Raw genomic sequence first — 57,671 nt, 5'->3', positions numbered from 1 at the left:
ATTTCGTCACCAGCGTTACAAAATGCTTCACCAAACGACGTAGCTACCAAATTAATGGCTTCGGTGGTGCCGCGTGTAAAAATGATTTCTTCGTGTTTGCCGGCGTGTAGAAATTCAGCCACAGTAACTCGTGCAGCTTCGTGGGCTTCAGTTGCTTTTTGGCTCAGATAATGTACGCCTCGGTGTATATTGGCATTTAAATGGTAGTACCCGTTTTCCATCTTTTCAACTACGCATCGTGGTTTTTGGGTGGTGGCACCGTTATCAAAATAAATCAACTCCTTTCCGTAGATTTTTTCTGTTAAAATAGGAAAATCAGCCCGTATATGTTGTATTTGTTCTTTATCCATGTCAATGAAACTCTTTTACTATCGTTTTGTTCGACAAAAGTACTGATTTTTCAGCATATTGCCAATTTATAAATTAAGTGTAGCGGCAATTTTTCAATTAAAAATGACCAAATAACCCCCTGTTTTAGCTCTAATATTATTACTTTAGTCATTTCAACAATTTTTAACCGCTTATGGAATATCAATTGTGAAAAATTGATGTACTTTTGTACGATTTTTCCCCAAAACTGCTTATCGCAAACCAAGCGCATCATCATGAATAAAACAGTTCTTACTAAATTCGCTCCGCACATTGCTGCTTTTCTTGTATTTGTCTGCATTTCTTTCTTGTATTTCACGCCTGTTATCGAAGGAAAACAACTAATCGGTCATGATACTGAAAGTTGGGCTTGCATGGCAAAAGAGTCAGTTGATTACAATGCTACCCACAGCGATGTGGCACTTTGGACCAACTCTATGTTTGGAGGAATGCCAACTTATCAGATTGCGATGTCGCAGCCAAACAATATACTGAAGTTTGTGGACGATGTAATTCGTGTTTTTCCAAATACGGTTTATTATTTGATGCTTTATCTTATAGGATTTTATATCCTGTTGCTTGCGTTTCGTGTAAACCCCTGGTTGGCCATAGTGGGTGCCATAGCTTTTGCATTTGCATCGTATAACTTTATAATCGTGGCGGTAGGGCACAATTCCAAGGCTATCACCATAGCTTATATGGCTCCGCTGATTGGTAGTGTGTTTATGACCTTCAGACGTAAATTGCTGTTGGGAGGAATTCTGACGGCTATTTTTCTGGGATTGGCTGTCAGGGCAAATCACGTTCAGATTTTATATTACACCGTTATCATATTGATATTCTTGGCCATTGCTGAGTTTATCTACAGCCTGAAAGAAAAAGAAATCACTAAGTTTTTAAAATCGTGCGGAGTGTTGCTTGCAGCTGCGGCGATAGGCGTTGGGATGAATGCAACAGCTTTGTTGACCACATACGATTACAGTAAAGCCACCATGCGCGGCGATTCAAACGGCTTAACGGTTGATGCTCAAAGCTCGCAACATGGTCTGAATAAAGATTACATAACTCAATGGAGTTACGGCATTGATGAAACAATGACTCTCCTGATCCCCGACTTTAAGGGTGGAGCCAGTGGCGGCACACTGACAGCAGACAGTGAAACCGGTAAGAAACTAACTGAACTGGGTGCCCCCGATGTAGCAAAAATAATGAAGGAAAATCAGTTTCCGCTTTATTGGGGAGATCAACCCGGAACATCCGGACCGGTATATATCGGAGCAATCGTATGTTTTCTGTTTGTGTTGAGCTTGTTCATTGTAGATAAACGTACCAAATGGTGGTTGCTTCCGATGATAGCATTGACATTGATGCTTTCGTGGGGTAAAAACTTTATGTGGCTTACCGATTTGTTCATCAACTATGTGCCGCTCTACAATAAATTCAGAACAGTTTCGATGACGCTCGTTGCTGCAGGTTTTGGAATTACGTTGTTGGCGATATTGGCATTGAAAGAAGTTTTTGCTGAAAAAACCGACAAACAAAAATTAATCAAACCGGTATTGATTAGTGCCGGTATTGTGGGAGGTATTGCTTTGATATTTGCGTTGATTCCTTCGCTGTCGGGAAGCTTTATTTCGCCTGCCGATGCTCAATATCAGGGCAACAATGCATTTTTGAGAGAAACCTTACCGTTGGATCGTGCTGCTTTACTTCGTTCAGATGCGCTTCGTTCTTTGGCTTTTGTATTATTGTCAGCCGGTTTAATCTGGCTTTATGCTAAAAACTATTTGAAAGCAAAATTGGCTTATGTTCTTTTCGCGGTTTTAGTGTTAGCAGATATGGTACCCGTTGCCAAGCGTTATTTGAACAATGATAATTTCCAACGTCCGCGTCGTATAGAAAATCTTATTCAACCATCTACTGCAGATAAAATTATTCTCGAAGATAAATCACAGTTTAGAATGTTGGATGCTACAGTTGATGTTTTCCAGAATGCATCACCTTCATATTTCCACAAGAATATTGGTGGATATCATGCTGCAAAACTTCGTCGTTATCAGGAACTTATTAATATGTATCTGACTAAGGAGTTGACGCAGTTATTCTCCAGTTTTAGCCGCGTCAAGAGCACCGATCAGCTTTCAGGTACACTCGATTCGCTGAATGTTCTGAATATGTTGAACATGAAGTATTTGATTTATAACAAAGAAGCTGCTCCGTTAGTAAATCCTTATGCCAATGGTAATGCGTGGTTTGTAAGCAAAGTACGGACGGCAAATGATGCTAATGAAGAAATGAAGATACTGGGCGAGATAAACACAAAGAATGAAGCAGTAGTAGATAAATCTTTTGCTTCGGTTCTGCCAGCCAAACTTTCGGCTGATTCGTCTGCTCACATTGCGTTGACTAAATATGAACCAAATCAGTTGAAATATAGTTTCAGTTCAAAAACAGACCAGATGGCTGTATTCTCCGAGATCTATTATGATAAAGGCTGGAATGCGTACATCGGCGGTAAACAGGTGCCGTATGTCCGCGCCAATTATTTGTTGCGTGCAATGCCGCTCAAAGCCGGAAACTATGAAATTGAATTCAGATTCGAACCTAAGTCATACAGTGTTGGAAATACAATTGCTCTTATATCTTCCATTTTGTTGATATTAGGGTTGGCAGGTTTTGGTTTCTTGCAGTGGAAAAACTCTAAACAAACAGCTCAGCAGGCCTGATACGTTTAAATTTAATAATCTCAGAATAAAAAATGAATAAACAAAGAACAAAGGTAATCAAACCGGGATCGTTAAAGATACATTTGACGTCGACTATAAGTATGTCGCTGGTTTTGTTTTTAGTTGGGTTGGTTTTTCTACTTCTTTTTGTGGCTCGGGACATGAGCACGTATGTGAAGGAGAACATTAATTTATCGATTATTCTGGATGATGGAATTCGTAGTTCCGAAGTGAAGCGGATAGAGGATTATTTGAAAGCATCTCCTTATGCTAAAACGGTTGAATACATTTCGAAAGCAGATGCGCTGAAAGATCATATCAGCAGTCTGGGCGAAAATCCACAGGACTTTTTGGGCTATAATCCGCTTAAAGCTTCATTGGAAGTAAAACTACACGCGCTGTATGCCAATAACGACAGTGTGTCGGTTGTTGAACAGAAGTTGAAGACATTCGATCATATCAACAGGGTGGTGTATCAAAAAGATATGGTGAGTCTTGTAAACGATAATGTGAAGAAGGTAAGTCTTATTTTATTGGGATTGGCTCTGGTGTTGCTTGTTGTTTCGGTAGCGCTTATCAACAATACCATTCGGTTATCGTTATATTCAAACCGCTTTTTGATTAACACGATGAAGTTGGTGGGTGCTACTCCCTGGTTTATACGTAAACCTTACATGATCAGCAGTATGATTAACGGACTGATAGCTTCATTTATTTCGATATTTCTATTAGCGGGTATTGTGTATTTTGTTCAATACCAGTTTGGAGTTTCGGAACTTTTTGCCAACTATCTCAACTTTATTTTTGTTGGTATTATCGTGATAATATCGGGAGTTATGCTTGCAGGCTTGTCGTCTTATGCCGCTGTAGGGCGGTATTTGAAGATGCGCACGAACGATATGTTCTCAATTTAAAAAATCTTTGTTTATTCAACTCATTAATATAAAAACAATATGGAAAACGACAAACATTTCACGCTGGGTAAGATTAATATGATATTGATTGCAATTGGTTTTGCAATAGTTATACTGGGCTTTGTTTTGATGACAGGTTCTTCAACCGTAAAAGAATTTAATCCTGATATTTATAGTTTCCGTCGTATTACCGTTGGTCCTATGATTTCATTATTTGGTTTTGTATCTATTATTTTCGCTATACTTTACAAACCAAAAACAAAATAAGAATGAATTTAATTCAGACGATTATTCTGGCTATCGTAGAAGGAATAACGGAGTTTTTGCCTGTATCCTCCACAGGTCACATGATTATAGCTCAAAAGCTGTTGTCAATTGAGAGTACCGAATTTGTAAAGGCTTTCACGGTCAATATACAGTTTGGAGCAATTCTGTCGGTAGTGGTGCTGTACTGGAAACGTTTTTTTCAATCATTGGATTTCTACTGGAAGCTGATAGTGGCGGTTATTCCGGCATTGGTATTGGGTTTTCTGTTTAGCGATAAAATAGACTCGCTGCTGGAGAACGTTGAAGTAGTGGCTATTATGCTGGTATTGGGTGGAATCTTAATGTTATTTGTAGATAAATGGTTCAATAAGCCGAATGACGACCAGACAATGGATTGGAAACGTGCTCTTAAAGTCGGATTTTTCCAATGTATTGCAATGATTCCCGGGGTGTCTCGCTCTATGGCCAGCATTGTGGGTGGTATGACTACCAAGCTAACCCGCAAGAATGCAGCTGAATTTTCGTTTTTCCTGGCAGTACCAACCATGGCAGCTGCTTCGGGCTATAAATTACTAAAACTATTTATGGATCCGGCCGGAAAATCAATGTTGTCGGAAAATCTGGTAACGTTGTTGGTTGGTAACCTGGTAGCCTTTGTGGTAGCCATGATAGCCATTAAATTTTTCATTGGCTTCCTGACCAAATACGGTTTCAAAGCGTTTGGATATTATAGAATTATTGTGGGTGTTGCCATCCTTGTGTTGCTGTTTCTGGGTGTAGATTTGAATATTCTTTGATAATACAGAGGAGCGAATAAAATGGTGATTTTATCATACACCTCAATTAAAATATAAAGATGAATTTCGTAGAAGGAGAAGTGTTGCATGTAGCCAAACCATTGACGTGGACGTCGTTCAATCTGGTGAGTAAAGTGCGGTGGAAGCTACAAAAAACGCTGAAGATGAAAAAGCTCAAAGTGGGACATGCCGGAACGCTCGACCCTTTGGCTACTGGAGTGATGATAATTTGTACCGGAAAATCGACAAAGCTAATCGAGAGTTTTCAGTATCAAACTAAGGAATATATTGCAACGCTGGAACTGGGAGCCACCACACCTTCGTTCGATTTGGAATTACCGGTGGATGCTACGTTTCCTACGGAGCATATCACCCGCGCATTGGTGGATGAAGTAATTCCACGGTTTCTGGGCGAGATATGGCAGGTGCCGCCTGTTTATTCGGCTGTGAAGGTAGATGGCAAACGTGCCTACGATTATGCCCGTGAGGGGCAGGAGGTTGAACTAAAGCCCAAGTTGTTGGTTATAGATGAGATTGAAATACTGGACTTTGCACTGCCGGTGCTCAAAATAAGGGTGGTATGCAGCAAAGGAACCTACATCCGTGCTTTGGCGCGCGACATTGGATTGGCGCTGGGCAGTGGAGCACACTTAACAGCATTGGAAAGAACGCGGATTGGCGACATTAAGTTGAACGACTGCTGGCAGATTGATGATTTAGTAGAGTTTCTGGATAAAGAAGCCCGGGCTGTCGAAATGGAATAAGATATACTGATGGGTAGTTTATTGAAAATAACCCATTACGATAAAATAGAATTCACAAAAACATGACTTTAGAATTCTCTACAGAATTTTGAAGCCATTTAAATAAACAATAAAATATGAAGTTATCAAAGTTTAAATTCAAGTTGCCGGATGAGCTTATTGCTCAGTATCCGTCTAAGCATCGCGACGAATCGCGTTTAATGGTAGTGCATCGCAAAACCGGAGAAATCGAACACAGAGCGTTTAAAGATGTACTTGAATACTTTAACGAAAACGACTTGTTCATCTTTAACGATACCAAGGTTTTTCCGGCCCGTTTGTACGGTAACAAAGAGAAAACCGGTGCTCAGATTGAGGTTTTTTTGCTGCGCGAGTTGAATCATGAAATGCGCCTTTGGGATGTGCTGGTAGAGCCTGCACGTAAAATCCGCATTGGAAATAAATTGTATTTTGGCGAGGACGACTCTATCGTGGCGGAAGTAATTGATAATACTACCTCTCGTGGACGTACGTTGCGTTTCTTATTCGACGGTACGCACGACGAGTTCAAAAAAGGACTTTATTCGTTGGGTGAAACTCCCCTACCACGCAACATTACCCGCGAGGTAGAGCCGGAAGATGCTGATCGTTTTCAAACCATTTTTGCAAAGAATGAAGGTGCTGTTTCGGCACCGGCGGCAGGTATGCACTTTAGTCGTGAGCTGCTGAAACGCATGGAGATTAAGGGTATCGATTCTGCTTATGTTACATCGCACATGAGTTTGGGCAATTTCCGCGAAATAGACGTGGAAGATCTGACTAAACATAAAATGGACTCGGAACAAATGTCTGTTTCGGTGGAGACGGTAAAGAAAGTAAATGAAGCTCAACTGGCCAACCGTAATATCTGTGCTGTGGGTGTGACGGTAATGCGTGCGCTGGAAACGGTAGTGGGCACCGAAGGCAAAATTAAGCCTTACGATGGCTGGACAAATAAATTCATTTTCCCTCCGTACGACTTCACGGTGGCTAATTCAATGATCACAAACTTCCATTTGCCATATTCTACACTGATAATGCTTACGGCTGCTTTTGGCGATTATGATTTAATCATGAAAGCCTATGAAATTGCAGTAAAAGAAGAATACAGATTTGGAGTATATGGCGACGCCATGTTGATTATATAATCCGGATAAAATAAATACACAACGGCTGAATTTCAGTAATGAAGTTCAGCCGTTGTTTTTTCTAATCCACGGGTTAGTGGGTTATTCATGTTATTTTATATGAGGACTATTGGCTCAGGATATTAGACTATCAGTAGCGGATCAGCTCTGTTTGTTGTTTGATTTATCTCCCATAAACCATGCAGCAATAAACCCTGTAAAGGTGCCAAACAATGTTACCCCGGTAACCATTAAGAATGCAGCAATTACTCTGCCCTCGCCTGTGACAGGAAATTTGTCGCCGTAACCAACAGTAGTGATGGTAACGAACGACCACCAAATAGCATCTCCTGCTGTTTTTATATTACTCTCGGGTACTGTTTCTACTTGTAGTATAGAAATGGAACCGAAAATGAGCATTAAGAATGATATTAGCGATACAGTAGAAAACGTACCTCTAGTTCTTGTTTTGAAGATATGTGAAGTCAAATATTTTACAGATCTGAATGCTCTCAAAATTCTAAATAGTCTTATCAAACGAATCAACCTACCATACCGAAGATATTCAAAGGTCGGAATGCTCGAAATCAAATCGATCCATCCCCATTTCATAAATTTTAATTTGGATGGAGCTTTTATAAACCGATAAAAGAAGTCGTATAAAAAGAGAACGCAGATTAAATCATCTATGAGATATAGCAGTTTTGAGACTTCAGGAGCCAACTTAAAAAAGCTATCAATAACAAGCGCAAACAGAACATATATTGAGAGCACTACAATAACAATATCGAAGAATCTCAATTTGTCATTACCATTATTTCTATTCATAAACTATTGGTATTATAGATTTATGCCTGATAGTGAAATATGCTTTTTTGCTCCAACTAACGGTACGTTGCACTCCCGAATTCCCTTGTCTCAGTGTTCGATGTAGCACACTGTCAATCTTTATAGCTTTTTGATAGAACCGGAATCCGAAAGTGCAGCGTACCGTGATATTTTAATCAGCTCACTTGATTGCTATTTTATAGCAATTAGGTGAGCTTTATCCTCTTTCGAAATATCATTAATGTTTTTGATTTCTAGTGTGACTTGATTGTTAGTCGTAGATTTCGTCAGAGTTTCATTGATATATTCTCTGTCAAGTCGGTACATTGCGCCGGTGGCAGGGTCAACGATTAAAAGCCCAATGAATCCACCAAAAATTATATTCCCGAAATACCAACCATTTAAATCGCATTGAACAGGAATGATTTTCTCGTTATAGCCTTCGAGCGATAATTTGATGGTGTAAGATTGTTTTGAAAAGAATCCAGCTCCTGATTTTAATTTTACAATCATTGGCGAAGTTCCGCTATAAACGGTGTACCCTTTTCTATCCGTTATCTCTACTTTTGCACCACTCGGATTAGTATTCACCGCCAGCGGCCAGTTGCTTCTACTTACAATTGAAGCACAACCAGAAAAAAGTGTCAGCACCATTACAACTGACATGAGTTTAGTAAAAAATTTCATTCTTCTTTTTTTTTATTTTTTTGCCTACTCTCTAGCTTTTCGGCTTACGCTCCCTACTCTGTTGTGGGTTTTCGGGAATCTCCATTTTTTAAAGAAAATATTAAAATTATTCAAAGATCAATTGCACAACAAATATAAAACATTAACCTTAAAAACCAACAATGTTACGATAAATATTTTTAGATATTTTTCGTAAAACTAGTAAAATGTACTGTTGATGGGGGATGTAGAAAAACAAAAAGAGACGCAGGTGGGTGCGTCTCTTTTTGTGCAATATGTTCTGTTTATTTATTCGGGGGTAGGTGTGTCGCTTACCGGAATGTCCTCTTCCATGTTCACATCGTCTATTACGGTTGAGTCCAGCGCTGTAGAGTCCACTCGCAGGTGAGTTACACACTGGTAATTGCGCGAAATTTCTTCTTTCGGTTTGGTAGGGAACTTGCCGCGGTACTGTTTCAGGCTTTCGTCTTTGAGTACTTTTTCCATAAACATACCGAATATGGGTAAAGCGGTGCGGCTTCCTTGTCCGAGCTCGCCGGTGCGGAAGTGTACGCTGCGGTGTTCGCCTCCTACCCAGGCACCACCTATCAGCTTAGGCGTTACGCCTACAAACCATGCGTCGGAGTGGTTGGATGAAGTTCCGGTTTTTCCACCAAAGTCGGTATTGTAATGGAACAAATCCCAGCTCCACAAAGCGCGCGAAGTTCCGCCGGGCTCGGTCATACCGCCTTTGAGCATCTCGGTCATCAGCCAGGCATCTTCGTAAGGTATTACGCGTTTTTGCTCTGTCTTCTTTTCGTATATTACGTTACCTTCCTGGTCTTCTATGCGGCTTACCAGAATCGGTTCGTGATAGTTACCCTCGTTTATTACTGTGCCGAACGAGTTTACCAGTTCAAGCAGGGACACGTCCGACGATCCGAGACAAGTGGAAGGTTTGTTTTCCAGCGGAGTCTGAATGCCCAGCAGGTGAGCGTATTTTATAATCTCGGGTATTCCCACTTGTTGGGCTACCTGCACAGCAATGGTGTTGATAGATTGCGCAAAGGCATTTTTCAGCGATACGGCATAGCCCAGACTGTACCCATTGGCATTGCGGGGCGTCCACGATTTGTCTTTATTGCCTTCTTTATAGTTCCACGTAACCTGTTTGTCCACCATCATATCGCAGGGCGACATGCCGTGCATCATGGCTGCTGTATAAACGAACAGCTTGAATGTAGAACCCGGCTGACGCTTGGACTGTGCAACTTTGTCATATTTCCAGAATTTGAAATCAATATCGCCCACCCAGGCTTTCACGTTTCCGGTTTGGGGTTCCATGGCCACAAAGCTACTGTGCATAAAACGGTTCATATACCGGATGGAGTCCATAATGCTTATGAACATTTCCTTTTCTCCGGTTTCGTAGTCGAATACTTTGGTGCGGTGCGGTTTGTTCAGATAATAGGTAATGGAGTCGGGGTGATTCTTGTATCGCGCCGAGAGCGAAGCGTAGGCTTTGGTCTTGCGGGCAATGTCTTCCACAAAGTTTACAATGTCTTTGTGGTTTTCATCCTGCCACGGATTCTGACCGCGCCAATGGTCGTCAAATTTCCGCTGTATGCTGCGCATTTGTTTGTTCAGTGCTTCTTCGGCATATTTCTGCATGCGCGAGTCGATGGTCACATAGATTTTCAATCCATCGGAATAGATGTCGTACCCGTTTTCCTCTTCCCATTTCTGCAGGTATTTTTCCAGATAAGCCCGGAAGTGAAGCGCATCGCCGTCGTACGATTGCTCTACGTTGTAGTTCAGTCGTATCGGAATCTGTTTTAGCGAGTCGCACTCATGTTTGTTTATTACTTTTAGCCTTGCCAGATTGTCCAGCACCACGTTGCGGCGCACCGTCGATCTTTTGGGGTGCGCAATGGGGCTGTACGAAGTAGTGGCTTTGAGCAAACCTACCAGCGTAGCCGACTGCTCGTAGTTAAGCTTGGCGGGTGTGGTGTTAAAGAATGTTTTGGCCGCTGTGTGTATCCCGAACGAGTTGCTGCCGAAGTCCACAGTGTTCAGGTACATGGTAAGAATGTCTTTTTTGCTGTAAAACATTTCAATTTTTACTGCCGTAGTCCATTCTTTGGTTTTGCTGATGATAAGTTTTACGCCGGGTATGTAACCGAATATGCCTTTTGAGTACTGGTTTCGGGTTTTATACATATTTTTCACCAACTGCTGAGTGATGGTGCTGGCACCACGACTGCGACCTTTGGTCATATCTTTTATCGCTGCAAAAACTCCTTCGAAATCAATGCCGAAATGTTTATAAAAACGTTCGTCTTCTGTAGAAATTAATGTTTTGATAAGCTTGGGCGAAATCTCTTCGTAGGTCACAGGGGTTCTGTTTTCGCGGAAATACTTGCCGAGCACTTTGCCATCCGATGTGTAAATGACAGAAGCAACACTTTGGTTGGGGTCACTAATGCTTCTCAGGCTGGGCGATTTACCAAACAACCATAAGAAATTGATATCGACAATGAAAAGATAAAGCAGGAATAATACAATAGAAGTAAGAAAGAGGTTGGCAATTTTACGGTACCAAACCAATCCGCGATAGCGTGCCAGGCGGACTTTGCGCCATGCTATAAATTTACCCCACCATACTTTAATAAACTCAAGGATTATAGGAAGGTAAGTCAAAAACTTGCTCCACCACTTTTTAATAAATTCAGTAATCATTTTTTATGACGGCTTATTATTTTTATCTACAGTCGATAATTTAAATTCGGCGCAAAGTTACAGCAAAAGATGTAATATTGTATCAATTTTGTAGCATTACAATGAGAATCTTTTTTCATTTTCGGGAGTCGGCAAGAAACAGGAAGTGCGTTTCCCGAATAAGCTGTAACGTTTTGCGGCAATATATCTGTAAATTCTGTCTCTCAGGCTGAGCGGAATCAATCTCAACACCCCGAATATTCTCCATATTCCTCCCAGATTGGTCAGTATTTCCAATACAGCTTCCGATTCAATAAATGACTGATTGTTTTTTATATATACAATGGTATTTATGTTGGAACTCGTTAAGTTCTCTGCTTTTAAGTCCACAGTTTCTAGTAGTGTCATCCCTGTGTCCGATTGTAGGGCCACAAACGTAAACGCAGCCTTTTTATCTCTCCGGATCAAAAACCGAATCCAGCCACAACAAAGATTGCATACACCATCAAACAGAATAACCGACGATTGGCTCATGGTAGTTTCTTTATTTGCTAAAACGACTTTCTCTGCTATAATGTTGTACGGACATAAAAATACCCGACTTACTATGTAAATCGGGTATTTTTATTTATTTGGTTGGTCTGTTTTCTTTGTGGTTTACAGTCCGAATTCGGCTTTAATATCAGCTACTTTGTCAGTTTTCTCCCAGGTAAATAATTCTACTGTTTGAGAAAAATCTTTTCCATTACCGTCTTTGAAGTTTTTGGTAACGGTTACCGGAGTGCGTCCTACGTGACCGTACGATGCGGTTTCTTCGTAAATAGGGAAACGCAACTTCAATCGTTCTTCAATGGCTTTTGGGCGCATATCGAACAGTTTCTCTATTTTAGTAGCTATTTCACCATCGGTAAGTTTTACCTGTGCTGTTCCGTAGGTATTGATGTAAAGATTCATTGGTTTTGCTACTCCGATAGCGTAAGCTACCTGTACCAATACCTCGTTAGCTAATCCGGCAGCAACAATATTCTTGGCTATGTGGCGAGCCGCGTATGCAGCCGAGCGGTCAACCTTGGAAGGATCTTTACCTGAGAAAGCACCACCACCGTGAGCGCCTTTTCCTCCGTAAGTATCTACAATAATTTTACGTCCGGTTAAGCCGGTATCGCCGTGTGGTCCGCCAATTACGAATTTTCCGGTTGGGTTCACGTGCAATATGATGTCATCTTTGAATAATTGAGCAAACTGAGAATCCAATGCTTTTACGCGCGGAATCAAAATGTTTTTTACGTCCTCACGAATGGTTTTCAACATTTCATCGTCGGCTTGCTCCTGAGTTTTAGTTGCAGTTGGTTGAATAAAGTCATCGTGCTGAGTAGAAACAACTACTGTGTGAACTTTCACCGGTTGATTATTGTCGTCGTATTCTATTGTAACCTGCGATTTTGAATCGGGGCGGAGGTAAGTCATATATTTTCCTTCGCGGCGTATGGCGGCCAGTTCTTCTACCAAAGCGTGAGATAAGTCAAGCGCTATCGGCATAAGGTTTTTAGTTTCCTTACTTGCATAACCAAACATCATTCCCTGGTCACCTGCACCCTGATCCATTGGATTGGCACGTTCTACACCTTGGTTGATATCGCTCGATTGTTCGTGCAAAGCTGAAAAAATACCACATGAGTCACCATCGAATTTATACTCGCTTTTGGTGTAACCTATGCGGTTAATTACTTTGCGTGCCACTTCCTGAACGTTCACGTATGCGGTTGATTTCACTTCGCCTGCCAGCACCACCTGACCGGTAGTTACTAACGTTTCGCATGCAACTTTTGAATTTTTGTCCTGAGCTAAAAAATTATCGAGGACAGCATCTGAAATTTGATCGGCTACTTTGTCTGGATGACCTTCAGAAACCGATTCGGATGAAAATAAATATCCCATAATCTATTAATTAATGATTTATAATTTACTATTCTGGTTGAATGTAAAATACGCGGCAGGGAAGTTGGAGGACTTTGATAGGGCAGAAAAGAGGTTGCGATTTAGCATTTTTTTCTGTGGTTGCAAGCAGTCCAAATCTCTCCACATTTTTACGCTGCAAAAGTACGGAAACAAATTTGAATAACAAAATATTGAAATTATAAATTGAACCTATCGACCGACATTTCCGTTTGTCGGATAAATTGGATCCAATCATAAATGCACTATCCTAACAAGGTTGAAGGCTAAATGTTTAGAATAGCAGGTATAATCAAGCTTTTTTGCTGATTTAATATGGTACTAACAATAAAGCCTCAATACAGAAATGTTTTGAGGCTTTATATTGTCAATGATGTTTTTTTAAGCTATTTCAGTGATAAATTCTTCTTTCGGATGGCGAACTTTCTTTAGGTTTAGCAGCCAGTCGTTTGCTTCGTCTCTGTAACCAATAGGCAGCAGTGTGACGCTTTTCAATCCTTTTTCTTTTAAATTGAGGAGTTTATCAACTTCATCGTTTATGAATCCTTCTACAGGTGTTGCGTCTACTTTTAGTGATGCAGCTTCAGCAATGGCAAATGCGAATGAGATATATGCCTGTCGGGCTGTATGAATGAAATTTTCAGCTGCCGGTCTGTTCAGGTAAAGCGCTTTTAATCTGTCGGTATAGGCTTTGTATCTGTCCGCTGGTTGCTCTCTTTCGCTTGTAGTCAGACTGTAAATGTGGTCAATTCGTTCTGCGGTGTAATTATCCCAGGCGGCGAAAACCAGTAGGTGTGAGCAGTCGGCTACTATTTGTTGGTCATGAGCAAAAGGCACGATTTTGTTTTTCAATTCCTGATTGGTGATAACAAATACTTCGAAAGGCTGTAATCCCGATGATGTTGGGGCAATTCTGGCAGCTTCTAAAATTTTATCTACCAATGATTGATCAACTTTTTTGGTTGGATCGAATTTTTTAGTGGCATAGCGCCACTTAAATGCGTCTAATAATTCCATTTTTTAATGCGTTATTGTTTTGTTGAATAATTTGTGTAAGTTTGATTTTTAGGAGTTTAAATTTAAACGGTAGAATTTCTCCAGAGAAATTCTACCGTTTGATTCTGATTTTGAAGCAATGGCAAAACTAATGCTTTAATATTGCTGATTATTTGAAGTCGAATAATGAATTATTGCTCTTTCTCACTTTTGCTGCTGTAGCCAGATAATCATTGGCTTCGTCGCGATAGCCCAGCGCTAAAATAGTGGTTGAGCTTAGATTTTGTTCTGACAAACCAAGAATTGCATCCAACGCTGCAGGATTAAATCCTTCCATAGGTGTTGCATCCACTTTTTCGTTGGCAGCAGCTACAATTCCAACTCCAAATGCTAAATAGGCCTGGCGCGCAGTCCAAACAAAATTTTGCTCAGCGGTTCCTGCAACTATTCCACCAAACATTGCTTTAAAGTCGTTTAAGCTTTCAACCGGAATAGATCTCGTTTCTGCAATCAATTGCATGTATTCGTCAATCTGTTCGGCGCTTACTTTTTTATTTGCTGCAAAAACAAGTATATGAGAACCTTCTTTTACCTGAGGTTGCTGGCAGGCTTCATTAAAAATTTTCTCGCGTAGTTCAGGGTTTTCAATTACAATAACTTTGAAGGGTTGCAGCCCAAATGATGTAGGTGCCAGTCTGATAGCTTCCAGAATGTTGTCGATTTTTTCCTGAGGAACTTTGTTTCCGTTCATTCTTTTGGTGGCATAACGCCAGTTGAGTGTGTCTTTTAAGCTCATAATTTTATGTTTTGAGTTAGTTTTTGTATTTACAACAGCTATAAATGAATGATTGTTCAATTAAGAATGAAATTTATGTGTTAAATGCTTATTGCTCTCCATGAGGCTTCAAAAATTTGGATCAAATCGTTCGTTGATAATTCTGTTTCTTGAAATTTTGATTTTTTCACCATATAGCTTATCGGGGCAAATAGCAAGCTGTAAATGATATCATTATGTAGCGGCTGAAGTAATTGTATTTTTTTTGATTGCTCAAAGAGAGTTTCAAAAACGGGGCAATAGTCCAGTTTATTTTCTTTCTCTATCCGATCGATAAGCGGGCAGTTCGAAAAATTTTCAAGAAATATGTACTCGTCCATGTTCTCTTTAATGTATTGATAATGATTGAGCCATATGGTTCTGAAAGTTCCTTTAGATGGTGTATGGCTTATTCCTCCGTGAAAATACGATTTACCTTTGTTTGCCTTTGATTCTATGAAGAGTTTTTTCAGCATATCGTCCTTGTTTTCGAAATATAGGTAGATTGTTGCTGCAGAAACATCTGCCTCATTGGCTATTTTAGACATAGAACTGCCCTGAAATCCATCTTTGTTGATTACCTGTATGGCTGCGCGGTATATCCTGCTTATTTTATCTTCGTCTTTTAGTCTCATGAGAAAGTTATAACTAAATGATTATTCATTTATGGCGTGATTATAAATTATAAACAATATAATCGCGCATTTGTTGAGCGATTTCAGAATAAATCTTGATATCATAACTAAATGAACATTGATTTATGAAATCTAAAAGTAGAAAATGCATTCTTACTTTTCAAATATTTGCTCTTCTAAAGGTTGGGATTGGCTACTTAAGGGTTTCCAGATAGGCTTTCCATTCAAGTTCGGAGCCATTGAAGGTATTCATGTCCACGTCGCCTTTGATTCCGTTCAGTTTTCCGTTGTGCGCATGTTGCCAGAATAGCCAGTTTCTGTTATCGGGTAATTTTGGAGATTTGCTAAACGAGCAAATCCATATTGGATGTTGTGTAAAACTGCCTTTTATATAGCGGTTGTAGGAATCCATATTGGTGTAAATAATCATTTTTCGATGGATGACAGATTGTACCTCAATCAAAAATAAACGGATTTGCTTTTTTATCTCTGCATCGCTTTTGTAGATGGGTAGATTTCCCCACTCTTCGATATCCACCACAGGAGTAAGCTCCTCGGGATCGTGAAGTGCATGCGACAAGAAGTTTTGGGCTTGAACTTTTCCCGATTTATTAAAACGAAAGAAGTGATATTCTCCCACTTTTATGTTTGCTTTTCGGGCTCTGGCTAAGTTTATGTAGTAGTTTGGATCAATGTAGTCTTGCCCTTCGGTGGCTTTTATATAGACAAAACTGATTTTCTGTTTTTTTATATGTTCCCAGTTAATTATGCCTGTATGTTTTGAAATGTCTATTCCGGTGATTGGGTATTTATTTTTGTCAATGTTGATACCTTTGGGCGAAATGTATTTTCGGTATTCAATGACGGCCAGAATTACTAAACCAACCAAAAGCACCAGTATTATTATATATTTACTTTTCATAGAAAGATTCTTAGTGGCTTTAATTACGCAGACAAAAATGTTATATTGTAATTCTAATGATCGAAGTTTAGTCACTACAAATATATGAAATTTCGATGAAAAAGCTGAACTCAATTCCGACTCATATGTTTTATTTGTTTTACTTCCCGGATATAAAATATACCATATGTTTTTATAGTCCCTTTTTAAATTGTTCTTGCTGTTTATTTTATATTAGAATTTTAGTATCTTTGACGTGTTAAATATATGATTGTTTTTGTGCAAACTAATTTAATAATCCATTGTTATTTTGTGCCTAAGCCAATTAATATGTGTCTGCCAAATGTCTAGCGTTGAAAGTAATTGGACTTTTTATATGGCTGACTGATCGATGTTTTTTTTCTGTGTTTGTGTTTTATAAATTAATGAGTTATGAAAAGAAGTTTATTTAAATTCAGGTTTGATTTGTTATTGCCCTTTCTATTTTTCTTTTTATTGTTTTCTTGCAAAAAAGATGAAGTGACTCCGCCGACGGGTCCTGAAACTGATCTTAAGGTTTCGTGTGTTGTGGATAATTCGTCTCCTGCCATTGATGGATCTGTGGTATATACCATTACAGCGCAAAATATAGGGTCGCGTGATGCACAGGGTGTGGTTGTGGCTGATACCTTGTCTTCCGGACTCACGTTGGTAAGTTCTACTCCGGATAAAGGAAGTTATGACTCGCAATCGGGTAAATGGCTGATCGGTGATTTGGCTAAGAATGCTACTGTCGTATTAACTATAAAAGCAAAGGTAGAAGCGTTTGGAACGATTGATAATTCAGTGATAATTAGTGGTAAGGTTACAGATAAAAATGCAGACAACGATAAATCAACAGTTTCGATAGCTGTCAGCCTGACCAGTCTGACAAAAGAACAGCATTGGTCTTATGATGTATTTTCGAACATGAAGGATATTTATTTGTGGACTGATGCGCTGCCATCGGCTTTTGATCCACGAAAATACAATACCCCCGATGATGCTTTGACCTATCTGACTGGTTTGAAAATAAATTCAGAAACAGGAAGAGCTATTGATCATTACAGCTTTTTGGATAAAATAGGCAATCTAAGTGGCGAAATAGGACAAGGAACTGCAAGCGGCGATTATGGCTTCATGGTAACGGCAGGTTATAACTCATCCAATCAGGTTTCATTTTTTGTTACTTACGTTTACAAAGATTCTCCTGCTGGATTGGCGGGAGTAGCCAGGTCTTACGAAATTATAAAAATAAATGGAAGTGATGCCGTTCATCCTGACGCCGATTCACAAGGTTATCTGGTGCCTACTTCGGCGGGTTACACTAATATGGTGAATTCGTTATTTTATTCAAATACAGCATCGTTTACCTTTAAGAAGCCAGATGGAACAACCTTAGATGCATCTCTGGCGGTCGGATCGTATGCTATCAATAGTGTGTTGTACGATGCAGTGATGAGTGTTGGGGCTAAAAAGGTTGGATACATGGTTTTCAATCAGTTTTTGGGAGCAAGTTCGCAGACTGAGCTTAGTAATACTATCGCTAAATTCGAAACCAATGGAGTGCAATATCTTATTGTAGATTTACGTTATAATGGAGGTGGTTCTGTTGAGACCTGCGAGAAATTTTGCAGCTTATTAGCTCCGGCTTCAGCAAATGGAAAAGTTATGTATTCGTATAAAATGAATCAGGGTTTGACACAATACTATACCTCACAAAGAACCAGTCTTACAACCAATTTCGCTAAAACAAACTCTTTCCAGCCGACTGAAATTTACTTTATTGTAAGTGGAGGTACTGCTTCTGCAGCAGAATTGCTTATTAATAATCTGCGTCCATACTACAGCGGGAATTTGTTTTTGATTGGTCAGACAACTTATGGGAAACCCTGCGGTTTTTGGGCTACGCCTATTGGGTATTCAGATAAACAAACAACGCCTAAAGAAGGATACGACCTTTACGCCGTTTCGTTTGAAACCGTAAATGCTAACAAAGAAGGTGGTTATTATGCGGGTATGACTCCCGGAACAGTTAAGTATCCTGGAGTAAAAGCTTACGATTCTTACAACAGATCATGGGGTGATGTTAACGATGCAAGTTTAGCTCAGGCTTTAAATCATATTTCATCGGGAGCTTTTAAAGTGTCTTCGTCGTCCAAAGTTAAAGCAATTAATACTACTCCAATATCTAACTTCGACCGTAGTTTTAAAGGAATGATTGATTTCAGAAAGCATATCATTTTAAAATAATAAAGACAAAACATGTGAGTCTGATTTGTCGTTTTATGTAAATACTTTTTCGTTTTGAATTATTTAGCGCATATTTTTTTGTCAGGGACTGACTCACAGGTAAAAATTGGAAATTTTATAGGCGATTTTGTAAAAGGGAATCAGTTGAATTCACAGCCTTCGCGTATTAGGGCTGGGATCGTCTTACATCGAAAAATTGATTCATTTACAGATTCTCATCCTGTTGTTATTGAAACTATTGGAATGTTACGTCCTGTTTTTGGTCGTTATTCGGGCATTGTAGTCGATATGTATTTCGATTATTTTCTGGCTGTCAGTTTCTCCGATTATGCCGGAGTCAGGTTGAATACATTTGCTTTTAGATTTTATGTGGATCTGCTGTTTTATTACAAATACCTGCCGATTAAAGTCAAGCGATTTGTTTTTCATTTCATTACTACTAACAGACTTAAGCGGTATTCAACGCTTGAAGGGCTAAAGTCTTCACTTCAAATAATGTCAAATCATAAAATCCCAGCGATTGATCCGGATAAAACAATTGATTTTCTGATTCTGAATCACGATGAGCTGGAAGAGAAATTTCATCAATTTTTCCCCGATTTAATTCAGTTTGTGAAGTCAGAATTTATTTAGCTGATTACAAATAATTGCTGCTCTGCCGGGTTTGGTAATAAGGCTAATTTTTGTACCTTTGTGCTCTCAAATTATGGAAGTATAACTCATTAATTAATACCTTTTTGCGGTCAGGGGTATTTTAAATACAAGTAAATTTATGTTTGAATCTCTTAGTGAAAGACTTGAAAGGTCGTTCAAGATCCTGAAAGGAGAAGGTAAAATCTCCGAAATCAACGTGGCCGAAACGCTGAAAGATGTGCGTAAAGCTCTTTTGGATGCCGATGTTAACTTCAAAATAGCTAAAACCTTTACAGATACTGTCAAAGAAAAAGCCATTGGTCAAAATGTACTTACGTCACTGAAACCAAATCAGTTGATGGTGAAAATTGTTCACGACGAATTGGCTCAGTTGATGGGTGGAGCAAGTGTGGATATTAATCTCAAAGGATCGCCAACCGTTATTTTAATGTCCGGATTACAAGGTTCCGGTAAAACTACTTTCTCCGGTAAACTTGCAAACTTATTAAAAACCAAACGAAGCAAAAATCCGCTTTTAGTGGCTTGTGATGTCTATCGTCCTGCTGCAATTGAGCAGTTGAAAGTTCTTGGTGAGCAGCTTGGAGTTCCTGTTTATAGCGATTTAGAAAGCAAAAATCCGGTTTCGATAGCTGAAGCAGCCATCAAACATGCAAAATTGCATGGAAATGATGTAGTCATTGTCGATACTGCTGGTCGTTTAGCGGTGGATGAGGCGATGATGAACGAAATTGCAGCTATCAAAAAGGCTATTAATCCACAGGAAATTCTTTTTGTGGTTGACTCAATGACTGGTCAGGATGCTGTGAATACTGCTAAAGAATTCAACGACAGATTAGACTTTGATGGTGTAATTCTGACTAAGCTCGATGGAGATACCCGGGGTGGTGCAGCTCTTTCTATCCGTTCGGTGGTTAACAAACCGATAAAATTTGTTGGTACAGGTGAGAAGATGGATGCGTTGGATGTGTTTTATCCGGAACGTATGGCCGATCGTATTTTGGGAATGGGTGATATTGTTTCGTTGGTGGAACGCGCTCAGGAACAATATGATGAAGAAGATGCCCGCAGACTTCAGAAACGTATTGCCAAAAATCAATTCGACTTTAATGATTTTATTTCTCAGATTCAGCAAATAAAGAAGATGGGTAACATCAAAGATTTGGCAGCAATGATTCCTGGAATGGGGAAAGCATTGAAAGATGTCGATATCGATGACAATGCCTTTAAAGGGATAGAAGCAATAATTCATTCTATGACTCCGCTTGAACGAGCCAATCCAGCTATGCTGAATGGTAGTCGCAAGCAAAGAATTGCGGCTGGTAGCGGTACGACAATCGTGGATGTAAACCGATTGCTGAAACAATTCGATCAGACCAGCAAGATGATGAAAATGGCTACTATGAGCCAGGGTAAACTGAAATTAGGAAAAAGACGATAAATTAATGTGCTGATTTGCTAATGGGTTGATTAGCAAACAGACCAATTAACTCATTAATCAAATTATGTATACACTCATTGATGGTAAAGCCATCTCGGAACAAATTAAGCTTGAAATTGCCAAAGAAGTAAAGAACATGGTGGCTAAAGGTGCCAAACGTCCCCATCTGGCCGTAATTATAGTAGGACACGATGGCGGTAGCGAATCTTATGTTGCAGGTAAAGTGAAAGATTGTGGCGATTGTGGCTTTACTTCTACTTTAATACGCTTTGAAGAAGATGTTACTGAAGAAACTTTGCTTGCCGAAGTTGATAAACTAAATAAAAATCAGGATGTTGATGGGTTTATTGTTCAATTGCCTATCCCAAAGCATATTTCTGAAGAGAAAGTAATAGAGGCCATCGATTATCGTAAGGATGTAGATGGTTTTCATCCTGTAAACGTCGGACGTATGACTATCGGTCTGCCTTGCTATGTTTCAGCTACTCCAGCGGGAATTATTGAGCTGCTTAAACGCTATGAAATACCAACTGCCGGAAAAAACTGTGTAGTGATTGGTCGAAGTAATATAGTTGGTAAACCAATTGCTACACTCATGATGCAAAAGGGTTACCCTGGCGATGCAACTGTGACTGTTTGTCATAGCCGAACCAAGAATCTAAAGGAAATTTGCTTGCAGGCTGATATTATTATTGCAGCGCTGGGTCAACCGGAGTTTCTTAAGGGTGATATGGTAAAAGATGGTGTAACTATTATTGATGTAGGAACAACAAGAGTACCTTCAACTTTGACAGAGTCGGGCTTTAAGCTTAAAGGAGATGTAGCATTCGACGAAGTCGCACCAAAGGCTTCGTTTATTACTCCTGTTCCTGGTGGAGTTGGTTTAATGACCCGAATAGCTTTAATGCAAAATACGCTGTTAGCAGCTAAAGGAGAAATCTACAAATAATTGATAATTCATAATGTGTAATTATGAGTTTAGTAATTATACATTATGAATTATGCATTGTGAATTATATTTATGGCACTTTTCTACGTTCCAAATCTGTCTGCTGGTTATGTTCTTCCGGAAGAAGAATCAAAACATGCCGTAAAGGTGTTACGCATGCAGGTTGGCGATGCCATTTCTGTAGTTGATGGCGTCGGAGGATTTTACAATGCTTTGATTTCCAATCCTCATCCCAAGCATTGTGAGTTTGAGATTAAAAAGACAATTCTAGAATTTGGAAAAAGGGATTATAAAATTCATATTGCTATAGCTCCAACAAAGAATATTGAGCGATTGGAATGGTTTATAGAAAAAGCTACAGAAATAGGAATTGATCAAATTACCCCGATAATTTGTCGTTTTTCAGAACGAAAAATTGTAAAAGCCGAACGCTTGGAGAAAATCATTGTATCAGCCGCCAAGCAATCGCTTAAAGCTTATTTCCCGATTTTAAATCCTTTGTGCACTTTCGATGAGTTAATAAATAAGCATAATGCTTCACAAAAATTTATAGCTCATTGCTATGAAGAAGATAAGAAGTTGTTGCAAAATGAGATTCAGAAATCGTCTGATGTTTTGATTTTGATTGGTCCTGAAGGTGATTTTAGTAAAGAAGAAGTACAAAGTGCAATTTTGCATGATTTTATTCCGGTTTCGTTAGGGGAAAGTAGATTGAGAACAGAAACTGCCGGAGTAGTAGCCTGCCATACAGTAGCAATTAGCAATCAGTATTAGGAATTGGAGATTTTGAATAAAAAAAAGCTGCTGAATTTAAATTCAGCAGCTTTTTTATCAATTATGTTTTGTTTCTAATAAACAAAGACAGACTAAGGCAAGTTAATTTCTTAAGCGTTTTTAGCTTTTAATACGATAGCTTTGAAAGCTTCGGGATGATTCATGGCTAAATCGGCTAATACTTTACGGTTCATTTCGATACCGGCTTTGTGTAAAGCGCCCATTAGTTTTGAATATGACATGCCTTCTAAACGTGCAGCAGCATTGATACGTTGAATCCACAATGCGCGGAAGCTGCGTTTTTTGTTCTTACGGTCGCGATAAGCATATTGCAACCCTTTTTCCCAAGTGTTTTTGGCTACGGTCCAAACATTGCGACGGCCTCCAAAATAGCCTCTGGTAAGGCTTAAAATTCTTTTTCTTCTTTTACGTGAAGCAACGTGATTTACTGATCTTGGCATAATTAAATGATTTGTGAATGTTAGCGCCGCTTATTTCTTAGCGATCTTAGGGCTAAAGACATTCGGTTTTAGACTAAGAAAATGAGATTTTAAAAGAAGAGTCCGACTATTTCAAGCAAAGCATTTCTTTAACGTTTGTCAGGTCAGTCTTGTTTACAAGAGCTGAGTGAGTCAGGTTACGTTTTTGCTTAGTTGTTTTTTTAGTCAAAATGTGCCTTTTAAAAGCATGTTTTCTTTTGATCTTTCCTGATCCGGTAAGGGTAAACCTTTTTTTAGCACCGGAATTAGTTTTCATTTTTGGCATTGTTACTTATATTAAATTGTGTAATCCTTTATTTAAACTGCTTATTTTGGCTTTTTAGGTGAAAACATAATAATCATACGTTTTCCTTCCAATTGTGGCAGTTGGTCTACTTTGGCATAATCTTCAAGGTCGCTTGCAAAACGAAGTAATAAAACCTCACCTTGTTCTTTAAACAGAATAGAACGTCCTTTGAAAAATACGTAAGCTTTTACTTTGCAGCCTTCTTTCAGAAATTCCTGAGCATGTTTCAATTTAAAATTGTAATCATGATCGTCGGTTTGAGGACCGAAACGAATTTCTTTTAATACTACTTTTGCTGTCTTGGCTTTAGCTTCTTTCTCACGTTTTTTAATTTGGTACAAAAACTTTTGATAGTCAACTATTTTACAAACCGGCGGTACAGCATTAGGCGATATTTCTACCAAATCTAATTCAAGTTGGTCAGCAATACGAATGGCTTCATCATAAGAATAAACACCTTGTTCTACGTTATCACCTACCAAGCGAACTTCCTTTAACCCTTTGATTTTTTCGTTTATACGATTGGGCTGCTCTTTCACTTTTCCTCTTTGAGGTCTGATGGTTAATTGTTTAGCTATTGTTTGTTTCCTCCCTAATTTTAAAATGTGTAATAATTGTTGCCTTTTATTTTGAGCCTGCAAATATAATACATTTATTTGAATTACTAACTGTGTAATGAAAAATTTTCTAAACAAATAAATGATTCAGTTTTACTCTAATTTGCAATCAATCTGCTTGTTGTTGAATTTCGTTGTTTAGGTAAGTCTCCAGTCTGTCCATGGCGGTTCGAATATTCTCCAGCGAGTTAGCATACGATAATCTGATGAATCCTTCGCCACCTGTTCCGAAATCGATTCCCGGAGTTACGCCAACATGAGCCTTTTCGAGAATGTCGAATGCAAATCGATATGAATCTGAGGTGAATTTGCGGGCGTCACAAAAAACGTAAAATGCGCCTTGAGGTTCGGTGTGTATCACAAATCCCATCTTTCTCATTTTGTCAATAAGATATACCCGTCTTTCGTTGTAGATATTGCGCATGGTATCAACATCAGTCCGAGCTTCTTTTAAGGCTGCTATTCCCGCTTTTTGGGCGGTGCTTGGAGCGCAGATAAAGAGGTTTTGTTGTAAAATCTGTAAGGATCGCATGTATTCTTTAGGAGCTATCAGGTATCCGAGTCGAAGTCCGGTCATAGCAAAGCGTTTCGAAAATCCATTGATAACAAACGCTTTGTCTGTGAATTCGAGTATTGACGACGCTTTGCCATTGTAAACAAGTCCGTGATAGATTTCGTCAGATATTATAGGGATCCCTAGTTGGATTAATTCTTTGTATACACTGTCGTTGACCAGTGTTCCCGTTGGGTTCATGGGTGAGTTTACAAAAAGCGCACGCGTTTTGTCGGTTATTTTCTCCCTGATGTCAGCTATATTGTACTGAAAATCGCATTCAGCACGCAACGGTACACAAACCGGTTCGGCCTGACAAGCCAGAGTGAAGTTTCTGTAGCACGGATAACCAGGATTGGACATGATAACTTCGTCTCCGGCGTTACAAAGAAGCATAAGTGCCATTAGTATAGCCGGAGAAGAACCCGACGTAACGAGGATGCAGTCAGGATCAACGGTGACATTGTATTCTGTTTTGTAAAATTCGCTTATTGCTTTGCGTAGCTGTGGGTCGCCCAGTGAGTGTGTGTAATGAGTAACACCTGTTTTGTGTGCTTCAATTGCTGCTTTTGCAATGCATTCGGGCATGTCAAAATCGGGTTCTCCAACTTCCAGATGGATAACATCAATGCCGTTTTGCTGTAATTCGTTGGCGCGTTCCAGTACATCCATGACAATGAAGGATGTCATGCGTTCTATGGTTTGATTCATAAAATTCGGTTGGCTGAATAATTTGTACAAAAGTAAATAAAAAGGGCTAGAGCATAGCACGTGTAATAGAGATAATTTTTAAAGATAGTAGCTTCAAAATTATTGAGAGTCAGATGTTGCAGATATACAAAAATATAACTATCTTTGCCCCACTTTTTTGCAAAAGAAAGTGTGATGGGAAATTAAGCGACTAATCACTTAAAAATAAAACGCTTAAATTTTGAGTAACACAATTAATAACAACAAATGAAAACATTTGATTTGAAAGGAACAGTGAGAACTGACCTTGGAAAGAAAGCTACTAAAGCAGAAAGAACTGTTGATAATGTACCATGCGTATTGTATGGAGTAGCAGAAAACGTACACTTTACTACTACTGTAAGTGAAATTCGCAAATTAGTTTATTCACCTGAAGTATTCGTAGTAAATTTAGAAATTGGCGGAAAAGTAACAAAAGCTATCATGAAAGCGTTGCAATTCCACCCTGTTACAGACAAAGTTTTACACATGGATTTTCTTGCAATAACCGAAGATAAACCAGTGGTTGTAAATCTTCCTGTTAAACTTGAAGGTTTGGCAGAAGGTGTGAAAGCAGGGGGTAAATTGGCGTTAGAAATGCGTAATTTGAAAGTAAAAGGTTTATACACTCAAATTCCTGAAAACATTGTTATCGATGTTACAGAATTGGGATTAGGTAAATCTATTCAGGTTGCTAAGGTATCTGTTCCAAATTTGGAAATCCTGAATGCTAAGAATGCTGTTGTTGCACAGGTTAAATTGACAAGAGCTGCCCGTGGTGCTGCCGCTGCTGCAGGTAAATAATCTTTTGACAGATGAAATACTTAATTGTCGGATTGGGCAATATTGGTAACGAGTACCAGGATACCCGCCACAACATAGGTTTTACAATATTGGACGCTTTTGCTAAGGCGTCCAATGTTTTTTTTACCGAAAATCGTTATGGCTCTACCTGCGAGGTTAAACTGAAGGGACGTACGCTTATTTTGCTCAAACCATCAACCTTCATGAATTTGAGCGGAAATGCTTTGCGTTACTGGATGCAGAAAGAGAAAATTGCGATTGAAAATGTGCTGGTGGTGGTCGATGACATTGCTTTGCCATTTGGTACGTTACGCCTCAAACCTCAGGGATCGGATGCAGGACATAACGGATTAAAGAACATTCAGGAAATTCTTGGACACAATAATTATCCCCGTTTAAGATTTGGGGTTGGAAATGATTTTGCAAAAGGCAGACAAGTAGAATATGTGCTTGGAAAATGGACTAAAGAGCAATCGGAAGCTTTGCCCGAACGCGCTGAGCGTTGCATTGAAATTATTCAGAGCTTTTGCCTGGCCGGTATGCAATTGACCATGACACAGTTTAATGGGAAATAAAAAGCTGGAAGTTAGTTGATGCACTTGGTCTTTTGTTTATCTTAATCAACCAATCAACCAATCAACCAATCAACCAATTTACTACTTAACCAACATCTAAGATGAAAACCGAAGTACGTATAGATAAATGGCTGTGGGCGGTGCGTTTGTTCAAAACAAGAACGCTGGCTGCCGAAGCTTGCAAAAAAGGGCGAGTTTTTATGCAGAATGTGGCCGTAAAACCGTCGCGCAATGTGAAGGTTGGAGATGTGATTTCCATAAGAAGAAATCCCGTTTTGTTTTCATTCAAAGTACTGGCATTGTCGGAAAATAGAATGAATGCTAAGTTGGTGCCTGATTTTATGCTAAACGTAACAACCCCCGATCAGCTTGAACTCATTGAACTCAGTAAACTTGCCGGACAAACAGGGCGGGACAGAGGAACCGGACGACCCACCAAAAAAGAACGCCGTGAACTCGACGATTTCATTGAACCAACTTTTATTGATGAAGACGGTGAATGGGATTTTGAGTAAATAGTTATCTGCTTTGCTATATTCATAGTTATTAGCTTCGCGTTATTTTTTTAATTATGAATTACAAATTATGAATTAATACGTTATGTTTATAGCCCACAAACTTAAAAAGGAAAATATCTGCGAATACTTGCTTTATATGTGGCAAGTGGAAGATTTGATACGTGCTTTTCGCCTGGACATGGATCTGATTAACGAGAGAATAATTGCCTCTTATCCAGTTTCAGAAGCTGAGCGCAAGAGCTTGTACGATTGGTACGAAAGCCTGATTGAAATGATGCGCCTTGAGAATGTACAAACAGAAGGGCATCTGCAACTCAACAAAAATATTATCCAGGAACTCGACGAGTTTCATGCTCTTTTCATACGTTCCGGTAAAGATGCCGGCTATAATGCCAAATTTTACCACGTTTTACCCTCCATCACACAATTGCGTAAGCAGTCTGATGCCAATTTAAGCGACATTGAACTTTGCTTCAACTTTCAATACGGTATCATGGCACTTCGTTTGAAAAAAACGGCTATTTCTCCGGAAACTCTTCAGGTTCAGACCGAGATAAGTAAGTTCATGGTGTTGCTGGCAAAAAATTATCAACTATACAAATCCGGCGAATTGGATTTGGAAGAACAATAATTGACTGAAGTGCTTGTTAATTGCCTGAATTTTTATAATTTTGGGGCTCAATAAAAAAATAACCGAACGTCAACATTACTCAACTTTTGAACGTTACAATACAAAATTATCACTCAGTAAAACTTGATTTATGAAAGGAATTGTTTTAGCAGGAGGTTCAGGTACGCGCTTGTATCCTATTACCAAAAGTATTTCGAAGCAAATTATTCCGGTGTACGATAAGCCGATGATTTATTATCCGCTATCGGTATTAATGCTGGCCGGTATCAAAGAGATATTGATTATTTCTACTCCGCAAGACATTCATTTATACGAGAACTTGTTGGGAAATGGTGATGATCTGGGCATTAAACTGGAGTATGCTATTCAACCTTCGCCTGATGGATTGGCGCAGGCTTTTATTATCGGTGAAAAGTTTATCGGAAACGACAGTGTATGCATGGTGTTGGGAGATAATATATTTTACGGATTCGATTTTTCGCGTACGCTGCGTGAAGCAGCAAAGCTGGAAGATGGAGCTACCGTGTTCGGATATTATGTAAACGATCCGGAACGCTATGGTGTGGCTGAATTTGACCAGAATGGCAAGGTGCTCAGCCTCGAAGAAAAGCCATTACAACCAAAATCGAACTACGCTGTAACAGGTTTGTATTTTTACAGCAACGATGTGGTGAAAAAAGCCAAAGGACTGAAACCTTCGAAGCGTGGTGAGTTGGAGATTACCGACCTGAACCGTTTGTATCTGGAAGAAGAACGTCTTAGCCTGAAAATGATGGGGCGTGGCATGGCATGGCTCGATACGGGTACTCACGATAGTTTGTTGGAGGCTTCTAATTTTATTGCTACGATAGAAAACCGTCAGGGATTGAAAGTGGCATGTCTGGAAGAAATTGCTTATCGTTACGGGTATATCGACCGTGAGCAGCTGCTAAAACTTGCCGAACCACTCAAGAAGAATCATTACGGCGAGTATTTGATTAAAATAGCCAACGAAAAATGACCCCTAAACCCCTAAAGGGGAACGAGAGGCGGTCTTTTACGATTATAGAAAATTAAAAAAACTTACCTAGTTCCCCTTTAGGGGCTAGGGGTAATAATTGATTAATGGAAATAATAGAAACCCCGATAAAAGATCTTGTTATCATTAAACCCCGCGTGTTTGCCGATGCGCGCGGATTCTTTTTCGAATCGTACAACGAGGCAGCTTATAAGGCAGCCAATATCAATATACATTTTTGCCAGGATAACCAGTCAAAATCATCGTATGGAGTCATTCGTGGTCTTCATTATCAACTGTTGCCACAAAGCCAGACTAAATTAGTATCGGTTGTTCAGGGTGCTGTGTGGGATGTAGCTGTAGACCTGCGTAAAGACTCGCCTACTTTCGGACAATGGTACGGTGTGGAGCTGACTGAAGAAAATCACTTGCAGTTTATTATTCCGCAGGGATTTGCGCATGGTTTTTCCGTATTGAGCGAAACCGCAGTCTTTACCTACAAATGTGATGACTTTTATAGTCCGCAGTTGGAGCGGGGCATTATGTACAACGATCCGGCACTGGCTATCGATTGGAAAATCCCAGCCGATAAAGCCATTATTTCGGATAAAGACACCAAGCACCCATTGCTGAAAGATGCTGAACTGAATTTCTAGACCCCCAACCCCCTGAAGGGGACTTTTGGATGGTTAAACTTAGATATAAAATCTGTAATTCATAATTTCAAAGACTATGTCTTTGCCCCCCTTTAGGGGTTGGGGGTCATAGTAAACTGACAAAATTATTATGCAAACTATACTTATTACCGGCAGCCACGGACAACTGGGCAACGAAATGCAACAGGCTGCTGCCCGTTTTCCTGCTTTCAGATTTATATATACCGATGTCGAAGAGCTGGACATCTGCGACAAGGCGGCGCTCGATGCTTTTGTAAAAGCCAATGCCGTAAATGTAATCGTCAATTGTGCAGCTTACACAGCGGTGGATAAAGCCGAAGATGATGTGGAACTTTGCTATAAAATCAATGCCGAAGCAGTTCGGAACATTGGTGAGGTAGCGCACCAAAACGGATTAAAGGTGGTTCATGTCTCTACCGATTATGTGTTCGATGGCACCAATTACATGCCTTATTCCGAAGATCAGGCTGTTTCTCCCAATACTGTTTACGGAAAGTCTAAGCTAGCGGGCGAACAGGCGTTGATGGAAACTTGCGAACAAGCTGTAATTCTCCGTACAGCCTGGCTGTATTCTTCGTTTGGTAACAATTTTGTGAAAACGATGATTAAGCTCGGTACAGAGCGCGACTCGCTCAACGTTATTTTCGATCAGATAGGTTCACCTACCTATGCAGCCGACCTGGCCGATGCTATACTGAAACTGTTGAGTCATCCGGTATTCGTTCCGGGTATCTATCATTTTTCCGACGAAGGTGTGTGCTCATGGTACGACTTTACCAAGACCATTCATCGCATAGCAGGTATCACGTGCGATGTTCACCCTATCGAAACCAAAGATTATCCGGCTCGTACACCACGTCCGCACTATAGCGTACTGAATAAATCCAAGATTAAAACCACTTACGGCATTGTTATCCCGCATTGGGAAGAAAGCCTGGAACGATGCATGAAGATATTAATGCATAATTAATAATGCATAATTCATATACATAGCAAGTGCGAATCGAAAGTTATCGGTTCGCACTTGTAGTGTATATGTTGCCGTACGATTTTAGCGTGTGGTAAGTTATACCCATTTTATTTTCCCACACCTCACTCGAATACTGATAAATATCCATACATAATTAGCCGATATTCTTATCTCTGAATAAATGCTTATACATTATGCGACGATATACTTATCTCTGAATAAATGCTTGTACATTATGCGCCGATATACTCATCTCTGAATAAATGCTTGCACATTATGCGCCGATATACTTATCTCTGAATTAATGCTTGCACATTATGCGCCGATATACTCATCTCTGAATAAATACTTGCACATTATGTGACGATATACTCATCTCTGAATAAATGCTTATACATTATGCGCCGATATTTTTATCTCTGAATTAATGCTTGCACATTATGTGACGATATTAATTTATTATCTCGAATATCGGCTAGATATGTGTTGCTATTCCAAATCTATTTTTAATAGCTGCGCATAATGTGTTGATATTAATGTGATGTAAGTTCGTTATAAAAGTTGGATGATTGATATGTATTTTCATTATCTGAATATCTATTGTGTGGGGCGTTCTGTTCAATGGATAAATTAAAAAAAGAGTGCCCAAAACTTTTGGACACCCTCGTTGCTGTTATAATAGTTCTGCCAATCAATTGCTCGATTCGCGGATCTTCATTTCTTAATCATTACATCACCACATCATCATATCATTTAAGTGCTTGCACAAAGTCTGCTAAAAGATCTTCCACACTTTCCAGCCCTACGGATATACGGATGGTATTGTCCGATACGTTCATCTCGCGGCGCACTTCCGGGGTAAATGTCCCGAATATAGTGCTGGCAGGGTGAATCGCCAGAGTTTTGTTGTCGAATAGATTGGTGGCGCGCTTAATCAGTTTCAGTTTGTTCATAAATCGGAATGCGGCTTCGCGCGACTCCAGATCGAAGGTGAACATAGCGCCCGGATGCTCGCCAAATTGTGCCTTACTTATGGCATTAAATTTATTGGTGAGCAGTCCTGTATAGTTTACCGAGGCTATTTCGGGCAGTTTTTCCAGTTTCTCCACCAGTGCCTGACAGGTTGCCGAAGCTTTTTCGTATCGCAGGCTCATGGTTTCCAGTCCCAGCGTTTGCATGTAGGCTGTCTGCGGTGTCATGTAGGCGCCCAGGTTGCGGTGTATTTCCTTGCGCATCTTGACGGTGAAGGTAGCCGGTCCAAACTGCTTGGCCAACTCACCCAGCTTAGGCGACTGTTGCCAGTTGAACGTTCCGTAGTCAATAATCAGTCCGCCCAGTCCGGTGGCACCGCCCGAAATGTATTTTGTGCTCGATACGATTTCAATATTTACCCCAAAGTTTTTAGCCTTGAATGCACAAAACGGAATTACCGTAGTATCGGCCACTACAGGCACTCCTTTCTGTTTAGCTACACCCGAAATGGCTTTCAGGTCCGCTACTTCCAGTTGGGGGTTGGTGATTATTTCCAGAAATACCGCACAGGTATTGGCATCAATGTTGGCTTCTACTTCGGCGGCATTGGTCAGGTCGCAAAAACGAATCTCCACCCCGAAGGCTGCCAACGTAAAGGTGAAAAACGAATAGGTATTACCGAACAGATGTCTGGAAGTAACGATATTACTCCCCGTCTGCGCCAGCGCAATGATGGTGTTGGTTATGGCGGCCATGCCTGAATTAAGCGCCGTAACGCCAAACGCGCCGGTAATAGTTCGCACCCGGTCTTCGAAATACTGAACCGTAGGATTGGTTATGCGTGAGTAAGTATGATCGGCCGCACGTCCTGTAAAGGCAAGCTCCATTTGCTCTGCCGTTTCAAACTCAAAAGCAGCAGAGTTATAAACTGGCATACTCAAAGCATTATACGCATCAGGTTTGCCGTACGGTGTGTTCAATATCTTTCCTTCAAATGATAGTTCTTCCATTTCTTTTATATTTTAGAAGTAATAAAGTAAGAGGCAAGAAGTAAGTAACTTGTTATTTCTTCATGTTAGCTTTACTTGCCGAAAAGATTTTTACGAGTTCATCTGTTTCCTTTTTTATATCTCCAAAAGTGGATTTGTCCAACATATCTGCTTCTTCAATCAGTTCAAGCCAAAATTGTGTCTCATCAATTTCTTCAACAACAATACACATTTTGGAAAACCTTTCGGCATGGGATCTTCCACGGGTCACAGCCCGAAAATTAGCTGCAACGGATGTTCCGGATCGTAATAACTGCTTTCCTATTACTCTTAATTCTTCTGTTTGTTTACAATGTTTTGAATAAAATAAAATAATTGCAACAGCAAATCTTTTGGTCCTTAGCCTGTATTTTTCATTGTAGTCTAAATTTTCGGACATGAGATTTGCATTTAAATGTTACAAATTACTTACTTCTTGCCTCTTACTTTCTTACCTCTTACTCCTTACTCCTTACTTTCTATCTTAGTTTCGCTCCCAGCTTAGTTTCAAAGTTCGCTTGAAGCTTCTTCATAATACTTTCAATCTGCGTATCAGTCAGTGTTTTTGTTTCGTCCTGCAATAAGAAACTCACAGCATACGATTTTTTGCCTGCTTCCAAATTCTTGCCTTCGTACACGTCAAACAGGTTTACTTTTTTCAACAGCTTGCGTTCAGTTTCGAAAGCTATTTTTTCTATTTCGGCAAATGCTACGTTCTTGTCGAGCAACAGAGCCAGGTCGCGTTTCACGTCAGGGAATTTCGACAGCTCTTTATATTGTACCTTGTGTTCGCCCAGTTCAGCCAGTATAGCGTTCCAGTTCAGGTCGGCATAATACACCTCCTGATCAATGTCGGTAACTTTGCGTATGTTGTGGTGAACGATACCGTAAACGGCCAGTTTACGACCGGCAGCACTATAAATTGTCAATGCGTCGCTCAATAAATCGTCGGCATATTCACCAACAATCAGTTTGCGCAGGTTGAATCCCAGTCGGCGTAATATATTTTCGATATAAGCTTTTAGCTCATAAATACTCGATTTCTCGTCAGTAGCCGTCCATGATTGTCCGTGCTTGTTGCCCGTAAGCCACAGTCCCAGATGCATGTCTTCAGAGTAAGCAGCCAGTTTCTCTCCTTCTTTTTTGTTTTCGGCATGATAATAATAGCAGTTTCCGAATTCGTAGAATTTCAAGTCGGCATTTCTGCGGTTCACGTTGCGGTTGATGTTTTCCAATCCACCAAATAACAAAGTCTGACGCATGACGTTCAAATCTGAGCTCAGCGAGTTTATGATTTTCACGCTGTGCGCGGCAGGGTAGGAGGTGAGGTCGGTATAATAACCGCCTTTGGTCAGGGAGTTATTCAGCACTTCGTTGAATCCTTGCGCTGTGAGCTGTTCCGAAATCAGGTTTTGCAGTTTGTAGCTGTCAGGTTTTGAGCTGTAGCTCAGGGTTGATTTCAGTGTTTCGCCTATCTCCACATTGTTGTAGCCGTAAATACGCAGAATGTCTTCAATCACATCCACGTCGCGTTGCACATCCACGCGGTAAGCGGGTACATGAAGCACGTAACCTTCTTCGTTTTGGCTCACTATTTTCATTTCCAGCGCTGCCAAAATGGTTTCAATATTCTCTTTGCCAATTTCTTTGCCAATTAATGTATTGATTTTGCGCAGCGATACCGATACTTCGAATGGCTTTACTTCTTGTGGGTAAATGTCCACTATATCGCTTGATATTTGTCCGCCTGCCACTTCCTGAATCAGTAGGGCGCAGCGTTTCAGTACATAAATGGTGTTGGTAGGATCGCAACCGCGTTCGTAGCGGAACGATGCGTCTGTGTTTAAGCCATGACGACGAGCTGTTTTGCGGATAGAGACGGGATTGAAGTATGCACTTTCCAAAAATACGTTTTGAGTTGTTTCGGTAACTCCTGAGTCCAGTCCACCAAACACACCACCGATACACATAGGTTCTTTGGCATTGCAAATCATCAGATCGGCAGCATTCAGCTTGCGTTCCGCTCCATCCAATGTGGTAAAAGGAGTTCCTTCTGCCAATGTTTTTACGCGTACTTCGCCGCCTTTAATTTTATCTGCATCAAAAGCATGCATTGGCTGACCCAATTCGTGCAATACGTAGTTGGTAACATCCACTATATTATTGATTGGACGAAGCCCGATAACATGCAGGTAGTTTTTCAACCATTCAGGCGATTCGGCAACTTTTACGCCCGAAATAGTTACAGCCGAATAACGAGGACAGGCATCTGTGTTTTCTACAGTTACCGGTATAGTCAGGTTGGTATTTTGTATGGCAAAACCCTCTACCGATGGTTTGGTGAGTTTTACCGATTTGTCTTTTAATGCAAAGAATGCTGCCAAATCGCGCGCTACACCGAAGTGTGAAGCTGCATCAATGCGGTTTGGAGTAATATCTACTTCTAATAAAGTGTCGTTTTTAATGCCGTAATAATCTTTGGCTAAGGTTCCGGGTACTGCTTCAACAGGAAGTACAATAATGCCGTCGTGGCTTGTTCCTACGCCTATTTCATCTTCGGCACATATCATCCCGAACGATTCTACACCGCGTATTTTTGAGCGTTTTATGGAAAAACTTTCTTCGCCTGAATATAACTTGGTGCCTACTGTTGCCACTACTACCTTTTGTCCGGCAGCTACGTTGGGAGCACCGCATACTACCTGAATGGGTTCCGGTGTACCAATGTTTACGGTTGTAACATGTAAGTGGTCAGAGTTTTCATGATTGACGCAGGTCAGTACTTCTCCAATAACCAATCCTTCCAATCCACCTTTAATAGTTTGAACTTCTTCCACTCCGCCTACTTCCAGACCGATGGAAGTGAGTGCTTTTGATAATTCATCGGGCGTAATATCAATGTTAATGTATTGCTTCAGCCAGTTATACGATATATTCATAATTCGATAAGATATTTTTTTGAAGGCACAAAGATACAGATTTTTTTACAGGTTCAGATTTGAAATAGTCAAAAATCAGTCATTTTTACCAAGATACGTTCTATCCAAACGATATTGAAACAAAAACATTTTTTTTAATTAAAAAGCCTGATGGAATGTTCAAATAATCCAAATTATTTGCACACAGTCGGTACGAGTGAGTAATTATTCATTATTTTTGCCGTGTCTTTTATGACGATATTAATGAAATACACAATAAAAATATGATTCAGGAAAACTTTATTCGGTTGTTCGAAGATGGATTTCGTAAGAACTGGGACTTGCCGGGATTTACAAATTATGGAGAAGATGTGACGCTTACTTACGCCGATATAGCACGAAAAGTGGCAGAATTGCATATTCTTTTTGAACAATGTAAGATAGAGCCCAACGATAAAATTGCACTCATTGGGCGAAATAATGCTAACTGGGCCGTGACTTATATAGCTGTGGTTACTTACGGAGCCATAGTTGTTCCCATTCTGCAGGATTTTAATGCCAACGATGTGCATCATATTACCAATCATTCCGAATCAAAACTTCTTTTTGCAGGTGATGCTATTTGGGAAAATCTGGAAGAAGAAAAGCTGACCACAGTAAAAGCTGTGTTCTCGTTGACCAACTTTAGCTGTACTACACTCTTAAATGCTGTGGCGGAGGATATCACCGATAATCCGGAGCTACAACACAATGACAATCTGGACTTGTCGGAAATAGATATGGAAACCGTAAAGAAATTGTTTGCCGAAAAATATCCTTACGGTTTTCATAAAGACTGTGTGCGGTATGCCGATAAATCGAATGCTGAAATTGTGTCCATTAATTATACTTCCGGCACCACCGGCTTTAGTAAAGGTGTGATGACAAGCGGCAATGCTTTAGCAGGCAATATCACCTTTGGTTTTCGCACTAAATTGGTAGCACCTTATTATCGCATTGTTTCTTTTCTGCCCTTGGCGCATGCCTACGGTTGTGCTTTCGATTTTCTTACTCCGGTTTGTGCCGGATGCCACATTCACTTTATTGGTAAAACGCCCTCAGCAAAGATACTTCTCAAGGCTTTTGCTGAAATCAAACCAAGCGTGATATTTTGCGTGCCACTTATTATAGAGAAAATATACAAGAAGCAGATTCAGCCCATGCTGGCTAAACCATCCATGCGTTGGGTGTTGAGCATTCCGTTTCTTGATCAACCGGTTTTGGCTCAGATACGCAAAAAGTTGATTGATGCTTTTGGTGGCGAGTTTTCCGAGGTTGTGGTTGGTGGTGCGCCGCTGAATGCCGAAGTGGAGGAATTTTTCCACAAAATAAAATTTCCTTTTACGGTAGGATATGGTATGACCGAGTGCGCTCCGCTGGTCAGTTATGCCAATACCAAAGATTTTGTTCCTAAATCATCAGGAAAACTGTTGGACATTATGGAGGCGAAAATACTGAATAGGGATGAAAGTACCGGTGTTGGAGAAATTTGTGTCCGGGGCGAGAATGTAATGTCCGGTTATTATAAGAATCCTGAAGGAACTTCGCAGATAATTGACTCCGAAGGTTGGTTGCACACGGGTGACCTTGGAACAGTAGATGAAGACGGCAATGTGTTTATACGTGGACGTAATAAAACAATGATTTTGAGTGCCAATGGTCAGAATATATATCCTGAAGAGATAGAAGCAAAGCTGAATAACATGCCTTATGTGTTGGAAAGTCTGGTTATTGAAAGTCACGGAAAGCTCGTTGCCATGGTTTGCCCGGACTATGAGGCTGTGGATGCCGAAGGTGTAGACCAGAAGCAACTGGAAATTCTGATGGAAGAAAACAGAAAAGCCTTGAACTCCATCGTTGCTGCATACGAAGGTATTTCGAAAATTCAGCTTTATCCCCACGAATTCGAGAAAACGCCAAAGAAAAGCATTAAAAGATACTTATATTCATCTAATAGTTAAAATAAAATGGTGCTTATAACTAGATGGTTACAAATTCAGATTTTTATTGAGAAAATAATTTGAAAAAAAATGAATGAATACTAATGCTTGAATAAAAAATAATGTATCTTTGCAGCGATTTTGAATAGCAAAATTAACATGTTAAATTTTAAAGATTTAAAGTAATGAAAAAAGTATTTTTGTTTTGCGTAGTAGCTTTGGCTTTCGCATCTTGTGCTCCTAAAAAAGCTGAAGAAGCTCCTAAAGCTGATTCTACTGTAGTTGCTGCTGATTCTGTAGCTACTCCTGACTCTACTGCAGTTGCTGCTGACTCTACTGCTGCTGCTAAGTAATTAGAGTATTCGTATTTTGTACGAAGTAAAAGTCTGTTAGAAATTTTCTAACAGACTTTTTTTCTTTTTGGAAGGCGTTTTCTTTGCTGTAATCCGTATTCTTCAACCAATTATACCTAAAAAGAGCTAAAAAACAATCAAACCAAAAAATATTTTAAAAAAAAGTGATATTTATTAATGCAGAATAAAAAAATGATGTAACTTTGCATCGATTTTGAATTGCAAAACAAACATGTTAAATTTTTAAAGTTTAAAAGAAATGAAAAAAGTATTTTTGTTTTTTGTGGTAGCTATGGCTTTCGCATCTTGTACTCCTAAAAAAGCTGAAGAAGCTCCTAAAGCTGATTCTACTGTAGTTGCTGTTGATTCTGCTGCTACTGATTCTACTGCAGTTGCTGCTGATTCTACTGCTGCTGCTAAGTAATTAAAGCTAACGCAAAAGAAATTCTTGCAGGCTTAAAAGTCCGTTATTTCGATAACGGACTTTTTTTATGGAATAAATGCTGGATTCATGCATTTTTTGTACCTTTGTGCACCAAAAAATAATAAAATAAATTATGTTACGAATTGCGATACAGGCTAAAGGCCGATTGTACGAAGAAACCATGGCGTTGCTAACCGAAACAGGCATTAAACTTGAATCGGGGAAACGTCTGCTATTATTACCAGCGCGGAATTTTCCTCTCGAAGTTTTATTCCTACGCGATGATGATATTCCTCAGTCGGTAGCCGATGGAGTGGCTGATATAGGAATCGTTGGGGAAAATGAGTATGCTGAAAAGAAGAAAAATGTGATATTGACTAAGCGTTTAGGTTTTAGCAAGTGCAGACTCTCTTTAGCTATTCCAAAGGAACAGGATTATACTGATATTAGCTGGTTCAACGGCAAGGTTATAGCAACATCGTATCCTATTATTTTAGAGGATTTTTTGAAAGAAAATAATGTAAAGGCAGATATACACGTTATAACCGGTTCTGTAGAAATTGCCCCTAATATAGGTCTTTCTGATGCAATTTTTGATATAGTGAGTTCGGGAAGTACATTGGTTACCAATCATCTGAAAGAAGTTGAGGTGTTGATGAAATCTGAAGCGCTGCTTATTTCCAATCCGAAGCTTTCAGATGAGAAACAAGCGGTATTAAACGAATTGCTTTTTAGAATTGAGGCTGTGCAGATGGCCGAAGATAAAAAATATGTGTTGATGAATGTGCCTGTAGATAATATTGATAAAATTATCGAAGTACTTCCGGGAATGAAGAGCCCAACTATTATGCCGTTGGCAAAGGAAGGTTGGAACTCGCTTCATGTAGTAATTGACGAGAAACGTTTTTGGGATATCATTGGCAAGCTGAAAGCTCTTGGCGCCGAAGGAATTTTGGTACTACCTATCGAAAAGATGATTTTATAATTGCTTTTCCGATGCTGGAACTGAGTTTTTTTGAAATAATACTTTTAAGTAACTAGGTATGAATCTGTGTATTGATCAGGGAAACTCAAGTACAAAAGTGGGTGTTTTCAATCAAACTGAATTAGTTGAAACATTTATTTTCGAGAGATTCGGGAAGGCGGACGTTTTGACTCTGACTGACAGATTCTTTATTGATCGCTGTATAATTTCAAGTGTAACCTCTGATAACAAAGAGTTTATTGACTTTCTGGAAGCAAGCTTTGATAACTTTATCGAGTTGTCGCATAAAACTGCTATCCCGATTGAAAACCGATATGCTACACCCGAGACGCTGGGCAAAGACAGATTAGCTGCTGTTATTGGAGCTTCATTTCTCAAACAGAATACGGATATCCTGGTTGTTGATGCCGGTACAGCTATCACATACGATTTTATCGATTCTCAAAATATATACCATGGCGGTAATATTGCGCCGGGATTAAATTTAAGGCTGCGTGCTTTGCATGAATTTACTCATAAACTGCCATTGATTGAAACTAAAGAAGAAAGTCCGTTACTGGGAAATTCAACTGATTCGGCCATTCTTTCGGGTGCTATTTATGGCATTGTCTTCGAAATAGATGGTTATATAAATGTATTAAAAATTAAATATCCACAACTTTCAGTATTTTTAACGGGCGGTAGCACTTTTTACTTTGATACGAAGCTAAAAAATGCCATCTTTGCAGAAAGAAATTTAGTGTTAATCGGTCTGAACCGCATACTTCAATACAATGTACAAAAATAAGCTATTTCTTCTCGTATTTTCTCTTCTTGTTTTAACTCAGTTTTCTGTTGCTCAGAACAATACTAATTCTCCTTATACGAGATTTGGATATGGTAATATAAGTGATACTAATAATGGTGAACAACGAGGTATGGGGGGAGTTTCCATTGGTTCTCGTTCCAGTTCCAGTATCAATGTGGTTAACCCTGCTTCGTATAGTGTGGTTGACAGTATGACTTTTATGTTTGATGTAGGAACATCTGCTTTGGTCTCTAAATTTTCGGAGGCAGGTAAGAAGGTTTCGAAGATGAATGCCAATATCGAATATATTACAATGCAATTCCCCTTGGCCAAATGGTTGGGATTTAGTGGCGGTTTGTTGCCATATTCGTTTTCGGGCTATGATATGTCTAATAAGGATACTTTGTTGATAAACTCTCAGGTAAATGGACATGATAGCATCGGAGCGACCAGAACATTTATCGGAAATGGTGGTTTCTCTCAAGTTTATATGGGTCTTTCTGCAAAAATCAATAAGCACTTGTCGTTAGGGGTAAACGCTTATTATATGTTTGGAAAGGTAAATAATTTTCGCGATTTGAGTTTCAATAGTACTACAACTAATACTCTGTTATCTGGCGATTATATTTCAACAACTCAAACTAATGTAATCCGGGCAAATAATTTTCGCTTCAGGTTTGGTGCGCAGTATAACACAACTGTTAACAAGAACCACGATTTTACGCTCGGTGTTATTTTTGAACCAAAGAAAGCCATGAACGGCGACTTTATTCAAACTACATATAGCGCAGGTGATACAACAATTACCAATGTTTCTGGTTTTGAATTACCGACTGTTTTTGGGGTAGGATTAAGTTATACATTTAAGCAGAGGCTTACTATTGGTGTAGATTATAGCATGCAGGAATGGAAAAAATCGAAATTCTTCGGAAAAACTGACAGTTTGGTAAATCGGTCTAAACTGGCTGTTGGTATTGAATATCAGAAAAATCCAATCGGTAGATATTTCTCGGACAGAATTCGCTATCGCGCCGGTTTCAATGTTAGTGATTCTTATTATAAAATACAGGGAGTTTCACAACCAAAAAATTATGGTGTTTCATGCGGTATCGGATTACCTGTTATCAATGTATTCAACAATACTATTTCTATGCTAAATGCTTCGTTTGAATATGGAAAGATAGGCTCTACGTCTACGTTGAAAGAGAATTACTATAAATTTACATTTAATGTGGTTTTCAACGAGCATTGGTTTATGAAACGTAAGCTGTAATCGTGTACGGAATCAAACTCCAAATAATGATTGAAAAGAGACCAAAGATGTTGGGTATTCTCCGTTTGATAAAACTTGGTTTGATTGGTCGGGCGTTAATATGTAGTGCTTTATTTGTAATATTGCTAGTAGCCTGTACTCAGGAAAAACCGCTTAAGATCTCTGCTGTCAAAGACCGTTCGGCAATGCCTCAGCTGCATGCAACTGAAGTTACTACAGTTATTTCAGATTCGGGCATTACGCGTTACAGAATATCTACACCTCGTTGGGATGTATATGACAGAGCTGCGCAACCGTACTGGGAGTTTCCTAAAGGAATACATTTAGAGCGTTTTAATCCGGATTTAAAAGTAGATGCCAATATTCACAGTAACTACGCGAAATTTAATCAGAACGAAAAAATCTGGGAACTGAAAGGCAAAGTAAGGATGATTAATTTGCAGGGCGAACTTTTTGAAACGGAGCATTTGTTTTGGAACCAGAATCTGGAGCGTATTTATTCCGATACGCTTGTGAGAATCACCAAAGCTCAGGGTATTATTAATGCATTGTCTTTTGAGTCAAATCAATCAATGACGCGGTATAGTTTTAGAAATGCTACCGGTCCCATTGTTGTACCGGAAGATAAACGATAATTCAAAATACAGTATTTCTCATCACATATATTATAAAAGAAGCCTCATTTCTTGATAGAAATGAGGCTTCTTTTTTATTGTTCAAATAAAAAACACAAGTTGAGCTAAATCAGTTCAAAGGTGTTCTTTTTTCTGTTACTTACAGGTTAAATGTGTTGGCTACAGCTTCGCACACTACTTTGCCTTCCACTATATTCAATCCTTTTCGCAAGTCTTCGTGAAGTTCGCAGGCTTTTTCCCAACCCAAATTGGCAAGGGTGACAGCATAAGGCAGTGTAGCGTTAGTCAGAGCCAATGTTGACGTAAATGGCACGGCACCCGGAATGTTGGCTACGCAGTAGTGCGAAATGCCGTCTATCTGATAAACAGGTTCAGCGTGTGTAGTGGGGTGTGATGTTTCAAAACAACCGCCCTGATCTATGGCAACATCTACGAGAACCGATCCGGGTTGCATAAGTTTAAGCATTTCGCGAGTGATAAGATGTGGTGCTTTTGCTCCCGGAATTAATACTGCTCCAATTACAAGATCAGTGTGAGGTAAAATGTCTTCTATGTTAGACGTAGATGACATTAAGGTGTCCACATTGGCAGGCATAATTTCGCTTAGATAACGTAAACGAGGCAATGAAATATCGGCTATAGTTACATGCGCTCCAAGTCCTGCAGCCATTAAAGCTGCCTGAGTACCAACAACTCCACCTCCTAAAACAAGTACGTTGGCGGGTTTAACTCCCGGTACGCCACCCAGTAAAATTCCTTTTCCACCTTTCGGTTTTTCCAGACAACGAGCACCTTCCTGAATTGACATTCTCCCGGCTACTTCCGACATTGGAATGAGAAGAGGTAATGTTTTGTCAGATTTTTCTACGGTTTCATAAGCCAGACAAGTTGCTCCGCTTTCAATCATGGCAAGAGTAAGTTCTTTGTTTGATGCAAAATGAAAATAGGTAAAAAGTAACTGGTTAGGTTTGATAAGTTTGTACTCGCTTTGAATAGGTTCTTTTACCTTTATTATCATTTCAGCAATTGTAAATACTTCGGCTGCGGTAGGCAATATGTGAGCCCCGGCTTTTAAGTATTGCTCGTCGCTAAATCCGCTGTTTTCGCCGGCATGCGTTTCCACATATACGGTATGCTTGTTCATTACTAGGGTTTTTGCTCCCCCGGGTGTCAGTGCAACCCTACTCTCGTTGTTTTTGATTTCTTTTGGAATTCCAATTATCATATCCTTATAATTTAAAAAAAAGTTCGTAGCATGTATCTTTAATCAGCTTTATGAGCTGGTTAAAATCAAAGCAAAAATACAAGTTTAATTTCAAATTGAAACAACGATGAATAAATATTTGTTCTTAAAAGGCTGTAATTTTTATAAATATCTGTATTATAGGTAAATAAAATGTATATATTGAATCTTATATATCAGGAAATAGACTTATTTATTTCAATATCCTACTTAAATGTAGTAAAATTTGATGCTTTTAAGCCATTTTATAAGATTGTAACTTATAATTAGTAAGTGCTTAAAATGATTTTTTTCTGTGGTAGGGTTAGAACAGAAGATTTATCAGTAAGGACAGAAACTATTTTGCCAAATCGAATACTTCCGACAGGGTGTAGATTGCAGATTCTTTTTGTGCAGCAGCATTAATCATGGCTCGGGCAACTTCGTGAGCTTGTATAGGCTTATACCGTTTCAGAATCCCAAATCGATTCAGAAAGTACATGACAGTCAGTGATATTTTTTCTGTAACTCGTTTTTCTTCTCGAATGCCATCGAGCTGACCGGGGCGTAGGATACTGATGACTTTGAACGGAAGTTTGCGAACGGCATCGTCTAATTTCCCTTTCATGTTGGGGTAAAACAGCGCTGACGATGAACTTGCACCTGCAGATGAGACTAATACATAGCTGCTAATACCATTGGCAGCAGCAATTTCGGCTACTGTGAGTTGGTATGTGTAGTCAACTTTGAATTGAGCTTTTTTGGTTTTAGCTTGTGCAATGGTTGTCCCCAGGGTTGAAAAAAGCACCTCGGCGTTGATTAATCCTGAATAATCGTTGAGGCGATCGAAATCGATAACTTCTTCTTTCAGTTTGGCATGTGACAGCTTGCTGGGTCGACGCACCAGCGAAATAATTTCAGAATAAGTATCATTTTCTGTCAGCTGTTTAAGCAATTGCTTGCCAACCATACCCGTTCCACCAATCACGATTGCTTTCATCTTTTTTTTTCTGAATGAAGGTTTGTTAGTTATCGATATGAATATCTCTGAAACCAAGAAAGTACAAAACTCCGTCCAAACCAATAGTGGAAATAGATTGTTGTGCGTTTTCTTTTACCTTTGGTTTGGCATGGAAGGCAATACCAAGTCCGGCAAGGTTAAGCATGGGTAGATCGTTGGCTCCATCGCCTACGGCTATCACCTGTTCAAGTTCAATTTTCTCAACCTGAGCAATGAGTTTGAGTAACTCAGCTTTACGCTTTCCATCAACAATGTCACCCACATGATTTCCGGTAAGCTTTCCATCCTGAATTTCGAGCTCGTTGGCATATACGTAATCCACATCAAATTTCTTTTTCAGCGAATTGCCGAAGTAAGTAAATCCGCCCGACAAAATAGCCACTTTAAACCCTATTTTCTTCAAGATTGAAATCAGGCGTTCAGCTCCATCCATGATGGGAAGATTGTCGGCAATTTCTTTCATAACACTTTCGTCTAGCCCTTTGAGCAGCGACACACGTTGCTTGAAACTCTCGCTAAAGTCTATTTCGCCACGCATAGCCGATTCTGTAATGGCTCGTACCTGTTCTCCAACTCCTGCCCGGTCGGCCAGTTCGTCAATAACTTCGGTTTTAATTAGCGTAGAGTCCATGTCGAAGCATATCAGACGTCGGTTTCGGCGAAACATATCATCTTTTTGAAACGAAATATCTATTCCCAGTTCGGCAGAGTACTGCATAAATTGCGATGACAATGCGTTCTTATCATGCAACGTGCCTCTGACCGAAAGCTCTATGCAAGAGCGAGTAGCATTTTCTTCGTTGATTTCTAATGATGGTCGCCCGGAAAGACGAATGATAGCATCAATGTTCAAATTTTGATCAGAAACGGCTTTGGTGACGGTTGATAATTGTTTTGCGGTTATTACCTTGCCGAGTATGGTGACGATATATCGGTCTTGTCCCTGTCTTGATACCCAATTATCATATCGTTCGGTAGAAATTGCCGTAAAGCGCACGTTGACATTTAGTTCGGAGCATTTAAACAGGACTTCTTTCAGTATATGTCCCGATTGAGCATCGTCGGACATTTTGAAGAGTATGCCCAACGACAAGGTGTGATGTATATCAGCCTGACCGATATCCAGAATGGTGGCATTATAATTTCCTAAAATTTCTGTAACAGCTGTTGTTACTCCCGGTTTATCATCTCCTGAGATATTGATTAGAATTATTTCGCTTTTTGGCATAATATTATTGTAATTTGAGAATAAGAAAAAGATTAGTTGTTTGTTTTTTTGCGATATTTTTCATAGGTTTCGAGTGTATTGTGAACGTATTTTGCCGTTTCTTTTCCTCTGAAGTAACCGTATTTTACCACCGGATCTTGGTAAAATTGCGATTCGCTCATTTTGAGAAGAAAATACTCAACGTGGTTAAACCATGTATGTTGTTTTTTGCCGTATTTCTTTGTCAGTGCCATGGCATCAAGTATATGCGCCGGACCGGAGTTGTATGCAGCCAGTATAAACCTGATTCGTTCTTCTTTATTGCTTACCTGACTAAATGATAGATTCAAACTCTTTATATACTGTACGCTGGCTTCGATATTCATTTCGGGGTCAAAGCAATTATTCTTGTTTAATCCGAAGTTGGAAGCGGTGTGGGGCATAAGTTGCATAAGTCCGGCTGCACCCGCCCAAGAAACTTCGGTAGTGTTGAAGCGCGACTCATGAAAAGCCACAGCGGCGAGTAATCGCCAGTCCCAGTTTATAACAGGGGCATATTTTTTAAACAAGCGGTCGAAAGGTGATATGCTTCCTTTGGGTATTTCTATCCTGCGAAGCGAAAGAAAAGGATTTTTATCAAGGTATTTGCCCCGCAGGTTCGAAACCATAAGGTCCGTTTCGGGTAATTGTTGCCATTTTTCTATTGCTTTTCTCAGGTTCACACAGCCGGTGTTGATCAGCCAGCCGTTTCGCTGATTAAATCCCACAGGCATGTGGCAATCCAATTTTCGGTTGTAAGATCGGTGAAGCTGTGCCAGGTTGTTATAAGCCAGTGTGTAACTTATCTTATTTTCGGCCACCATGTCTATCAGGTCGTCGTTATTGAGCGAGTCCGGAGCCAGAATAACGTTAATCGTCCCCCCAATTTCTTCGTTTAGCGCCGTAAGCCGCTTGTGAAATGGGCTATTTGCTTTTACGTACACGTCTTTTCCTTCGAGCTGGGTAACATCCGAAAGCGCATTGGCACCGATACTTTGCACTAAAACCTGGTAAGTGTCCGGTTGTGGAAAAACAAAACTGAATTTATTCTTAAGCTCTTTTGTTTCTACCATGTTGTAGGCAAGCAAATCTACTTTGCCGTTCTCGAGCCATTCCAGCATCTCCTTTTCCGACCGGGCAACGCTTATTTTGATATTGACGTGCAGGTAGTCGGCCAGATTTTCGGCCATTTCGTAATCAAAACCCATCAGTTCATCCCGATACATAAAATAAGAAGTAGAACCGGTCATGGTAGCAACTCTCAGCGTATCCGAGTCAACTATCCCCTTCAGATCGACAATATTACCTACCGATGATTCTACCATCTTTTTATGTCCACAGCCGGTGAACACAAAGACAGAGAATACTAATGGAATTATCGGTAGTCTTCTTTTCATAAAAAGAGGGTTCAGATAAACTGGATATTTTGGTTGTCGATAAGCTCCAATCCGTTCAGTCGGAGAAAAACCTGAGCGGTGGCAACCACATCTTTTTGGCAGTATTGTGCTATACGGTTTACATTCTTTTCTTTGTAATAAACGCCTGCTACCTGACTTCCATCGATATCATCTTTAGGAGTAGGGATGCCAAAAACTGCCGTGAGCAATTTCAGGGCGGTGTAGTTTTTGTAATCTCCAAATTTCCACAATTCGAGTGTGTCAATGAATGTAATATCCCAAGGCTTTTTCCCTGAAATGTTGAGGATTGATGGTAATTTTAATCCGTTTATAAGCATTCGTCGGCAAATATACGGTATGTCGAATTCTTTTATGTTGTGCCCACACAGTGTGTGTTCTTTGGTGATACAGAATTTATGAATCAGTTCGGTAAACCCGGTGAGAATCTCTTTTTCGTCATCGCCGCAGAATGACTTAGTGCGGAAATGCATTGTTTCGCCCTGAAAAAAGATAAATCCTACGGAGATGCACACAATTTTGCCGAATTCTGAATAGATGCCCGCACTGGTATTGAAACCTTCAGCCGCAGTGGTTTCTTCTGAATACTTCTCGGGCATACGCTTATGAATCAGATTGAATTTCTCTTCCCATAAATGAGCCAAATCTTCAGGCAATTCCGAAAAATCAGATGTTTGAGGAACAGTTTCAATGTCCAAAAACATGATTTTTTGTAGTTCGTTTTTCATCATAAGATTTCGTTTCAGTGAACAGTTATCAGTGAGCAGTAATCAATTATGAATAGTTAATTGTCTGCTCAGTATATATTTTGTTAGAATATCAATGGCAATATGGTTGTTTCCTCCCTGCGGGATAATTAAGTCGGCAAAGCGCTTGGATGGTTCTATGAATTGCAGATGCATAGGTTTTACGGTGCACTCGTAGCGTTCCATCACTTTGTTTACAGAGCGGCCTCGCTCTACAATGTCTCTGTTGATTACGCGTATTAGTCGGTCATCGGCATCGGCATCAACAAATACTTTCAAATCCATCATGTCCCGCAGTTCGGGGTTGGTTAGTACCAGTATTCCCTCCACAATGATGACGTGGCACGGGTGTATCGTAATGGTTTCGGTGGCGCGTGTGCAGGTAAGGTACGAATAAATGGGTTGTTCTATCGCTTTACCATTTTTCAACTCTTTCAGGTGTTGCACCAAAAGCTCAAATTCTATCGAATCGGGATGATCGAAGTTTATTTCCAGTCTTTCTTCGAGCGGTAAATGGCTACTGTCGCGATAATATGAATCCTGAGGAAGAATTACCACTTCGCCTTGTGGCAGCCGTTCTAAAATTTTGCGTACAACGGTTGATTTTCCTGAACCTGTTCCACCCGCAATTCCAATTATAAGCATATAGTCTTTTTGTTAGTTTTCAGGCTACTAAGGTAAGGAATTATTTTTTTTCCTTCGTATTTCGTCTTATTATTTTTTGACAGTGCCGGGAGCCGTTTTTTTATATGGTTGATAAATAGTTGGATAGAATTTTGGTCTTAGCTTTTTTTAGTATTCAAACGAATCCTAAAATGAATATTTATCAGGTTTTCTGATTGAAAAAGCAGCAGTAATTGCTTAAAAAACTCTATATTTGTAAGGCTTAAAATCAAAATATTTTAAAGATAATGATAAAACTTTCAACTTTTTTTCGACGCCGTTTGATGGGAGTTTGTGTGCTTGTGGGTTGTAACTCATTTAGTTTGCTTTTGGCAGGCGAATACAACATTATTCCTTATCCTCAAACATTAATTCCCCAATCCGGTTCATTTACTTTTAATAAACGAACCACTGTTTATTGCCCGTTTAATAAGCCGGAGGTGTTGAGGCTGGCACGGCAGTTTTCAGCGCACTTTGAGGTGGTTTCGGGCATAAAATTAGCCATGGCGGACATTGCTAACGCTAATCGGAAAACCAACAATGCTGTGATATTTCAGCCGGAGGTGAATCTTGAAAATGCTGAAGCTTATCGCTTGAGTATTTCGGCAAATGCAATCAGTATAAAAGCATCAGCAGCTAACGGTTTCTTCTATGGTTTGCATACTTTGTATCAACTTTTGCCTGAAGCAATCTATGGAAAGAAGTTGGTAGCAGGTAAAAAATGGTCGGCCCGTGCGGTGGAGATTAAGGACTCGCCACGTTTTGCTTACAGGGGGTTGCATTTGGATGTTTGTCGTCATTTCTTTCCGATAGCGTTTATCAAAAAGTATATTGATGCTATGGCCATTCATAAATTCAATACTTTTCACTGGCATCTTACCGAAGATCAGGGTTGGCGCATTGAGATAAAGAAATATCCGCGTCTGACGGAAGTTGGTTCGAAGCGTGCTGAAACGCTGGTGGGCTATTACTACGACCGGCTACCTCAGGCGTACGATGGTAAACCCTACGGTGGATTTTATACGCAAGCCGAAGCACGCGAAATAGTGGCTTATGCCAAAGAGCGGTTTATTACGGTGATTCCCGAAATAGAACTTCCGGGGCATGCACAGGCGGCTATTGCGGCTTATCCGTATTTGTCGTGCAAGCAGGATTCGTCGGTGAAAGTGGCAACTAAATGGGGTGTTTTCAAGGAGGTATATTGTCCGCGCGATACCACATTCAAATTTCTGGAGGATGTATTGACCGAGATTATGGCTATTTTCCCAAGCACATATATTCATATTGGTGGTGATGAATGCCCGAAAGACCGTTGGAAAACCTGTCCGGATTGTCAGGCAATGATAAAAAATCTGAATCTGAAAGATGAAAACGGGCTACAGAGCTATTTCGTACACCGGATAGAGCGGTTTTTAAATTCCAAGGGTCGGAAAATGATTGGTTGGGATGAGATATTGGATGGTGGATTGGATCCTAATGCTACGGTGATGTCCTGGCGGGGTACGCAGGGTGGTATAACTGCTGCTAAAGCCGGCAACGATGTGATTATGACTCCCGGAACATATTGTTATTTCGATAAATACCAGGCCGAACCGCTGAACGAGCCAACCACTATCGGCGGCTTTTTACCCCTGAAAATGGTATACGAATATGAACCGATACCTACTGAACTTACTGCCGACGAGGCAAAGCATGTGCTGGGTGCACAGGCCAATGTGTGGACGGAGTATATGCCGACGGCTGAAAGTGTTGAATATATGGTGTTTCCTCGTCTTTCGGCCATGGCGGAGGTGGTATGGAGCGATAAAGCAACCCGAAATTGGGAATCGTTCAGAAACCGTATGCCGTCGGAGTTTAATCGTTATGAACAGTTGGGTATCAAAGCTTCGAAGTCTTTCTATGAGGTCCAGTTTCAATCTGCCGTTACAGCCGATAAGAAATTGCAAATCTCGCTTTCGTGCGATTGTCCCAATGCTCGGATTCATTATATTATTAATGGCAAAACCACCGTATATAAAGCTCCGTTTATCTTGTCAGAATCGGCTGAAGTTGCAGCTAAGGCATTTATTGGCGGAAAACAACGGGGGAGAACGATTACAAAATCTTATCAGTTGAGTAAATTAACCGGACTGGCTTATACGCAAAACCAACAAGGCGGATGGTACGACGGCGGAAATTCACGAGCATTGACCGATGGTGTGCCGGGCAACGACAAAGTTTATGCTCAGTGGGTAGGTTTTGGTAAGGGCAGGGATGTTGAGCTGGTGGTGGATATGCAGTCTGCTCTAAAAATTGAGCATTTCAGTGTGGGAATGTTGAATGCTCCGGCTATGTGTGCGCAAATTTCGCCAGAAATAAAATTGTACGGTTCGACGGATGGTGTGAACTACCGTCTGCTGGCTGAGAAACATTTTACTCCACCTACATCTCCCGATAAAGTTATCGTACGTCCCGTGTTTACATTCACGCCTACCGAGGTGCGTTACCTGAAGGTTCAACTCCGAAATGCTAATTATTGTCCACCCGATAAATTGGAAAATGCTGAATGTGGCGTCTTGTTTTTGGATGAAATAGGGGCATGGTAAGAGTTTAATTTGATATGCAACCCTGACAGTGGTTGAAAACCTTGTCATCAGTTGAAGAATCCCTATTAATCCCCACCAATCCTGCATTTTACCAGTTTTACGAAAAAAAAATAAAAATAATTTTGGCAACATTGTTTGTTTTTAAGGTAAATACTTTATATTTGTTGCACGATTATTGTTTGAATCTTAAGAAAATAAAGACCTTAATTATCAAACTGCATGTAGCTCATTTGAGCGCTTTTGATAGTTAATGATACAAACGGAGCAACCCGAAAATCCATAACAGAGTTGGGAGCGAAAGCCGAAAAGCTGGAGAGTAGGCGAAAAAAAACAGAACACATTTATGAACAAACTATTTTGCATTTTAGCTTTACTGTTTACCGTAACAGTTTATGGACAGACAAATGACGAAGTATTGACTAATGCTTCGATATATTCGCTTTGTCAGAAAGGATTATCTCCATCGATTATCATTAGTAAGATTAAAACATCTAAGACAAATTTTGATGTTTCGATTGCTACTTTAATCAAGATGAAAGATGATAAAATTCCGGATGAAATTGCAAGTGCTATGGTAGATGCCTCTGGTAATAAGGAAAATGTTACCGGAGATATAAATGATCCAAATGCAACTCATGAATCAGGCCTTTATTACTTAATGGTCAACGACGGCAAAACTGAAATGAAACCAGTAGAACCTACAGTTTGTTCGCAGACAAAAATGGGGAGCGGAATCATGACGCAGCTTACCTACGGAATTGCAAAAACCAAATTTAAATCAACTCTGGATGGCTCTATGGCGCGCCTGCAAATTTTTGAGGCCAAACCGGTATTTTATTTTTACTTTGAAAAAGGGCAAAGTTTAAATGATGCAACATCTTCTTGGTTTTCTTCTTCATCTAGTCCCAACGAGTTTATATTGGTGAAGTTGGATGTAAAGAAAAAAAATCGGGAATTTGTTATAGGTTCAGTGAACGCTTATTCTGGAGTATCAATGGGAGTTGATGATAAGCTGAGAATTCGTTTCGATGTTGAAAAACTAAAATCAGGAGTATATAAAGTAACTCCAAAGGATTCTCTTGAGCCTGGTGAATATTGTTTCATGTCAGCAGGAAACTCAACAACATCAACAGGAACAGGTGGAAAAGTATTTGACTTTGGGATTAAAGATTGATCATAATTTGAAACATTTACCGAGTATTGCCGCTTGGTTTTATGGATGATAAATCAAAGAATTAGAAAGTAATTTCATTCATAGCGTTTATATTGTTGCAACTCTGATAGCGGTCGAAAATCCCTGTAAACAGTTGAAAAAAGGATTAATAATAAATTAAAAACCCCTTGTCACTCTCGAGCGACAAGGGGTTTGGCTTATATATAGTATCCACAGGGTTGCGCCTGCAGGAAGATAGTTCTTTTACAGTTATCAGTAAACAGTTATCAGTGATAAAGTGTTCAGTTATCAATAAACAAAATCTAAGATTAATCACTGTTTACTGATAACTGATCACTGAATTATTTTACATCATTCCACCCATTCCACCGCCCATAGGCATTTGTGGAGCAGGGTTATCTTCTTTCTTTTCGGTGATTACACACTCTGTAGTCAGGAACATACCTGCGATAGAAGCAGCATTTTCCAACGCCACACGGCATACTTTAGCCGGATCAACCACACCTGCTGCATAGAAGTTTTCATACACATCGGTGCGGGCGTTATAACCGAAGTCGTCTTTGCCTTCGCGCACTTTCTGAACTACTACTGCACCTTCTTTACCTGCGTTGAATACAATCTGACGCAATGGTTCTTCGATAGCACGTTTAATGATTTCGATACCGGTTTGCTCGTCATCGTTTGCAGCTTTGATGTTGCTCAACGAATCGATAGCACGGATATAAGCCACGCCACCACCGGGAACAATACCTTCTTCGATAGCTGCACGGGTTGCACAAAGTGCATCGTCTACGCGGTCTTTTTTCTCTTTCATTTCTACTTCCGAAGCAGCACCTACATAAAGTACAGCAACACCACCAGCCAGTTTAGCCAAACGTTCCTGTAGTTTTTCGCGGTCGTAGTCCGAAGTAGTAGAAGCAATCTGTGCTTTAATTTGAGCCACACGGTTAGCGATAGAATCTTTTGCACCTGCACCGTTTACAATAACTGTATTGTCTTTGTTTACGGTTACTTTGTCGGCAGTTCCAAGCATTTCGAGGGTAGCTTGTTCCAGTTTAATGCCCTTTTCTTCCGAAATAACAACACCACCAGTCAGTACGGCAATGTCTTCAAGCATTTCTTTACGACGGTCGCCAAAGCCCGGAGCTTTCACAGCACATATCTTCAACTGAGCACGCAGACGGTTCACTACCAATGTAGTCAACGCATCGCTATCCACATCTTCGGCAATAATCAACAACGGACGACCCGACTGAACAGCAGGTTCCAGGATAGGAAGCAATTCTTTGAGGTTCGATATTTTTTTATCGTGGATAAGGATGTATGGTTTATCCATTTCCACTTCCATTTTTTCTGTATTGGTAATGAAATATGGCGAAATATATCCACGGTCGAATTGCATACCTTCTACCACATCAATGTTGGTGTCGGTACCTTTTGCTTCTTCGATAGTGATTACACCGTCTTTAGAAACTTTGCGCATAGCATCAGCAATCAGCTTACCAATTACGGCATCATTATTAGCCGAAATAGAAGCCACCTGCTCAATCTGATCGTAGTTTTCGCCCACTACTTTAGCTTGCGCAGCAATGCTTTTTACCACTGCATCAACAGCTTTGTCAATACCACGTTTCAAATCCATTGGATTTGCACCGGCAGCCACGTTTTTCATTCCAACGCTTACGATAGACTGTGCCAGAACGGTTGCAGTGGTAGTACCATCACCTGCATCGTCGCCGGTTTTCGAAGCCACTTCTTTTACAAGTTGTGCTCCCAGGTTCTGAAATGCATCTTCCAGTTCAATTTCTTTTGCCACTGTTACACCATCTTTGGTAATGTGTGGTGCACCGAATTTTTTCTCGATAATTACGTTACGACCCTTTGGTCCAAGCGTTACTTTTACGGCATTAGCCAACTCGTCAACCCCTTTTTTCAATTGGTCGCGAGCATCAAGATTAAATAAAATTTCTTTAGACATTGTATATTCCTTTTTTAAAGATAACCCCTAACCCCTAAAGGGGGACTGGATTACCGTTGTTTGTTATAAAGTTTTTAATAATATGTAAGAGACCGTACTAATTTAATTCCCCTTTAGGGGTTAGGGGTTCTTAAATTATCGCCAAAATATCCGATTGTTTCATAATCAAGTATTTCTCACCTTCCCATTCCAGTTCTGTTCCGGCATATTTGCCGTACAGTACGGTATTGCCAACGGCAACGACCATTTCTTCATCTTTTGTTCCGTTACCAACGGCTAACACTTCACCTTTCAACGGTTTTTCTTTGGCTGAATCGGGAATGATGATTCCACTGATTGTTTTTTCTTCTGCCGGTGCAGGTTTTACCAACACACGGTCGGCTAATGGTTTAATAGTCATGTTTATTAATCTTTTAATAAGTTGATTATAAAATAAAGTTTATGAATAGTACAGCCGATTTCTTCGAGCTGTGTTTAATCCTTTTGCGAATTTTGTGCCAAAGCTCGTTTGTGTCCTTTTTGACAGAAATAACCGTTTATAACAAGAAAAGTTTTCTGTTCGCTGACAACTTGTCATTTTTCTATCGACGTTTTGCACAAGAAAAGTAGTTTGTACAAATCGTAGAGGCGGAGAGAAGGAGAGGAGCTACATAGCTTATGCTCCAAAACAGATTGCAGCTGATCGAAACTATAAGCAAATAATCGAGTCAGGCCCAACTTACAAATACGTACAAAGCTATGTAACAGTTTCGACTCTTCAGTCAGAAACGGATAACGTCCGGTTTTGTATAGTTTATACAGATTAAGGGTTGCTTCTCTCGTTTTGATAAGGAAAGTGTCGTTGTCATCCAGTCCTTTGTGGATGATTGGATTCTCTATCTGAATATAGTCGTACCCAAGTAAGTGTATCTGATGTCCGAAAACCATGTCTTCGTGTCCGTATCCATGTATGTTCTCGTCAAATCGGACAGTATCGAAAATCGATTTTGAAATCAGAAAATTGAAGGTTGAAAAGTTATTCCTGTCCCGTTCGGTAGCATTGCGGGCTTCACGCTGGCGGCCGTATGCCAGGCGCAGACTGAATTGCGGATTATTTTCATTCGGTTCATAAGCTGTTCCGCCTATCACCACACATTTTTCTTTACAAAAAGAAATATACTTTTCTACAAAATGTTCCGAGCAAACTTCTGCATCGCAATCCAGAAATAACAAATGCTCGTATTTAGCCTCATCAGCCAGCTTATTTCGGACTGCAGAACGACCAATATTTTCAGACAATATAATATGTCTGCAAAATTCAAAGTTATTTACCGTTTTGTTTTCTTCAAGAAATGGCGTAGAACCATCTTCAATAACTATAATTTCAAAATCCACATACGTATCCAATGCCTGTCGGTGAAGCTCTGCCACCAAACGGGTGATGTTATAATTATATGTAGGGATTAAAATAGAAATCATTTGTTTCACTGATAACTGTTCACTGTTGATTAATCACTGATATAAGTACTTTCTCCTCTTTTTCCCAACAAAGTTCTTCTTTGGCTTTTGCTGTATTTTGCTTTACTATATTGTATCTTGTTTGGTCGCTGAAAGCATTTTCAATGACAGTCGCAATATGTTTCGGATCGTGGTTTTGTATATAGAAGCCGATATCATATTTGTCAATAATCTGCTTAAGTTCTACTAGTCCGGACGAAAGGACAGGAATGCCGGAGTGAATATAGTCGAACAATTTATTAGGCAAAGAAAAACGATAATTCAGGTTGGTATCCTTGTCAATAGCCAGTCCTAAGTCACTATTCATGGTATATTGGCGTAATTCTTCGAAAGGCATTTTAGCTTTGAAGATGATTTTGTTCTGTAAACTGTTTTCTTCTGTCAGAGCTTTGAGTTTTGGGAAAACATCTCCGCTACCCACTATCAATAATACGGCATTCTCCAGATATTGCATTGCCAGCACGGCTTCTTCGGCTCCGCGCTGAACGTTTATTCCTGTCCCCTGCAAAATAAGTATATGTTTGTTTTCAGGCAAGCCAAGATCTTTTCGCGTTTTAAGGTGAGCGGGGCTGTAAGTAGGTGGAATATTCCGGCTTACATGTATCGTTTTATTATACTTTTCACTATAAAGTTTTGCAATGGAATCATTTACCGTAATAATATCTTTCAATTTAGGGAATATGCGATCTTCAATCTTTTTCCAGATTGATTGCACCAGAGGGCGATGAGCCAGTTCGGGTGTTTCAGTAAAGTACTCATGTGTATCGTAAATTAATCTGATATTGCGGAGTTTAGCTGCGAGGTAAGCAGCCGGGAGTGTATCCAAATCATTGGAAAAAATCAAATCAACGTTTTTTGTCATTAAATATAGAAACAAACGGATGTTGAACTCCGCGTAAAATTGTGGTCCTTTTCTAAACCACAGCTTTCGTCGCAATGTGAAATAAGGTCTCTCAAGAGGCAGGCTGTCAGGCAGTAGTCGTCCTGTTTCAATCACCCAATACCCGCATTTTTGAAGTGTCATGCAGGTTTTGTGTACCCGTTGGTCGGTACTCAGGTCATTTGTAACGCAGACAACAGCCGTTTTTTGCATATCATTTTGTCTTCAAATAGTTGATGATGTCCTGATATAGTTTTCGGTGATATAATTGCGGATTATCTTCTACTGAGGTATTATGCCAAAGCAGAACCAATTCGCCATTCCAGCTTTCCACCATATTTATCAGTCGGATACAGTATTCGTAGGCTTCGTGCGCATTCATATACATATAACGCTTATCGCTCAGGCTACTATCCATGATGGTTAGTGGGTGCAACGTAAGCGTTGTCAGTTCTTTGGTTTTAGGATTAATCCATTTTACGGGTCTGCATGTTCCGAGCCTGAATCCGGCAACATCAGCATAGCCCATTGTAAAATCATCAGTAATACCGGCATCTATTAATGCTTGCATATCTTCCGGCTCGCGTGAGTCAAGATAATGATGCCTGTTGTAAGTAATCGTTTTTTTTGATAATTTTTCCAGATGCTTTTTCTCATCGGCTATTAAATTGGGCTTGATACCGGCTTCATAGCTCGAATGTAATCCGAAAGTAATGTTCTTCTTCTTGCAGAGCATCACCAAGGATTGAAAATCTTGTATATGATGTGTTATAAAAGGTTTGTCCTCTTTGTGCGATCCACCTCCTACTTTTACAAATACAATTGGCTCGCACCGGTCAGAACCAATACCTTGCCTTACGGAATTGTCGAGCCTAAATAGCCACGGTGATGTAAACCACGGGTCGTTTTTTAGTCCGCCAAAGTAGCTTTTTATAGCTTTATTACCCTCTTTCGGACGCTTAATCCCCCGAAGAAGTCCTCCCAGAAAACCTCTGAAATTTCTATAATGTGATAATTGGTCAACATCGTGAGTCAGGTAAATTTTCCGAATCTTTTTCGGCATATCAGGAATTTCGATTCCGATGTTTTGTAGCTGAGAACGCAGCAATTTACCATATTCGTCTACAAGTGGTGAGTCAATAAGGCCTGAGCGATAGGGTAAAGAGATTTTCCCCGGAAATCGCCCATGCGAATCCCGTTTGTCGCATTGAACCATTTCTTCGTATCGGCTGATAAGAAAGTATGTGCTGGCAATCAAATCGGCATATAGTATCTGAGTGTTGCCAATCAATTCTGTTTCAGGTAAGCCAAATAATATTGGAGCTTCTTCCCATATTTTCAACGGCAAACTTGGTAAAGAATCGGTTGTACCGTATATATTCACATCAAAAAATGTAGATGGGACAATTACGAGTTTATATTTATGGAATTCAGCACGGTCGGCAGTATAA

General features: G+C 39.9%; 55 protein-coding genes (2 of these 55 only partly in view). 27 read left to right on the top strand and 28 right to left on the bottom strand.

The features are described from left to right. A protein-coding gene (locus tag PALPR_RS06220) for an aminotransferase class V-fold PLP-dependent enzyme (protein WP_013444763.1) crosses the window boundary here: on the bottom strand, window positions 1-350 show its start. 874 nt of this gene lie to the left of the window's left edge; 350 of the gene's 1,224 nt are visible here — the first part of the coding sequence; it begins with the start codon at window positions 348-350; its stop codon lies off the left edge, out of view. Between the two features lie 255 nt (window positions 351-605). Here PALPR_RS06220 and PALPR_RS06210 point away from each other — a divergent pair, with 255 nt between their 5' ends. From PALPR_RS06210 to queA, 6 genes are all read left to right on the top strand, one after another. Then, window positions 606-3,095 carry a YfhO family protein gene (locus PALPR_RS06210; RefSeq protein ID WP_013444762.1) on the top strand — a complete coding sequence of 830 codons (2,490 nt, stop codon included), beginning with the start codon at window positions 606-608 and terminating at the stop codon, window positions 3,093-3,095. 32 nt (window positions 3,096-3,127) lie between these two features. Next, on the top strand, window positions 3,128-4,009 hold the full coding sequence (locus PALPR_RS06205; RefSeq protein WP_013444761.1) for a cell division protein FtsX: 882 nt from the start codon (window positions 3,128-3,130) through the stop codon (window positions 4,007-4,009). Window positions 4,010-4,048: 39 nt separating this feature from the next. Then, window positions 4,049-4,276, top strand: a complete 228-nt coding sequence (locus PALPR_RS06200; RefSeq protein ID WP_013444760.1) for a DUF3098 domain-containing protein — start codon at window positions 4,049-4,051, stop codon at window positions 4,274-4,276. A gap of 2 nt (window positions 4,277-4,278) precedes the next feature. Further along, window positions 4,279-5,073, top strand: coding sequence for an undecaprenyl-diphosphate phosphatase (locus PALPR_RS06195; protein WP_013444759.1), 795 nt, complete (start codon window positions 4,279-4,281; stop codon window positions 5,071-5,073). 59 nt (window positions 5,074-5,132) lie between these two features. After that, window positions 5,133-5,837 carry a tRNA pseudouridine(55) synthase TruB gene (truB, locus tag PALPR_RS06190; RefSeq protein ID WP_013444758.1) on the top strand — a complete coding sequence of 235 codons (705 nt, stop codon included), beginning with the start codon at window positions 5,133-5,135 and terminating at the stop codon, window positions 5,835-5,837. A 116-nt stretch (window positions 5,838-5,953) separates the two neighbouring features. Next, a complete protein-coding gene (gene queA / locus PALPR_RS06185) occupies window positions 5,954-7,003 on the top strand; it encodes a tRNA preQ1(34) S-adenosylmethionine ribosyltransferase-isomerase QueA (protein ID WP_013444757.1) in 1,050 nt (349 codons plus the stop codon). 141 nt (window positions 7,004-7,144) lie between these two features. On the opposite strand, the gene PALPR_RS06180 is transcribed toward queA, so the two are convergent. The 9 genes from PALPR_RS06180 to PALPR_RS06130 all read right to left on the bottom strand — a co-directional run bounded on the left by PALPR_RS06180 (window position 7,145) and on the right by PALPR_RS06130 (window position 16,517). Continuing rightward, window positions 7,145-7,810, bottom strand: a complete 666-nt coding sequence (locus tag PALPR_RS06180; protein ID WP_013444756.1) for an ion transporter — start codon at window positions 7,808-7,810, stop codon at window positions 7,145-7,147. Window positions 7,811-8,002: 192 nt separating this feature from the next. Continuing rightward, window positions 8,003-8,497, bottom strand: a complete 495-nt coding sequence (locus PALPR_RS06175; protein ID WP_013444755.1) for a peptidase associated/transthyretin-like domain-containing protein — start codon at window positions 8,495-8,497, stop codon at window positions 8,003-8,005. Window positions 8,498-8,785: 288 nt separating this feature from the next. Continuing rightward, window positions 8,786-11,215, bottom strand: a complete 2,430-nt coding sequence (locus PALPR_RS06165) for a transglycosylase domain-containing protein (protein ID WP_013444754.1) — start codon at window positions 11,213-11,215, stop codon at window positions 8,786-8,788. A gap of 96 nt (window positions 11,216-11,311) precedes the next feature. Further along, complete coding sequence (locus PALPR_RS06160) at window positions 11,312-11,728, bottom strand: thiol-disulfide oxidoreductase DCC family protein (RefSeq protein WP_013444753.1); 417 nt, start codon at window positions 11,726-11,728, stop codon at window positions 11,312-11,314. A gap of 123 nt (window positions 11,729-11,851) precedes the next feature. Beyond that, window positions 11,852-13,132: a methionine adenosyltransferase gene (gene metK / locus PALPR_RS06155; protein ID WP_013444752.1), complete on the bottom strand. Its 1,281-nt coding sequence runs from the start codon at window positions 13,130-13,132 to the stop codon at window positions 11,852-11,854. Between the two features lie 399 nt (window positions 13,133-13,531). After that, window positions 13,532-14,167: a nitroreductase family protein gene (locus PALPR_RS06145; RefSeq protein ID WP_013444751.1), complete on the bottom strand. Its 636-nt coding sequence runs from the start codon at window positions 14,165-14,167 to the stop codon at window positions 13,532-13,534. Between the two features lie 148 nt (window positions 14,168-14,315). Next, complete coding sequence (locus PALPR_RS06140; protein ID WP_013444750.1) at window positions 14,316-14,942, bottom strand: NAD(P)H-dependent oxidoreductase; 627 nt, start codon at window positions 14,940-14,942, stop codon at window positions 14,316-14,318. Window positions 14,943-15,022: 80 nt separating this feature from the next. Next, window positions 15,023-15,595 carry a TetR/AcrR family transcriptional regulator gene (locus tag PALPR_RS15925; protein ID WP_013444749.1) on the bottom strand — a complete coding sequence of 191 codons (573 nt, stop codon included), beginning with the start codon at window positions 15,593-15,595 and terminating at the stop codon, window positions 15,023-15,025. Between the two features lie 193 nt (window positions 15,596-15,788). Beyond that, a complete protein-coding gene (locus PALPR_RS06130; protein ID WP_041620297.1) occupies window positions 15,789-16,517 on the bottom strand; it encodes a glycoside hydrolase family 25 protein in 729 nt (242 codons plus the stop codon). 411 nt (window positions 16,518-16,928) lie between these two features. Between PALPR_RS06130 and PALPR_RS06125 the strand changes: the two genes are divergently transcribed. The 5 genes from PALPR_RS06125 to PALPR_RS06105 all read left to right on the top strand — a co-directional run bounded on the left by PALPR_RS06125 (window position 16,929) and on the right by PALPR_RS06105 (window position 22,582). Then, on the top strand, window positions 16,929-18,767 hold the full coding sequence (locus tag PALPR_RS06125; protein ID WP_013444747.1) for a S41 family peptidase: 1,839 nt from the start codon (window positions 16,929-16,931) through the stop codon (window positions 18,765-18,767). A 54-nt stretch (window positions 18,768-18,821) separates the two neighbouring features. Further along, a complete protein-coding gene (locus tag PALPR_RS06120) occupies window positions 18,822-19,400 on the top strand; it encodes an acyl carrier protein phosphodiesterase (protein ID WP_013444746.1) in 579 nt (192 codons plus the stop codon). Window positions 19,401-19,539: 139 nt separating this feature from the next. After that, the gene (ffh, locus tag PALPR_RS06115) at window positions 19,540-20,859 is read left to right on the top strand and encodes a signal recognition particle protein (protein WP_013444745.1); all 1,320 of its coding nucleotides are present in this window, start codon (window positions 19,540-19,542) and stop codon (window positions 20,857-20,859) included. A gap of 64 nt (window positions 20,860-20,923) precedes the next feature. Beyond that, a complete protein-coding gene (gene folD, locus PALPR_RS06110; RefSeq protein WP_013444744.1) occupies window positions 20,924-21,808 on the top strand; it encodes a bifunctional methylenetetrahydrofolate dehydrogenase/methenyltetrahydrofolate cyclohydrolase FolD in 885 nt (294 codons plus the stop codon). 72 nt (window positions 21,809-21,880) lie between these two features. Continuing rightward, window positions 21,881-22,582, top strand: coding sequence for a 16S rRNA (uracil(1498)-N(3))-methyltransferase (locus PALPR_RS06105; RefSeq protein ID WP_013444743.1), 702 nt, complete (start codon window positions 21,881-21,883; stop codon window positions 22,580-22,582). Window positions 22,583-22,692: 110 nt separating this feature from the next. On the opposite strand, the gene rplT is transcribed toward PALPR_RS06105, so the two are convergent. The 4 genes from rplT to PALPR_RS06085 all read right to left on the bottom strand — a co-directional run bounded on the left by rplT (window position 22,693) and on the right by PALPR_RS06085 (window position 25,249). Beyond that, window positions 22,693-23,043, bottom strand: coding sequence for a 50S ribosomal protein L20 (rplT, locus tag PALPR_RS06100; RefSeq protein WP_013444742.1), 351 nt, complete (start codon window positions 23,041-23,043; stop codon window positions 22,693-22,695). Window positions 23,044-23,149: 106 nt separating this feature from the next. Beyond that, entirely contained in the window at window positions 23,150-23,347 is a 198-nt protein-coding gene (gene rpmI / locus PALPR_RS06095; protein ID WP_013444741.1) for a 50S ribosomal protein L35, read from the bottom strand. A gap of 41 nt (window positions 23,348-23,388) precedes the next feature. Next, window positions 23,389-23,928 (bottom strand): translation initiation factor IF-3, encoded by a 540-nt coding sequence (gene infC / locus PALPR_RS06090; protein ID WP_049777058.1) that lies wholly within the window; start codon window positions 23,926-23,928, stop codon window positions 23,389-23,391. A gap of 166 nt (window positions 23,929-24,094) precedes the next feature. Further along, window positions 24,095-25,249, bottom strand: coding sequence for a pyridoxal phosphate-dependent aminotransferase (locus PALPR_RS06085; RefSeq protein ID WP_013444739.1), 1,155 nt, complete (start codon window positions 25,247-25,249; stop codon window positions 24,095-24,097). A gap of 246 nt (window positions 25,250-25,495) precedes the next feature. On the opposite strand from PALPR_RS06085, the gene PALPR_RS06080 reads away from it, so the two are divergent. The 7 genes from PALPR_RS06080 to rfbD all read left to right on the top strand — a co-directional run bounded on the left by PALPR_RS06080 (window position 25,496) and on the right by rfbD (window position 30,439). Beyond that, window positions 25,496-26,071, top strand: coding sequence for a 50S ribosomal protein L25/general stress protein Ctc (locus PALPR_RS06080; RefSeq protein ID WP_013444738.1), 576 nt, complete (start codon window positions 25,496-25,498; stop codon window positions 26,069-26,071). A gap of 11 nt (window positions 26,072-26,082) precedes the next feature. Next, a complete protein-coding gene (gene pth, locus PALPR_RS06075; protein WP_013444737.1) occupies window positions 26,083-26,646 on the top strand; it encodes an aminoacyl-tRNA hydrolase in 564 nt (187 codons plus the stop codon). A 101-nt stretch (window positions 26,647-26,747) separates the two neighbouring features. After that, entirely contained in the window at window positions 26,748-27,161 is a 414-nt protein-coding gene (locus PALPR_RS06070) for an RNA-binding S4 domain-containing protein (protein ID WP_013444736.1), read from the top strand. Between the two features lie 85 nt (window positions 27,162-27,246). Next, complete coding sequence (locus PALPR_RS06065) at window positions 27,247-27,795, top strand: DUF4924 family protein (protein ID WP_013444735.1); 549 nt, start codon at window positions 27,247-27,249, stop codon at window positions 27,793-27,795. Between the two features lie 130 nt (window positions 27,796-27,925). Further along, on the top strand, window positions 27,926-28,795 hold the full coding sequence (gene rfbA / locus PALPR_RS06060; RefSeq protein ID WP_013444734.1) for a glucose-1-phosphate thymidylyltransferase RfbA: 870 nt from the start codon (window positions 27,926-27,928) through the stop codon (window positions 28,793-28,795). 104 nt (window positions 28,796-28,899) lie between these two features. Then, window positions 28,900-29,448, top strand: coding sequence for a dTDP-4-dehydrorhamnose 3,5-epimerase (gene rfbC / locus PALPR_RS06055; RefSeq protein WP_013444733.1), 549 nt, complete (start codon window positions 28,900-28,902; stop codon window positions 29,446-29,448). Window positions 29,449-29,578: 130 nt separating this feature from the next. Next, a complete protein-coding gene (rfbD, locus tag PALPR_RS06050) occupies window positions 29,579-30,439 on the top strand; it encodes a dTDP-4-dehydrorhamnose reductase (protein WP_013444732.1) in 861 nt (286 codons plus the stop codon). Window positions 30,440-31,188: 749 nt separating this feature from the next. Here the strand turns inward: rfbD and PALPR_RS06045 are convergent. The 3 genes from PALPR_RS06045 to pheT form a co-directional block, all read right to left on the bottom strand. Continuing rightward, window positions 31,189-32,421 (bottom strand): PLP-dependent transferase, encoded by a 1,233-nt coding sequence (locus tag PALPR_RS06045; protein WP_013444730.1) that lies wholly within the window; start codon window positions 32,419-32,421, stop codon window positions 31,189-31,191. A 52-nt stretch (window positions 32,422-32,473) separates the two neighbouring features. Then, a complete protein-coding gene (locus PALPR_RS06040) occupies window positions 32,474-32,839 on the bottom strand; it encodes a four helix bundle protein (RefSeq protein ID WP_013444729.1) in 366 nt (121 codons plus the stop codon). A 79-nt stretch (window positions 32,840-32,918) separates the two neighbouring features. Next, window positions 32,919-35,378 (bottom strand): phenylalanine--tRNA ligase subunit beta, encoded by a 2,460-nt coding sequence (pheT, locus tag PALPR_RS06035; protein WP_013444728.1) that lies wholly within the window; start codon window positions 35,376-35,378, stop codon window positions 32,919-32,921. A 263-nt stretch (window positions 35,379-35,641) separates the two neighbouring features. Here pheT and PALPR_RS06030 point away from each other — a divergent pair, with 263 nt between their 5' ends. The 7 genes from PALPR_RS06030 to lptC all read left to right on the top strand — a co-directional run bounded on the left by PALPR_RS06030 (window position 35,642) and on the right by lptC (window position 41,793). Then, complete coding sequence (locus PALPR_RS06030; protein WP_013444727.1) at window positions 35,642-37,357, top strand: AMP-binding protein; 1,716 nt, start codon at window positions 35,642-35,644, stop codon at window positions 37,355-37,357. A gap of 164 nt (window positions 37,358-37,521) precedes the next feature. Further along, on the top strand, window positions 37,522-37,689 hold the full coding sequence (locus tag PALPR_RS15920) for a hypothetical protein (RefSeq protein ID WP_013444726.1): 168 nt from the start codon (window positions 37,522-37,524) through the stop codon (window positions 37,687-37,689). Between the two features lie 259 nt (window positions 37,690-37,948). Next, window positions 37,949-38,113, top strand: coding sequence for a hypothetical protein (locus PALPR_RS15915; protein WP_013444725.1), 165 nt, complete (start codon window positions 37,949-37,951; stop codon window positions 38,111-38,113). 133 nt (window positions 38,114-38,246) lie between these two features. Continuing rightward, entirely contained in the window at window positions 38,247-39,098 is an 852-nt protein-coding gene (gene hisG / locus PALPR_RS06025) for an ATP phosphoribosyltransferase (protein ID WP_013444724.1), read from the top strand. A 58-nt stretch (window positions 39,099-39,156) separates the two neighbouring features. After that, window positions 39,157-39,885, top strand: a complete 729-nt coding sequence (locus PALPR_RS06020; RefSeq protein WP_013444723.1) for a type III pantothenate kinase — start codon at window positions 39,157-39,159, stop codon at window positions 39,883-39,885. Further along, on the top strand, window positions 39,872-41,158 hold the full coding sequence (locus PALPR_RS06015) for a BamG family beta-barrel-assembly machinery protein (protein ID WP_013444722.1): 1,287 nt from the start codon (window positions 39,872-39,874) through the stop codon (window positions 41,156-41,158). Before PALPR_RS06020 ends, PALPR_RS06015 begins: the two co-directional genes overlap by 14 nt. A gap of 26 nt (window positions 41,159-41,184) precedes the next feature. Continuing rightward, on the top strand, window positions 41,185-41,793 hold the full coding sequence (lptC, locus tag PALPR_RS06010) for an LPS export ABC transporter periplasmic protein LptC (protein WP_083807186.1): 609 nt from the start codon (window positions 41,185-41,187) through the stop codon (window positions 41,791-41,793). Between the two features lie 139 nt (window positions 41,794-41,932). Here the strand turns inward: lptC and ald are convergent, their stop codons facing one another. The 6 genes from ald to udk form a co-directional block, all read right to left on the bottom strand. Beyond that, the gene (gene ald, locus PALPR_RS06005) at window positions 41,933-43,018 is read right to left on the bottom strand and encodes an alanine dehydrogenase (RefSeq protein WP_013444720.1); all 1,086 of its coding nucleotides are present in this window, start codon (window positions 43,016-43,018) and stop codon (window positions 41,933-41,935) included. Window positions 43,019-43,373: 355 nt separating this feature from the next. After that, window positions 43,374-44,015 carry an NAD(P)H-binding protein gene (locus tag PALPR_RS06000; protein ID WP_013444718.1) on the bottom strand — a complete coding sequence of 214 codons (642 nt, stop codon included), beginning with the start codon at window positions 44,013-44,015 and terminating at the stop codon, window positions 43,374-43,376. A gap of 25 nt (window positions 44,016-44,040) precedes the next feature. After that, on the bottom strand, window positions 44,041-45,264 hold the full coding sequence (gene serB, locus PALPR_RS05995) for a phosphoserine phosphatase SerB (RefSeq protein ID WP_013444717.1): 1,224 nt from the start codon (window positions 45,262-45,264) through the stop codon (window positions 44,041-44,043). Window positions 45,265-45,296: 32 nt separating this feature from the next. Next, window positions 45,297-46,679 carry an MltF family protein gene (locus PALPR_RS05990; protein WP_083807185.1) on the bottom strand — a complete coding sequence of 461 codons (1,383 nt, stop codon included), beginning with the start codon at window positions 46,677-46,679 and terminating at the stop codon, window positions 45,297-45,299. 11 nt (window positions 46,680-46,690) lie between these two features. Continuing rightward, the gene (locus PALPR_RS05985; protein ID WP_013444715.1) at window positions 46,691-47,428 is read right to left on the bottom strand and encodes a 3'-5' exonuclease; all 738 of its coding nucleotides are present in this window, start codon (window positions 47,426-47,428) and stop codon (window positions 46,691-46,693) included. A gap of 39 nt (window positions 47,429-47,467) precedes the next feature. Continuing rightward, the gene (gene udk, locus PALPR_RS05980; protein ID WP_013444714.1) at window positions 47,468-48,088 is read right to left on the bottom strand and encodes a uridine kinase; all 621 of its coding nucleotides are present in this window, start codon (window positions 48,086-48,088) and stop codon (window positions 47,468-47,470) included. A 266-nt stretch (window positions 48,089-48,354) separates the two neighbouring features. Here udk and PALPR_RS05975 point away from each other — a divergent pair, with 266 nt between their 5' ends. Then, the gene (locus PALPR_RS05975) at window positions 48,355-50,691 is read left to right on the top strand and encodes a glycoside hydrolase family 20 protein (protein WP_013444713.1); all 2,337 of its coding nucleotides are present in this window, start codon (window positions 48,355-48,357) and stop codon (window positions 50,689-50,691) included. A 343-nt stretch (window positions 50,692-51,034) separates the two neighbouring features. Continuing rightward, entirely contained in the window at window positions 51,035-51,865 is an 831-nt protein-coding gene (locus PALPR_RS05970) for a hypothetical protein (RefSeq protein ID WP_013444712.1), read from the top strand. A gap of 346 nt (window positions 51,866-52,211) precedes the next feature. On the opposite strand, the gene groL is transcribed toward PALPR_RS05970, so the two are convergent. The 5 genes from groL to vimE form a co-directional block, all read right to left on the bottom strand. Continuing rightward, entirely contained in the window at window positions 52,212-53,843 is a 1,632-nt protein-coding gene (gene groL / locus PALPR_RS05965) for a chaperonin GroEL (protein WP_013444711.1), read from the bottom strand. Between the two features lie 130 nt (window positions 53,844-53,973). After that, a complete protein-coding gene (locus PALPR_RS05960) occupies window positions 53,974-54,243 on the bottom strand; it encodes a co-chaperone GroES (protein WP_013444710.1) in 270 nt (89 codons plus the stop codon). Window positions 54,244-54,416: 173 nt separating this feature from the next. Beyond that, the gene (locus PALPR_RS05955; RefSeq protein WP_013444708.1) at window positions 54,417-55,301 is read right to left on the bottom strand and encodes a glycosyltransferase family 2 protein; all 885 of its coding nucleotides are present in this window, start codon (window positions 55,299-55,301) and stop codon (window positions 54,417-54,419) included. 19 nt (window positions 55,302-55,320) lie between these two features. Further along, window positions 55,321-56,433, bottom strand: a complete 1,113-nt coding sequence (locus PALPR_RS05950) for a glycosyltransferase (protein ID WP_013444707.1) — start codon at window positions 56,431-56,433, stop codon at window positions 55,321-55,323. A gap of 1 nt (window position 56,434) precedes the next feature. After that, on the bottom strand, window positions 56,435-57,671 hold the 3' portion of the coding sequence (vimE, locus tag PALPR_RS05945) for a UDP-2,3-diacetamido-2,3-dideoxy-alpha-D-glucuronate deacetylase VimE (protein WP_013444706.1). Its footprint extends 77 nt past the window's final position; only the last 1,237 of its 1,314 coding nucleotides appear in the window; its start codon lies off the right edge, out of view; the stop codon is at window positions 56,435-56,437.

This window comes from Paludibacter propionicigenes WB4, assembly GCF_000183135.1.
Classification (GTDB): Bacteria; Bacteroidota; Bacteroidia; order Bacteroidales; family Paludibacteraceae; genus Paludibacter; species Paludibacter propionicigenes.
This window is presented reverse-complemented; position numbering and strand designations above follow the sequence as displayed.

Coding starts and splice junctions, on each gene's coding strand:
- PALPR_RS06210 (WP_013444762.1), top strand. CDS start 606: ATGAATAAAACAGTTCTTACTAAATTCGCTCCGCACATTGCTGCTTTT.
- PALPR_RS06205 (WP_013444761.1), top strand. CDS start 3,128: ATGAATAAACAAAGAACAAAGGTAATCAAACCGGGATCGTTAAAGATA.
- PALPR_RS06200 (WP_013444760.1), top strand. CDS start 4,049: ATGGAAAACGACAAACATTTCACGCTGGGTAAGATTAATATGATATTG.
- PALPR_RS06195 (WP_013444759.1), top strand. CDS start 4,279: ATGAATTTAATTCAGACGATTATTCTGGCTATCGTAGAAGGAATAACG.
- truB (WP_013444758.1), top strand. CDS start 5,133: ATGAATTTCGTAGAAGGAGAAGTGTTGCATGTAGCCAAACCATTGACG.
- queA (WP_013444757.1), top strand. CDS start 5,954: ATGAAGTTATCAAAGTTTAAATTCAAGTTGCCGGATGAGCTTATTGCT.
- PALPR_RS06180 (WP_013444756.1), bottom strand. CDS start 7,810: ATGAATAGAAATAATGGTAATGACAAATTGAGATTCTTCGATATTGTT.
- PALPR_RS06175 (WP_013444755.1), bottom strand. CDS start 8,497: ATGAAATTTTTTACTAAACTCATGTCAGTTGTAATGGTGCTGACACTT.
- PALPR_RS06165 (WP_013444754.1), bottom strand. CDS start 11,215: ATGATTACTGAATTTATTAAAAAGTGGTGGAGCAAGTTTTTGACTTAC.
- PALPR_RS06160 (WP_013444753.1), bottom strand. CDS start 11,728: ATGAGCCAATCGTCGGTTATTCTGTTTGATGGTGTATGCAATCTTTGT.
- metK (WP_013444752.1), bottom strand. CDS start 13,132: ATGGGATATTTATTTTCATCCGAATCGGTTTCTGAAGGTCATCCAGAC.
- PALPR_RS06145 (WP_013444751.1), bottom strand. CDS start 14,167: ATGGAATTATTAGACGCATTTAAGTGGCGCTATGCCACTAAAAAATTC.
- PALPR_RS06140 (WP_013444750.1), bottom strand. CDS start 14,942: ATGAGCTTAAAAGACACACTCAACTGGCGTTATGCCACCAAAAGAATG.
- PALPR_RS15925 (WP_013444749.1), bottom strand. CDS start 15,595: ATGAGACTAAAAGACGAAGATAAAATAAGCAGGATATACCGCGCAGCC.
- PALPR_RS06130 (WP_041620297.1), bottom strand. CDS start 16,517: ATGAAAAGTAAATATATAATAATACTGGTGCTTTTGGTTGGTTTAGTA.
- PALPR_RS06125 (WP_013444747.1), top strand. CDS start 16,929: ATGAAAAGAAGTTTATTTAAATTCAGGTTTGATTTGTTATTGCCCTTT.
- ffh (WP_013444745.1), top strand. CDS start 19,540: ATGTTTGAATCTCTTAGTGAAAGACTTGAAAGGTCGTTCAAGATCCTG.
- folD (WP_013444744.1), top strand. CDS start 20,924: ATGTATACACTCATTGATGGTAAAGCCATCTCGGAACAAATTAAGCTT.
- PALPR_RS06105 (WP_013444743.1), top strand. CDS start 21,881: ATGGCACTTTTCTACGTTCCAAATCTGTCTGCTGGTTATGTTCTTCCG.
- rplT (WP_013444742.1), bottom strand. CDS start 23,043: ATGCCAAGATCAGTAAATCACGTTGCTTCACGTAAAAGAAGAAAAAGA.
- rpmI (WP_013444741.1), bottom strand. CDS start 23,347: ATGCCAAAAATGAAAACTAATTCCGGTGCTAAAAAAAGGTTTACCCTT.
- PALPR_RS06085 (WP_013444739.1), bottom strand. CDS start 25,249: ATGAATCAAACCATAGAACGCATGACATCCTTCATTGTCATGGATGTA.
- PALPR_RS06080 (WP_013444738.1), top strand. CDS start 25,496: ATGAAAACATTTGATTTGAAAGGAACAGTGAGAACTGACCTTGGAAAG.
- pth (WP_013444737.1), top strand. CDS start 26,083: ATGAAATACTTAATTGTCGGATTGGGCAATATTGGTAACGAGTACCAG.
- PALPR_RS06070 (WP_013444736.1), top strand. CDS start 26,748: ATGAAAACCGAAGTACGTATAGATAAATGGCTGTGGGCGGTGCGTTTG.
- PALPR_RS06065 (WP_013444735.1), top strand. CDS start 27,247: ATGTTTATAGCCCACAAACTTAAAAAGGAAAATATCTGCGAATACTTG.
- rfbA (WP_013444734.1), top strand. CDS start 27,926: ATGAAAGGAATTGTTTTAGCAGGAGGTTCAGGTACGCGCTTGTATCCT.
- rfbC (WP_013444733.1), top strand. CDS start 28,900: ATGGAAATAATAGAAACCCCGATAAAAGATCTTGTTATCATTAAACCC.
- rfbD (WP_013444732.1), top strand. CDS start 29,579: ATGCAAACTATACTTATTACCGGCAGCCACGGACAACTGGGCAACGAA.
- PALPR_RS06045 (WP_013444730.1), bottom strand. CDS start 32,421: ATGGAAGAACTATCATTTGAAGGAAAGATATTGAACACACCGTACGGC.
- PALPR_RS06040 (WP_013444729.1), bottom strand. CDS start 32,839: ATGTCCGAAAATTTAGACTACAATGAAAAATACAGGCTAAGGACCAAA.
- pheT (WP_013444728.1), bottom strand. CDS start 35,378: ATGAATATATCGTATAACTGGCTGAAGCAATACATTAACATTGATATT.
- PALPR_RS06030 (WP_013444727.1), top strand. CDS start 35,642: ATGATTCAGGAAAACTTTATTCGGTTGTTCGAAGATGGATTTCGTAAG.
- PALPR_RS15920 (WP_013444726.1), top strand. CDS start 37,522: ATGAAAAAAGTATTTTTGTTTTGCGTAGTAGCTTTGGCTTTCGCATCT.
- PALPR_RS15915 (WP_013444725.1), top strand. CDS start 37,949: ATGAAAAAAGTATTTTTGTTTTTTGTGGTAGCTATGGCTTTCGCATCT.
- hisG (WP_013444724.1), top strand. CDS start 38,247: ATGTTACGAATTGCGATACAGGCTAAAGGCCGATTGTACGAAGAAACC.
- PALPR_RS06020 (WP_013444723.1), top strand. CDS start 39,157: ATGAATCTGTGTATTGATCAGGGAAACTCAAGTACAAAAGTGGGTGTT.
- PALPR_RS06015 (WP_013444722.1), top strand. CDS start 39,872: ATGTACAAAAATAAGCTATTTCTTCTCGTATTTTCTCTTCTTGTTTTA.
- lptC (WP_083807186.1), top strand. CDS start 41,185: ATGATTGAAAAGAGACCAAAGATGTTGGGTATTCTCCGTTTGATAAAA.
- ald (WP_013444720.1), bottom strand. CDS start 43,018: ATGATAATTGGAATTCCAAAAGAAATCAAAAACAACGAGAGTAGGGTT.
- PALPR_RS06000 (WP_013444718.1), bottom strand. CDS start 44,015: ATGAAAGCAATCGTGATTGGTGGAACGGGTATGGTTGGCAAGCAATTG.
- serB (WP_013444717.1), bottom strand. CDS start 45,264: ATGCCAAAAAGCGAAATAATTCTAATCAATATCTCAGGAGATGATAAA.
- PALPR_RS05990 (WP_083807185.1), bottom strand. CDS start 46,679: ATGAAAAGAAGACTACCGATAATTCCATTAGTATTCTCTGTCTTTGTG.
- PALPR_RS05985 (WP_013444715.1), bottom strand. CDS start 47,428: ATGATGAAAAACGAACTACAAAAAATCATGTTTTTGGACATTGAAACT.
- udk (WP_013444714.1), bottom strand. CDS start 48,088: ATGCTTATAATTGGAATTGCGGGTGGAACAGGTTCAGGAAAATCAACC.
- PALPR_RS05975 (WP_013444713.1), top strand. CDS start 48,355: ATGATAAAACTTTCAACTTTTTTTCGACGCCGTTTGATGGGAGTTTGT.
- PALPR_RS05970 (WP_013444712.1), top strand. CDS start 51,035: ATGAACAAACTATTTTGCATTTTAGCTTTACTGTTTACCGTAACAGTT.
- groL (WP_013444711.1), bottom strand. CDS start 53,843: ATGTCTAAAGAAATTTTATTTAATCTTGATGCTCGCGACCAATTGAAA.
- PALPR_RS05960 (WP_013444710.1), bottom strand. CDS start 54,243: ATGACTATTAAACCATTAGCCGACCGTGTGTTGGTAAAACCTGCACCG.
- PALPR_RS05955 (WP_013444708.1), bottom strand. CDS start 55,301: ATGATTTCTATTTTAATCCCTACATATAATTATAACATCACCCGTTTG.
- PALPR_RS05950 (WP_013444707.1), bottom strand. CDS start 56,433: ATGCAAAAAACGGCTGTTGTCTGCGTTACAAATGACCTGAGTACCGAC.